At 51.3% G+C, this 53501-nt stretch carries 45 protein-coding genes (1 of these 45 running past the window's edge); 34 read left to right on the top strand and 11 right to left on the bottom strand.

Going from position 1 to position 53501, the window contains the following annotated elements; translation table 11 throughout:
- The 4 genes from ftsY to rpoH form a co-directional block, all read left to right on the top strand.
- Positions 1 to 1137, top strand: a 1137-nt coding sequence (ftsY, locus tag DT73_RS15885) for a signal recognition particle-docking protein FtsY (protein ID WP_036111377.1), incomplete at its 5' end; no start/stop codon positions are given.
- Between the two features lie 2 nt (positions 1138 to 1139).
- Entirely contained in the window at positions 1140 to 1808 is a 669-nt protein-coding gene (ftsE, locus tag DT73_RS15880; protein WP_036111349.1) for a cell division ATP-binding protein FtsE, read from the top strand.
- The gene (gene ftsX, locus DT73_RS15875) at positions 1786 to 2865 is read left to right on the top strand and encodes a permease-like cell division protein FtsX (RefSeq protein WP_200874796.1); all 1080 of its coding nucleotides are present in this window, start codon (positions 1786 to 1788) and stop codon (positions 2863 to 2865) included. The genes ftsE and ftsX overlap by 23 nt, the downstream gene beginning before the upstream one ends.
- Positions 2866 to 3136: 271 nt before the next feature.
- Complete coding sequence (gene rpoH / locus DT73_RS15870) at positions 3137 to 3994, top strand: RNA polymerase sigma factor RpoH (RefSeq protein WP_036111343.1); 858 nt, start codon at positions 3137 to 3139, stop codon at positions 3992 to 3994.
- Between the two features lie 58 nt (positions 3995 to 4052).
- Here the strand turns inward: rpoH and DT73_RS15865 are convergent, their stop codons facing one another.
- Positions 4053 to 5561 (bottom strand): PLP-dependent aminotransferase family protein, encoded by a 1509-nt coding sequence (locus DT73_RS15865; RefSeq protein ID WP_036111340.1) that lies wholly within the window; start codon positions 5559 to 5561, stop codon positions 4053 to 4055.
- A 129-nt stretch (positions 5562 to 5690) separates the two neighbouring features.
- On the opposite strand from DT73_RS15865, the gene DT73_RS15860 reads away from it, so the two are divergent.
- From DT73_RS15860 to DT73_RS15845, 4 genes are all read left to right on the top strand, one after another.
- Complete coding sequence (locus DT73_RS15860) at positions 5691 to 6971, top strand: 4-aminobutyrate--2-oxoglutarate transaminase (RefSeq protein ID WP_036111337.1); 1281 nt, start codon at positions 5691 to 5693, stop codon at positions 6969 to 6971.
- Entirely contained in the window at positions 6968 to 8422 is a 1455-nt protein-coding gene (locus DT73_RS15855) for an NAD-dependent succinate-semialdehyde dehydrogenase (protein WP_036111335.1), read from the top strand. The genes DT73_RS15860 and DT73_RS15855 overlap by 4 nt, the downstream gene beginning before the upstream one ends.
- A gap of 58 nt (positions 8423 to 8480) precedes the next feature.
- The gene (locus tag DT73_RS15850; RefSeq protein ID WP_036111332.1) at positions 8481 to 9725 is read left to right on the top strand and encodes an aromatic amino acid transport family protein; all 1245 of its coding nucleotides are present in this window, start codon (positions 8481 to 8483) and stop codon (positions 9723 to 9725) included.
- A 252-nt stretch (positions 9726 to 9977) separates the two neighbouring features.
- Positions 9978 to 11087 (top strand): branched-chain amino acid ABC transporter substrate-binding protein, encoded by a 1110-nt coding sequence (locus DT73_RS15845; protein WP_152552535.1) that lies wholly within the window; start codon positions 9978 to 9980, stop codon positions 11085 to 11087.
- Between the two features lie 70 nt (positions 11088 to 11157).
- Here the strand turns inward: DT73_RS15845 and panM are convergent, their stop codons facing one another.
- Entirely contained in the window at positions 11158 to 11544 is a 387-nt protein-coding gene (gene panM / locus DT73_RS15840) for an aspartate 1-decarboxylase autocleavage activator PanM (RefSeq protein ID WP_036111330.1), read from the bottom strand.
- 423 nt (positions 11545 to 11967) lie between these two features.
- Between panM and livK the strand changes: the two genes are divergently transcribed.
- From livK to ugpQ, 10 genes are all read left to right on the top strand, one after another.
- Positions 11968 to 13077, top strand: coding sequence for a high-affinity branched-chain amino acid ABC transporter substrate-binding protein LivK (gene livK, locus DT73_RS15835; RefSeq protein WP_036111326.1), 1110 nt, complete (start codon positions 11968 to 11970; stop codon positions 13075 to 13077).
- Between the two features lie 66 nt (positions 13078 to 13143).
- The gene (livH, locus tag DT73_RS15830) at positions 13144 to 14070 is read left to right on the top strand and encodes a high-affinity branched-chain amino acid ABC transporter permease LivH (RefSeq protein WP_036111322.1); all 927 of its coding nucleotides are present in this window, start codon (positions 13144 to 13146) and stop codon (positions 14068 to 14070) included.
- Positions 14067 to 15341 carry a high-affinity branched-chain amino acid ABC transporter permease LivM gene (locus tag DT73_RS15825; protein WP_036111312.1) on the top strand — a complete coding sequence of 425 codons (1275 nt, stop codon included), beginning with the start codon at positions 14067 to 14069 and terminating at the stop codon, positions 15339 to 15341. The genes livH and DT73_RS15825 overlap by 4 nt, the downstream gene beginning before the upstream one ends.
- A complete protein-coding gene (livG, locus tag DT73_RS15820) occupies positions 15338 to 16105 on the top strand; it encodes a high-affinity branched-chain amino acid ABC transporter ATP-binding protein LivG (RefSeq protein WP_036111310.1) in 768 nt (255 codons plus the stop codon). The genes DT73_RS15825 and livG overlap by 4 nt, the downstream gene beginning before the upstream one ends.
- Position 16106: 1 nt before the next feature.
- A complete protein-coding gene (gene livF / locus DT73_RS15815; RefSeq protein WP_036111307.1) occupies positions 16107 to 16820 on the top strand; it encodes a high-affinity branched-chain amino acid ABC transporter ATP-binding protein LivF in 714 nt (237 codons plus the stop codon).
- Between the two features lie 238 nt (positions 16821 to 17058).
- Positions 17059 to 18378: a sn-glycerol-3-phosphate ABC transporter substrate-binding protein UgpB gene (gene ugpB, locus DT73_RS15810; RefSeq protein ID WP_036111304.1), complete on the top strand. Its 1320-nt coding sequence runs from the start codon at positions 17059 to 17061 to the stop codon at positions 18376 to 18378.
- A 138-nt stretch (positions 18379 to 18516) separates the two neighbouring features.
- Entirely contained in the window at positions 18517 to 19404 is an 888-nt protein-coding gene (gene ugpA, locus DT73_RS15805; RefSeq protein ID WP_036111300.1) for a sn-glycerol-3-phosphate ABC transporter permease UgpA, read from the top strand.
- The gene (gene ugpE, locus DT73_RS15800) at positions 19401 to 20246 is read left to right on the top strand and encodes a sn-glycerol-3-phosphate ABC transporter permease UgpE (RefSeq protein ID WP_036111298.1); all 846 of its coding nucleotides are present in this window, start codon (positions 19401 to 19403) and stop codon (positions 20244 to 20246) included. The genes ugpA and ugpE overlap by 4 nt, the downstream gene beginning before the upstream one ends.
- A gap of 1 nt (position 20247) precedes the next feature.
- Positions 20248 to 21318, top strand: a complete 1071-nt coding sequence (locus DT73_RS15795; protein WP_036111295.1) for a sn-glycerol-3-phosphate import ATP-binding protein UgpC — start codon at positions 20248 to 20250, stop codon at positions 21316 to 21318.
- Entirely contained in the window at positions 21315 to 22055 is a 741-nt protein-coding gene (gene ugpQ / locus DT73_RS15790; RefSeq protein ID WP_036111292.1) for a glycerophosphodiester phosphodiesterase, read from the top strand. The genes DT73_RS15795 and ugpQ overlap by 4 nt, the downstream gene beginning before the upstream one ends.
- Positions 22056 to 22070: 15 nt before the next feature.
- On the opposite strand, the gene DT73_RS15785 is transcribed toward ugpQ, so the two are convergent.
- Positions 22071 to 22328 (bottom strand): DUF2756 domain-containing protein, encoded by a 258-nt coding sequence (locus DT73_RS15785; protein ID WP_036111371.1) that lies wholly within the window; start codon positions 22326 to 22328, stop codon positions 22071 to 22073.
- Between the two features lie 76 nt (positions 22329 to 22404).
- Complete coding sequence (locus DT73_RS15780) at positions 22405 to 22902, bottom strand: GNAT family N-acetyltransferase (protein ID WP_036111288.1); 498 nt, start codon at positions 22900 to 22902, stop codon at positions 22405 to 22407.
- A 400-nt stretch (positions 22903 to 23302) separates the two neighbouring features.
- On the opposite strand from DT73_RS15780, the gene DT73_RS15775 reads away from it, so the two are divergent.
- The 4 genes from DT73_RS15775 to gntU all read left to right on the top strand — a co-directional run bounded on the left by DT73_RS15775 (position 23303) and on the right by gntU (position 27099).
- Positions 23303 to 23998, top strand: a complete 696-nt coding sequence (locus DT73_RS15775; RefSeq protein WP_036111286.1) for a pirin family protein — start codon at positions 23303 to 23305, stop codon at positions 23996 to 23998.
- Positions 23999 to 24093: 95 nt separating this feature from the next.
- Positions 24094 to 25089: a gluconate operon transcriptional repressor GntR gene (gntR, locus tag DT73_RS15770; RefSeq protein WP_036111368.1), complete on the top strand. Its 996-nt coding sequence runs from the start codon at positions 24094 to 24096 to the stop codon at positions 25087 to 25089.
- A 139-nt stretch (positions 25090 to 25228) separates the two neighbouring features.
- A complete protein-coding gene (gene gntK / locus DT73_RS15765; protein WP_036111282.1) occupies positions 25229 to 25762 on the top strand; it encodes a gluconokinase in 534 nt (177 codons plus the stop codon).
- Positions 25759 to 27099 (top strand): gluconate transporter, encoded by a 1341-nt coding sequence (gene gntU / locus DT73_RS15760; protein ID WP_036111279.1) that lies wholly within the window; start codon positions 25759 to 25761, stop codon positions 27097 to 27099. The genes gntK and gntU overlap by 4 nt, the downstream gene beginning before the upstream one ends.
- Before the next feature lie 144 nt (positions 27100 to 27243).
- Here the strand turns inward: gntU and DT73_RS15755 are convergent, their stop codons facing one another.
- On the bottom strand, positions 27244 to 27852 hold the full coding sequence (locus DT73_RS15755) for a YhgN family NAAT transporter (RefSeq protein WP_036111276.1): 609 nt from the start codon (positions 27850 to 27852) through the stop codon (positions 27244 to 27246).
- Between the two features lie 180 nt (positions 27853 to 28032).
- On the opposite strand from DT73_RS15755, the gene asd reads away from it, so the two are divergent.
- From asd to glgP, 6 genes are all read left to right on the top strand, one after another.
- Entirely contained in the window at positions 28033 to 29139 is a 1107-nt protein-coding gene (gene asd / locus DT73_RS15750) for an aspartate-semialdehyde dehydrogenase (RefSeq protein ID WP_036111274.1), read from the top strand.
- Positions 29140 to 29401: 262 nt separating this feature from the next.
- Positions 29402 to 31603 carry a 1,4-alpha-glucan branching enzyme gene (gene glgB / locus DT73_RS15745; RefSeq protein WP_036111271.1) on the top strand — a complete coding sequence of 734 codons (2202 nt, stop codon included), beginning with the start codon at positions 29402 to 29404 and terminating at the stop codon, positions 31601 to 31603.
- Positions 31581 to 33557 carry a glycogen debranching protein GlgX gene (gene glgX / locus DT73_RS15740; RefSeq protein ID WP_036111268.1) on the top strand — a complete coding sequence of 659 codons (1977 nt, stop codon included), beginning with the start codon at positions 31581 to 31583 and terminating at the stop codon, positions 33555 to 33557. The genes glgB and glgX overlap by 23 nt, the downstream gene beginning before the upstream one ends.
- 15 nt (positions 33558 to 33572) lie before the next feature.
- Positions 33573 to 34856: a glucose-1-phosphate adenylyltransferase gene (gene glgC / locus DT73_RS15735; RefSeq protein ID WP_036111266.1), complete on the top strand. Its 1284-nt coding sequence runs from the start codon at positions 33573 to 33575 to the stop codon at positions 34854 to 34856.
- 55 nt (positions 34857 to 34911) lie between these two features.
- The gene (gene glgA / locus DT73_RS15730) at positions 34912 to 36345 is read left to right on the top strand and encodes a glycogen synthase GlgA (protein WP_036111263.1); all 1434 of its coding nucleotides are present in this window, start codon (positions 34912 to 34914) and stop codon (positions 36343 to 36345) included.
- Positions 36346 to 36363: 18 nt separating this feature from the next.
- A complete protein-coding gene (gene glgP / locus DT73_RS15725) occupies positions 36364 to 38811 on the top strand; it encodes a glycogen phosphorylase (RefSeq protein WP_036111260.1) in 2448 nt (815 codons plus the stop codon).
- 85 nt (positions 38812 to 38896) lie between these two features.
- Here glgP and DT73_RS15720 read toward each other — a convergent pair whose 3' ends face one another.
- On the bottom strand, positions 38897 to 39256 hold the full coding sequence (locus DT73_RS15720) for a hypothetical protein (protein WP_036111365.1): 360 nt from the start codon (positions 39254 to 39256) through the stop codon (positions 38897 to 38899).
- 339 nt (positions 39257 to 39595) lie between these two features.
- A complete protein-coding gene (glpD, locus tag DT73_RS15715) occupies positions 39596 to 41110 on the bottom strand; it encodes a glycerol-3-phosphate dehydrogenase (RefSeq protein ID WP_036111258.1) in 1515 nt (504 codons plus the stop codon).
- A 225-nt stretch (positions 41111 to 41335) separates the two neighbouring features.
- Between glpD and glpE the strand changes: the two genes are divergently transcribed.
- From glpE to DT73_RS15700, 3 genes are all read left to right on the top strand, one after another.
- Positions 41336 to 41665: a thiosulfate sulfurtransferase GlpE gene (gene glpE / locus DT73_RS15710; protein WP_036111255.1), complete on the top strand. Its 330-nt coding sequence runs from the start codon at positions 41336 to 41338 to the stop codon at positions 41663 to 41665.
- Positions 41666 to 41730: 65 nt separating this feature from the next.
- Positions 41731 to 42561: a rhomboid family intramembrane serine protease GlpG gene (gene glpG, locus DT73_RS15705; RefSeq protein WP_036111252.1), complete on the top strand. Its 831-nt coding sequence runs from the start codon at positions 41731 to 41733 to the stop codon at positions 42559 to 42561.
- A gap of 57 nt (positions 42562 to 42618) precedes the next feature.
- Entirely contained in the window at positions 42619 to 43377 is a 759-nt protein-coding gene (locus tag DT73_RS15700; RefSeq protein WP_036111249.1) for a DeoR/GlpR family transcriptional regulator, read from the top strand.
- Positions 43378 to 43443: 66 nt separating this feature from the next.
- Here DT73_RS15700 and malT read toward each other — a convergent pair whose 3' ends face one another.
- Positions 43444 to 46149, bottom strand: a complete 2706-nt coding sequence (malT, locus tag DT73_RS15695) for an HTH-type transcriptional regulator MalT (RefSeq protein WP_036111242.1) — start codon at positions 46147 to 46149, stop codon at positions 43444 to 43446.
- A 547-nt stretch (positions 46150 to 46696) separates the two neighbouring features.
- Here malT and malP point away from each other — a divergent pair.
- Both malP and malQ read left to right on the top strand, forming a co-directional pair.
- Positions 46697 to 49099: a maltodextrin phosphorylase gene (gene malP / locus DT73_RS15690; protein WP_036111239.1), complete on the top strand. Its 2403-nt coding sequence runs from the start codon at positions 46697 to 46699 to the stop codon at positions 49097 to 49099.
- Between the two features lie 25 nt (positions 49100 to 49124).
- Complete coding sequence (gene malQ / locus DT73_RS15685) at positions 49125 to 51221, top strand: 4-alpha-glucanotransferase (RefSeq protein ID WP_036111363.1); 2097 nt, start codon at positions 49125 to 49127, stop codon at positions 51219 to 51221.
- Positions 51222 to 51417: 196 nt separating this feature from the next.
- Here the strand turns inward: malQ and DT73_RS15680 are convergent, their stop codons facing one another.
- The 3 genes from DT73_RS15680 to gntX all read right to left on the bottom strand — a co-directional run bounded on the left by DT73_RS15680 (position 51418) and on the right by gntX (position 53259).
- A complete protein-coding gene (locus tag DT73_RS15680; protein WP_036111236.1) occupies positions 51418 to 51630 on the bottom strand; it encodes a YdgH/BhsA/McbA-like domain containing protein in 213 nt (70 codons plus the stop codon).
- Between the two features lie 311 nt (positions 51631 to 51941).
- Positions 51942 to 52517 carry a Fe-S biogenesis protein NfuA gene (gene nfuA / locus DT73_RS15675; protein WP_036111232.1) on the bottom strand — a complete coding sequence of 192 codons (576 nt, stop codon included), beginning with the start codon at positions 52515 to 52517 and terminating at the stop codon, positions 51942 to 51944.
- 58 nt (positions 52518 to 52575) lie between these two features.
- Positions 52576 to 53259 carry a DNA utilization protein GntX gene (gene gntX / locus DT73_RS15670; protein WP_036111229.1) on the bottom strand — a complete coding sequence of 228 codons (684 nt, stop codon included), beginning with the start codon at positions 53257 to 53259 and terminating at the stop codon, positions 52576 to 52578.
- 38 nt (positions 53260 to 53297) lie between these two features.
- Between gntX and bioH the strand changes: the two genes are divergently transcribed.
- Positions 53298 to 53501, top strand: partial view of a pimeloyl-ACP methyl ester esterase BioH gene (gene bioH / locus DT73_RS15665; RefSeq protein ID WP_036111224.1) — the beginning only. The gene runs 579 nt beyond the window's last position; 204 of the gene's 783 nt are visible here — the first part of the coding sequence; it begins with the start codon at positions 53298 to 53300; its stop codon lies off the right edge, out of view.

The raw sequence follows: 53501 nt of genomic DNA, 5'->3' as shown, positions 1-53501 counted from the left end.
ATTCCTCAGACCGTGCAGCTTCCTGCAGAAGCAGAAGCAGAAGCAGAAGCAGAAGCAGAAGCAGAAGCAGAAGCAGAAGCAGAAGCAGAAGCAGAAGCAGAAGCAGAAGCAGAAGCAGAAGCAGAAGCAGAAGCAGAAATTGCGGTAGCTCAGCAGGCAGCAGGTGATGCTGAAGCAGAAGCGGTGTCTGAGCCCGTTGAGCAGGAGAAGCCCACCAAAGAAGGTTTCTTTGCCCGCCTGAAACGCAGCCTGGTTAAAACGCGCCAGAATCTGGGTTCCGGATTTATCTCCTTGTTCCGTGGCAAAAAAATCGATGATGATTTATTCGAGGAACTGGAAGAACAACTGCTTATCGCAGACGTTGGAGTGGAAACCACCCGTAAGATTATCACCAATCTCACGGAAGGCGCCTCCCGGAAGCAACTGCGCGATGCAGAAGCCCTGTACGGGGTGCTGAAAGAAGAGATGGCGGAAATTCTGGTAAAAGTAGACCAGCCGCTGGATATCGAAGGGAAAACACCGTTTGTCATCCTGATGGTTGGGGTGAATGGCGTAGGCAAGACCACCACCATTGGTAAACTGGCTCGCCAGTTCCAGCAGCAGGGCAAATCAGTGATGCTGGCTGCCGGGGATACTTTCCGTGCGGCGGCTGTAGAGCAGTTGCAGGTTTGGGGCCAGCGTAATGATATTCCGGTAATTGCACAGCACACCGGCGCGGATTCTGCCTCGGTGATTTTTGATGCTATTCAGGCAGCGAAGGCTCGCCATGTTGATGTGCTGATAGCCGATACCGCCGGGCGCTTGCAGAATAAAGCACACCTGATGGACGAACTGAAAAAGATTGTTCGGGTGATGAAAAAGCTCGATGAAAATGCCCCCCATGAAGTGATGCTGACAATTGATGCCAGTACCGGGCAAAATGCAGTCAGCCAGACGAAGCTGTTCCATGAGGCAGTGGGTCTGAGTGGCATCACGCTCACGAAGCTCGATGGTACTGCGAAAGGGGGAGTTATCTTCTCGGTTGCTGACCAGTACAGCATTCCAATTCGCTATATTGGGGTGGGTGAACGTATTGAAGACCTGCGTCCGTTTAAAGCGGACGATTTTATTGAGGCATTATTTGCCCGAGAGGATTAAAGATGATTCGCTTTGAACATGTCAGCAAAGCTTATCTCGGAGGGAGACAGGCGTTGCAGGGAGTATCGCTCCATATGCAACCGGGCGAGATGGCATTTCTGACCGGGCACTCTGGCGCCGGGAAAAGTACATTGCTCAAGCTGATTTGTGGCATTGAGCGCCCGAGCACGGGGAAGATCTGGTTTAGCGGGCATGAGATCAGCAGGCTGAAGAACCGGGAGATCCCGTTTCTGCGCCGCCAGATTGGCATGATCTTCCAGGATCACCACTTGCTGATGGATCGCACAGTGTTTGACAACGTCGCTATCCCGCTGATTATTGCCGGTGCCGGGGTGGAAGATATCCGCCGTCGCGTTAGTGCGGCGCTGGATAAAGTCGGCCTGCTGGACAAAGCGAAAAGTTTCCCTATCCAGTTATCTGGTGGTGAACAGCAGCGCGTGGGCATTGCCCGGGCAGTGGTGAATAAGCCTGCTGTATTGCTGGCGGACGAACCGACCGGTAACCTGGATAATGCATTGTCGGAAGGCATTTTGCGTTTGTTCGAAGAATTTAACCGCGTTGGGGTGACGGTATTGATGGCAACCCATGACACGGCGTTGATTGACAGCCGCTCTTACCGGGTGCTGACACTCAGTGACGGGCATTTGCATGGAGGCGTTGCGGGTGAATAAGAATGATGCACTGAAGCGCATACGCCGCTTTGGCAATAAATTGCAGGACTTTAAAGACCGTGCAGCCAAAAGCGCAGCACCGGCTTCCCGGAATGTAAAAGCCCGCCATAAAGGGGGCAACCAGCGCGGGAAGCCTGGCAACCGTAATGTATTTAATGAACAGGTACGTTATGCCTGGCAGGGAGCGCTGGCTGACCTGCGCAGTAAACCTTTTGCCACATTTCTTACTGTCATGGTGATTGCCATTTCACTGACGCTGCCCAGCGTATGCTATATCGTTTACAAAAATGTCAGTGAAGCAGCGAACCAGTATTACCCTTCGCCGCAAATCACCGTCTATTTCGAGAAAACACTGGACGATAACGCAGCACAGCAAGTAGTGGGGCAAATCCAGGCAGAGCCTGGCGTAGATAAGGTCAACTATCTGACGCGTGACGAAGCGCTGGGCGAGTTCCGTAACTGGTCTGGTTTTGGCGGCGCGCTGGATATGCTGGAAGAGAACCCACTGCCTGCAGTGGCTGTAGTGGTACCCAAAATTGATTTTCAGAATACTCAATCGCTGACCACGCTTAAAGACCGTATTTCCAGTATCCATGGAATTGATGAAGTGCGTATGGACGACGGCTGGTTTACACGCCTGGTGGCGATTACCCAACTGGTGGGGAATGTCTCGGCCATGATTGGCATTCTGATGGTTGCGGCAGTATTCCTGGTGATTGGTAATAGTGTGCGCCTCAGTATCTTTGCTCGTAGAGATACTATCAATGTACAAAAATTGATTGGTGCAACTGATGGTTTTATTCTGCGACCGTTTTTGTATGGCGGTGCTTTGCTCGGCTTCAGTGGCGCATTCTTATCGCTGATATTGTCTGAAGTATTAGTATTGCGTCTTGCCTCTGCGGCCGGAGATGTGGCAAAAGTATTTGGCACGACATTCAGTATCAGCGGGTTTTCCTTTGATGAAGCCCTGTTATTGTTACTGGTTGCGGCAATGATTGGATGGGCGGCGGCCTGGCTGGCAACGGTTCAGCATTTACGCCACTTTACGCCCGATTAAAAAATTTCTGGTATACTCTCCCATTGCCTGCGAGAAATCGCAGCCGGGAGAGAGACGTAATGAATAACCCGACGTCACTTTTCTGGATGTTCATACCTGTGTCACACTTTGTGTGTAAAATATTCACGAATTGTATGTGAACTTGTGGATAACTTTGTTGTCATAGCTAAGGTGTGAATGATAGTCTCGTTACTCAACACGCTTTGGTAAAAGCATGGCTGCCTGATGGGGGTATGCTCAATACCAGGCGACAGGTGATGTGAGGATTTGAATGACCAAAGAAATGCAAAATTTAGCTTTAGCCCCGGTAGGCAATCTGGAATCCTATATCCGGGCCGCCAATACCTGGCCGATGTTATCGGCAGATGAAGAGCGGGAGCTGGCTGAACGGCTGCATTACCAGGGTGATCTGGAAGCAGCTAAGAAGCTGATTCTGTCGCACCTGCGCTTTGTTGTTCATATTGCGCGTAACTATTCCGGTTATGGTCTGCCACAGGCTGACCTTATCCAGGAAGGCAATATCGGCCTGATGAAAGCCGTGCGCCGTTTCAACCCGGATGTCGGCGTGCGCCTGGTATCGTTCGCAGTTCACTGGATCAAAGCTGAGATCCATGAGTATGTGTTGCGTAACTGGCGTATCGTGAAAGTAGCAACAACCAAAGCACAACGTAAGTTATTCTTTAACCTGCGTAAAACCAAACAGCGTTTAGGCTGGTTTAACCAGGATGAAGTCGAAATGGTTGCCCGCGAACTGGGCGTTACCAGCAAAGATGTGCGTGAAATGGAATCGCGGATGGCAGCGCAGGATATGACCTTCGATATGCCAGGTGATGACGATTCCCATGACAGCCAGCCAATGGCTCCGGTCCTGTACCTGCAGGATAAATCTTCTAACTTTGCCGATGGCATTGAAGATGATAACTGGGAGTCTCATGCCGCTGACAAACTCACTCTGGCGCTGGAAGGCCTGGATGAACGTAGCCAGCAGATTATTCGTGCACGTTGGCTGGATGAAGACAACAAGAGCACGCTGCAGGAACTGGCAGATCATTATGGTGTTTCGGCTGAGCGTGTTCGCCAGCTTGAAAAGAACGCCATGAAAAAACTGCGAGCGGCTATCGAAGCCTGATTGCACAGAACAACATCACCCCGTTTGCCACCAGGCAGGCGGGGTTTTTTTATGCCTGTTATTCTGCCCCGGTGGGTAATGCCATTTCCGGGCAAGCCTGGTGGATGCAGGGCAGTAACTTGAGAAATGCGCGTTCCATTTCCTCTTCGGGCACACAGGCAAACCCCATCAATAGCCCCTTATGTACCCGGGTTCCGAAGTAGTAACGGGAAAGCGGGCGCACCAAAATACCCCGCGCGCTGGCGGCCTGTGCAATTGCCACGTCGTCGGCTGTTAACGGCAGATTTAAAATCAGGTGCAACCCGGCGTTGTTGTTGAAATCGCCCAACGCCTGCTCACCTAAATAACGGGTAATCAGCCCCGCCAGGAAAGCCCGCCTGCGCGCGTACAATAAACGCATCCGGCGAATATGCGCAGTGTAGTGCCCCTGGGTAATAAACTGTGCCAGTGCATTCTGAGCCAGCAAATGGCCCCCACGGTACAATTCCCCATGTGCGGTTTTTAATGCGCTGGCAATGGCTTTGGGAAGCACTACATAGCCAAGCCGTAAGGCCGGGTAGAGTGTTTTGCTGAATGTCCCAATGTATATCACTGGTGGGTCACGGACCAGGCCCTGCAGGGCGGGAATGGGCTGCCCCGAAAAGCGAAACTCACTGTCGTAATCATCTTCCACAATCCAACTGCCGCTGTAGCGCGCCAGGGCCAGTAAGCGCTGGCGGCGTTCCAGGCTCATTACAGACCCTAACGGATACTGGTGGGATGGTGTGACGAAAATCAGGCGCGGTGGTCTGCCTGAGAGTGGCGGGTCTGGTGGGTTCATGCCGTACTGGTCAACACTGACAGGCGTAATCCGGACATCATTCATCCGTAAAATATTGCGAATGCCCCAGTAAGCTGGTTCTTCAACCCAGGCGTTATCGCCGGGGTTACACAGCATGCGGCTGATTAAATCGAAAGCCTGGTGAATACCCTCAGTAATCAGAATCTGGTCCGGAGAACAATGCACAGAGCGTGCGACACGTAAATAATCCACCAGCGCGAGTTGCAGGTCCGGGCTGCCGCCCTGGCAACTGTAAGTCAGTTGTTGGGCATTTGGCCGACGGCTGAGCCTGGCCTGAATTTTACTGAACAACGCATGGGGAAAAGCGGTTACATCCGGTACCCCGGGAATAAATGCTCCCCACTGCTGCGGGCTTGCACTACTGTGGTTCAGTAAGGTCTGACCACGTAATGAGAAGGCCTGCGACAGATCAGAGTCTTCTTCTGAGTTAAGTATTTCCACAGAGGAAAAAAATGAGTCTGGCAAAGTTTGTGCGATAAAAGTACCACTTCCCTGGCGGGAAACGATATATCCCTCGGCAAGAAGTTGTTCATAAACTGTTAATACAGTGTTACGCGAAAGGCCGAGTTGCTGAGCCAAATCCCTGGAAGGGGGCAAACGGCTCATTGGCGCCAGGCTGCCATCAAGAATAGTCAGGCGTATTGCGTTGTAGAGCTGCTTATGCAGCTTATCTTCTGGCTGTTCTGCCAAACGTAGTTGCAGTAAATCTCCAATCAGCGAGCGCAATTGGATCCCTCAATTTTTCTTAACTGGTACTAGATTATAGGGCCATACCCTGTGTAAATAAACGTCACTGTATAAGTTTTGTTGCACATACGTGAAAGGCAGCCAGCCTAAGTGACAGGAGAATTCAGGGTGAAAAATCAGCAATTAGATAAACGTCGTCAGGATGCCACACCGCGTGGCGTGGGTGTTATGTGTGGTTTTTATGCCGAGAAAGCCGAAAACGCCACGCTGTGGGATGTTGAAGGCAATGAATATATTGATTTCTCTGCCGGTATCGCGGTGCTTAACACTGGCCACCGCCATCCAAAAGTGATTGCTGCGGTAGAACGCCAGCTCCAGTCATTTACCCATACGGCATACCAGGTGGTGCCTTATGAAAGCTATGTTTCCCTGGCCGAACGTATTAACGAGCGGGTACCGGTAGAGAAACCAGCAAAAACCACTTTCTTCTCTACCGGGGCAGAAGCGGTAGAAAATGCGGTAAAAATTGCCCGCGCTTACACACGCCGCCCAGGCATTATTACCTTTTGTGGTGGGTTCCATGGCCGTACTTTCATGACCATGGCGCTGACTGGCAAAGTGGCTCCCTACAAAATTGGTTTTGGCCCGTTCCCTGGTTCTGTATTCCATGCGCAGTACCCGAATGCACTGCATGGTGTGAGTGTTCAGGATGCAATGGACAGCATTGAGCGCCTGTTTAAATCCGACATCGAGCCAACCCAGGTGGCAGCCATTCTGCTGGAACCGGTTCAGGGCGAAGGTGGTTTTATCCCGGCACCAGCTGAATTTATGAAGGCGTTACGCGCACTGTGCGATGAGCATGGCATTTTGCTGATTGCCGATGAAGTGCAGTCTGGTTTTGCCCGTACCGGCAAGTTGTTCTCCATGGAACACCACAGTGTTAAACCAGACCTGATGACCATGGCGAAAAGCCTGGCGGGTGGTTTCCCGCTGTCTGGTGTTGCCGGGCGTGCGGAAGTGATGGATGCACCAGGCCCTGGTGGGCTGGGCGGTACATATGCAGGTAACCCGCTGTCTGTTGCAGCCGCTCACGCAGTGCTGGATGTGATTGATGAAGAACAACTGTGCCAGCGTGCCAACCAACTGGGCCAACACCTGGTGGAAGTGCTGACCAAAGCCCGCGCAACCTGCCCACAAATTGCTGAAATCCGTGCTCAGGGCTCAATGGTCGCCGTGGAATTTTTGGATCCCAAAACAGGTAAACCGTCTGCTGATTTCACTCGTGGCGTAATGCAGCGCGCAATGAAAGAAGGCTTACTGCTGCTTAGCTGTGGCGTGTACGGCAACGTAATCCGTTTCCTCTACCCGTTAACAATTCCGGAAGCGCAATTCAGCAAAGCGCTGGATATTTTGAGCCGTGCTCTGGAGCAGGAGGCCGCGGCGCAATGAAACTGAATAATCCTGGCTTACTGTGCCAGCAGGCGCTGGTCAATGGTCAGTGGTGCGATGCGCAGGATGGGAAAACAGAGGCTGTCACCAACCCGGCAACGGGCGAAGTGATAGCGCATGTTCCCCAACTGAGTGCTGCTGAAACCGGGCAGGCAATCACGGCTGCTCAGCAGGCACAGGCGGAGTGGAAAGCGCTGACTGCCAAACAACGTGCCGGCTATATGCAGGCCTGGGCTGCCGCTATTCTCGACGCCCAGGAAGACCTGGCGCAGTTAATGACAGCAGAGCAGGGCAAGCCTCTGGCGGAATCCCGTGGCGAAGTGGCCTATGCGGCATCGTTCATCACCTGGTTTGCTGAAGAAGCAAAACGAATAGATGGCAGTGTATTGCAGGCTCCTCAGGCCAGCCAGCGCCTGGTGGTTATCAAGCAGCCCGTTGGCGTGTGTGCGGCGATTACCCCGTGGAACTTCCCGGCGGCAATGATTACCCGCAAGGCTGCACCTGCGCTGGCAGCGGGTTGCAGCATGATTGTTAAACCCGCAGAGCAAACGCCGCTTACCGCACTGGCGCTGGGCAAACTGGCGCAGGATGCCGGTATTCCGGCTGGCGTGTTGCAAATCGTCACGGGCGATGCAGCCCAGGTTGGCAAAGTGCTGTGCGACAGCCCGGTAGTACGCAAACTGAGCTTTACGGGTTCCACGGAAGTGGGCCGTATTCTTATGGCCCAGTGCGCGCCGACCATTAAAAAACTGTCGCTGGAACTGGGTGGTAATGCCCCCATCATCGTATTTGACGATGCGGATATTGATAACGCCGTGGCTGGCATTATGGCGTCTAAATTCCGTAACAGCGGGCAAACCTGTGTATGTGCCAACCGTGTTTATGTGCAGGACGGGGTCTACGACCAGGTCATGGGCAAGCTGGTACAGGAGGTTGAAAAGCTGAGCGTGGGCGAAGGCACCAAACCGGGTACCACTCAGGGGCCGCTGATTGATAGCCAGGCTATCGATAAAGTGCAGCAACACATTGCCGATGCGGTGAGTAAAGGCGCGCAGGTGGTGACTGGCGGGAAACCCCATGCACTTGGCGGGACATTTTTTGAACCGACTGTTCTGCGCGATGTAGACAAAACCATGCGGTTTGCCACTGAAGAAACGTTCGGCCCGGTCGCGCCTGTATTCCGGTTTACCAGCGAAGCGGAAGTGGTGCAGATGGCGAACGACACTATTTTCGGCCTCGCTGCCTACTTTTTCACCCGCGATGCCTCGCGCCAGTGGCGTGTTTCCGAAATGCTGGAATACGGCATGGTTGGTGTGAATACCGGTCTTATCTCTAATGAAGTCGCACCTTTCGGTGGCGTCAAACAATCTGGGCTCGGACGCGAAGGATCGCGCTACGGAATTGAGGAATATCTGGAGCTTAAGTACCTGTGTATCGATGTGAGTTGTTAATCACCGTTAAAACAACCTGGACCGGTGGGGGATGCCACCGGTTATTTAAGGAAGAATTATGTCTGAGAACACCTCTATCTCCCGGGCCTGGGCGGCTCGAGAGCGGGTTTCTGCACCCGCCAAACCCTTAAGTTTCCTCGAAGGCGTCGCCATGATTGTTGGGACCAACATCGGCGCAGGCGTCCTGTCCATTGCTTATGCATCCAGCAAAGCTGGGTTCCTTTCTCTCTTGTTCTGGCTGGTGATTGTGGGAGTATTGACCACGATTACTATGCTCTATGTCGCTGAATCTACGTTACGTACTCGTGCTCATCTCCAGTTAAGCGGCCTGGCGAAACGCTATGTCGGCGGCGTGGGGTCATGGCTGATGTTCCTCTCTGTGTGTGTCAACAGCGTTGGCGCGTTAACCGCCTATATGACCGGCAGTGGTAAACTCTTGCACTCCCTGTTAGGGATTTCACCTGCGGTAGGTAGCCTGTGTTTCTTCTTACCTGCGGCAGGTGTGCTCTGGCTGGGGTTGAAGGCGATTGGCCGCGGCGAAAAGTTTATCAGTGTCGGTATGGTTGTGATGATAACGGTACTGGTGGCGGCAACGTTCCTGAAAGACACCACGCAAATGCGCTTTCTGCTGGAAGGTGACTGGCGTTATATGGTGCCGGTATTTAACGTGATCGCATTCTGTTTTTCTGCGCAATACATCGTGCCGGAAATGGCCCGTGGGTTCAGCGATAAACCTGCCCAGTTGCCCAAAGCCATTATGGTGGGAATGGGGCTGACATTCGTTTTATTAACAGTGGTGCCGCTTTCAGTTATTTCACTCAATGGCCTGGATGCTGTCAGCGATGTCGCCACCATTTCCTGGGGCAAGGCGCTGGGTGAATGGGCTTTCTTCTCGGCCAATATCTTTGCGTTATGCGCCATGTTGACCTCATATTGGGGGCTGGGTGGCAGCTTTCTGACCAATATTTTCGACAAATTTTCACTCGGCAGTGATACCCAACCACTGCGCCGGCTTGGTGTCATGCTGTTGGTGGTGATTCCGCCGTTTATTCTGGCGTACAGCGGTATGGTGTCTTTTGTGAATGCGCTTTATTTCGCCGGGGTATTCAGCGGCGTTATTTTGTCGATTATGCCGATTCTTATCCTTAAAGGTGCCCGGGAAAAAGGGGACATCACCCCGGCCTGGCAGTGTGCTGATGTGATTACACACCCGGTACTCAAATGTGTGATTGTGCTGATGTACATACTGAGCGCTCTCTACGCTATCGTTTCTGCATTAGGTTATTTACCCGCCGGTTGGTGATTTTCCGCTCTCCCACTTGCTGTGTAGTGCTGGCAAGTGGGCTTTTTGCATCACAAAAGTGTTGCAGTCTGTTGAAAAATGTTATTCCAAATCCATCAAAATAAGGTATGTTCAGGCAGAGTATGCTGCATGGGCACGGGCAGCCTTACCGACAATAAAACAAATGGTGTAACAGGCACACTTAAGCTGGCCGTTACAAAAAAGTGCCAAATACAACAAACTGCAATCACAACAAGAATGGGGAAACTCAGGATGAATATGAAGGGTAAAGCGTTACTGGCAGGGTGTATTGCTCTGGCGATGAGCGGCGTGGCAGTGGCTAAGGATATTAAAGTCGCTGTTGTGGGCGCCATGTCCGGGCCGGTAGCGCAGTACGGTGACCAGGAGTTTACTGGTGCGCGCCAGGCTATTGCGGATATTAACGCAAAAGGCGGGATTAAAGGCGACAAACTGGTTGCCGTAGAATACGACGATGCCTGTGACCCGAAACAAGCTGTAGCCGTAGCGAACAAAGTGGTTAACGATGGCATCAAATATGTTATTGGCCACCTGTGTTCTTCTTCCACTCAGCCAGCATCTGATATCTATGAAGATGAAGGTGTGCTGATGATTACGCCTGCTGCGACAGCGCCAGAACTGACTGCGCGTGGTTATAAACTGACTCTGCGTACTACTGGTCTGGACTCTGACCAGGGGCCAACCGCGGTGAAATATATTCTGGACCACGTTAAGCCAACACGTATTGCGGTTATCCACGATAAACAGCAGTACGGTGAAGGCCTGGCAACTTCAGTGCGTGATGGCCTGAAAAAAGCCGATGCCAATGTGGTGTTCTTTGACGGTATCACCGCTGGTGAGAAAGATTTCTCCACGCTGGTTGCCCGCCTGAAGAAAGAAGACATCGATTTTGTTTACTACGGTGGTTATCACCCGGAAATGGGGCAGATCCTGCGCCAGTCTCAGGCTGCCGGTCTGAAAATTCAGTTTATGGGCCCGGAAGGCGTGGCGAACGTTTCTCTGTCCAATATCGCCGGGAAAGCAGCAGAAGGCATGCTGGTTACCAAACCTAAAAACTACGACCAGTTGCCAGCAAACAAACCGATTGTTGATGCCATTAAAGCCAAGAAACAGGATCCAAGCGGTGCGTTTGTATGGACCACCTACGCTGCTGTTCAGTCTTTGGCTACCGCACTGGAAAATACCGGCGGTGACGATACCGAAGCCATGGCGGACTACCTGAAAGCCCACGGTGCAAATACGGTTATGGGGCCATTGTCCTGGGACCAGAAAGGCGACCTGAAAGGCTTTGAATTCGGCGTGTTTACCTGGCATGCCAACGGTACAGCAACTGACGCGAAATAACAGCCGTCAGTAAAAGCGCCCTCTGCGAGAGGGCCTTGCGGGCAGGGGCAGGCCATGCACCTGCCCGTTCTTATTCGGGGATATGCCAGCCGCCTTCGCGTTCGGTAAAGCCCTGAGCCTGCATAAACGCGTTCATTGTCGCGTAGTTTTCCACACCGACATCCGTTACCCACCAGTCGGACACAGTTGGCAGTGCACTCAGCACTTCTTCGAGCATATATTTCCCGACACCGCGGCGGCGGGTGACATCTCTGACCCTAAATGAATCCATCGTTCCCTGTGCCCCGCTGAGCGTGACCCGTGTTGCTCCGAGCAGACGCTCATTAAAACGTGCGGCATAGATGCGGTTGTTCTCATCAACATTCAGAGAGGCTTCTGAATATTCAGGCCAAATTTTCGCAAGATCGATTTTATCCTGTTCACTAAACGTCTCAAGACGAATGATAGTGAGTTTCATAAGCTGCATTTCCTGGAATGAAACAGTGAGTATGTAACGCTATTTTACTGGCAAGCTCCCAACATCAAAGCGGAATGCGTTCAGTTGATTCATTTAGCGAATTCTTACTGGGTGGTTTTTAAACCGTAAGTATAAAAACAATCCAGTTTATTTATCTGCAATATACGTGCTTTGGTAACTTTTTATGTCAATATTTTGTGCTGTTGTGCATGGTTTTTTTTGTTTATCTCGGCCGTAATACAGAATAAAATCTCCGGTTAATCACCTGAAATATAGAGTATTTGGTGGTGTTTTAGGAAAAAATACCGCTAACTCATTACAGGGACAGGTAAAAATAGCATTGTTTATAAAAAAGACAGGTCTGTTTTTAACCATAACAAAACAAAATATTCACACACAACATCACGAATGGGGTTACAAAGGATGAAAATCAACGCGAAGACACTGCTCGCTGGCATGGTTGCGCTGGCGATGTCTCACGCGGCGCTGGCGAAAGAGATAAAAATTGCGGTAATTGGTGCGATGTCCGGGCCGGTAGCGCAATGGGGCGATATGGAATTCAATGGTGCCCGCCAGGCGGTTAAAGATATTAATGCAAAAGGCGGTATTAACGGCGATAAGCTGGTTGCGGTGGAATACGACGATGCCTGTGACCCGAAACAAGCTGTTGCTGTGGCGAACAAAGTGGTTAACGAAGGCATCAAGTATGTCATTGGTCACCTCTGTTCTTCTTCCACTCAACCTGCATCTGATATTTACGAAGATGAAGGCATTCTGATGATCACCCCCGGGGCAACAAACCCGGAACTCACCACGCGTGGCTACCAGACCATTATGCGTACTGCCGGGCTGGATTCCTCCCAGGCACCAACCGCGGTGAAATATATCGTCGATAAAGTGAAACCCACACGTATTGCGGTTATCCACGATAAACAACAGTACGGTGAAGGCCTGGCAACTTCAGTGCGTGATGGCCTGAAAAAAGCCGGAGCCAATGTGGTGTTCTTTGACGGTATCACCGCCGGTGAGAAAGATTTCTCCACGCTGGTGGCTCGCCTGCAGAAAGAAAATATCGACTTTGTTTACTACGGCGGTTACTACCCGGAAATGGGGCAGATCCTGCGCCAGGCAAGGGCCACCGGGCTGTCAACGCAGTTTATGGGCCCGGAAGGTGTGGGTAACGCTTCATTGTCTAATATTGCCGGTAAGGCGGCTGAAGGCATGCTGGTAACTATGCCGAAACGCTACGACCAGGACCCGGCAAACCAGACCATTGTGGCGGCGCTGAAGGCGGAGAAAAAAGACCCGTCTGGCCCCTATGTCTGGATTACCTATGCCGCCGTGCAGTCACTGGCTGACGCACTGGCGCATGCTGGCAGCGACGAACCGCTGGAACTGGCAAACTACCTGAAATCACACGGTGCCGACACCGTAATTGGGCCGCTGAACTGGGATGAGAAAGGCGATCTGAAGGGATTCGAATTCGGTGTTTTCCGCTGGCATGCTGATGGTTCGTCCTCTGTGGCGAAGTAAGGCTGACTGACTGTAATCCCGCCTTCCGGCTATGTGACAGCCGGAAGGACAGAAAAAGGCTATGTTATGTCTGAGCAGTTTCTCTATTTTTTACAGCAAATGTTTAATGGCGTGACGCTGGGTAGTACTTACGCCCTTATCGCCATTGGCTACACAATGGTTTACGGCATTATTGGCATGATCAACTTCGCCCATGGCGAAGTGTATATGATTGGCAGTTATGTCTCGTTCATGATAATCGCCGCACTGATGATGATGGGGATTGATGCCAGCTGGATGTTGATTGGTGCCGGTTTTGTGGGCGCAATTGTTATTGCCAGCGCTTACGGCTGGTCCATTGAGAAAGTGGCATATAAACCCGTGCGTAACTCCAAGCGCCTGATTGCGCTGATTTCCGCTATCGGGATGTCTATCTTCCTGCAAAACTATGTCAGCCTGACTCAGGGTTCCCGCGATGTTGCATTACCCAGCCTGATTAACGGGCAGTGGATCATCGGTGCCAGTGAGAACTTCTCGGCAACGATTACCACCATGCAGCTGGTGATTTGGGTGGTGACCTTTATTGCGATGCTGGCATTGTCGTTGTTCATTCGTTATTCCCGTATGGGGCGCGCCTGCCGTGCCTGTGCCGAAGATTTGAAAATGGCGAGCCTGCTGGGTATTAACACTGACCGCGTGATTGCACTGACCTTCGTTATTGGTGCAGCGATGGCGGCGGTTGCCGGTGTGCTGTTGGGCCAGTTCTATGGGGTAATTAACCCGTTTATTGGCTTTATGGCCGGGATGAAAGCCTTTACCGCAGCGGTGCTGGGCGGCATTGGCAGCATTCCAGGTGCAATGATTGGCGGGCTGATTCTGGGTATTGCCGAAGCCCTGACGTCTGCTTACCTGAGCACTGAATATAAAGACGTGGTTTCATTTGCCTTGTTAATCGTGGTGTTGCTGGTTATGCCTACCGGTATCCTTGGGCGCCCGGAGGTAGAAAAAGTATGAAACCGGTTACGTTTTTCTTTGCCATTTTATCTGCCGCCATTTTCTTTGTTCTGGCGTCGGTCTTTATGGGCGTGCAACTGAATTTGAGTGGAACTCGCCTGGTTGTTGGCAGTGCGGCAAATATCCGTTGGGAGTGGATCTACATCGGTACTGCGGTAGTCTTCCTGTTCCAAATCTTGCGGCCACTGTTCCAGCAAGCAATGAAGAAGGTTGCCGGGCCACGCCTGACAATGCCTGCCATTGACGGTTCCAGCGTGAAACAGAAATTGCTGCTGGGTGCCATTCTGGTGATTGCTGTTGTCTGGCCGTTCCTGGTATCTCGCGGTACGGTGGATATTGCCACCATGACCATGATTTATATCATTCTCGGTCTTGGGCTGAATGTGGTGGTTGGGCTGTCTGGTCTGTTGGTACTGGGCTATGGCGGTTTTTATGCTATTGGCGCTTATACCTTCGCGTTGCTGAGCCACTATTATGGGTTAGGCTTCTGGGTCTGCCTGCCGTTATCCGGGCTGGTCGCTGCACTGGCCGGCTTCCTGCTGGGCTTCCCGGTTCTGCGCCTGCGGGGGGATTATCTGGCAATCGTCACCCTGGGCTTCGGTGAAATTGTGCGTATCTTATTACTGAACAATACCGCAATCACCGGTGGGCCGAATGGGATCAGCCAGATCCCCAAACCGACACTGTTTGGCCTGGAATTCAACCGCTCGCCACGGGAAGGCGGCTGGGATACGTTCAGCCACTTCTTCCATGTGAAGTATGATCCCAGCGATCGTATTATTTTCCTCTACCTGGTCGCTTTACTGTTAGTTGTGCTGACAGTATTCATTATTAACCGCCTGTTACGTATGCCCCTGGGGCGTGCGTGGGAAGCGCTGCGTGATGATGAAATTGCCTGCCGTTCTCTGGGCCTGAGCCCTACGCGTATTAAACTGACAGCCTTTACCATCAGTGCGGCTTTTGCCGGGTTTGCGGGCACGCTGTTCGCTGCGCGCCAGGGCTTTATCAGCCCGGAATCTTTCACCTTCGCTGAGTCTGCTTTTGTCCTAGCGATTGTGGTGCTGGGTGGTATGGGTTCGCAATTTGCCGTTATTCTGGCGGCCATTTTGCTGGTTGTGTCTCGCGAACTGATGCGTGATTTCAATGAATACAGCATGTTAATGCTCGGTGCGCTGATGGTCCTGATGATGATCTGGCGCCCGCAGGGGTTATTACCAATGACCCGTGCTCAGGTGAAATTAAAAAAGCGCAGTGAAGGAGAGCAGGCATGAGTCAGCCATTATTATCTGTCAGCGGCCTGATGATGCGTTTTGGCGGCTTGCTGGCGGTTAACGACGTTTCCCTGGAATTACATCCTCAGGAAATTGTTTCTTTGATTGGCCCTAACGGGGCCGGGAAAACCACAGTATTTAACTGCCTGACCGGTTTTTATCGCCCAACTGGCGGGCAGATTTTATTGCGGGATAAACACCTGGAAGGCCTGCCAGGCCAGGAAATTGCCCGGCTGGGTGTGGTCCGTACTTTTCAGCATGTACGTCTGTTCCGTGAAATGACGGTGATTGAGAACCTGCTGGTGGCACAACACCAGCATATGAAAAGTGGCCTGTTTTCCGGGCTGCTGAAAACCCCGGCATTCCGTAAAGCAGAAAGTGCAGCACTGGACCGCGCAGCCACCTGGCTTGAGCGCATTGGCCTGCTGGAGCATGCGAACCGCCTGGCAGGTAACCTGGCCTACGGCCAGCAGCGCCGCCTGGAAATTGCCCGGTGTATGGTAACCCAGCCAGAAATTCTGATGCTGGATGAACCTGCGGCTGGCCTGAACCCCAATGAAACCCATGAACTTGATGAGTTGATTGTGGAGTTACGCAACCACCACAACACCACGGTATTGTTGATTGAACATGATATGAAACTGGTGATGGGGATTTCTGACCGTATCTATGTAGTAAACCAGGGCACCCCGCTGGCTAACGGTACACCTGAGCAGATTCGTAATAACCCGGATGTGATTCGGGCCTACCTGGGAGAAGCGTAATATGGACAATGTAATGTTATCTTTCGACCAGGTCAGTGCGCACTACGGGAAAATTCAGGCGTTACATGAAGTCTCTTTGCACATTAACCAGGGTGAAATTGTCACCCTGATTGGTGCCAATGGCGCAGGGAAAACGACGCTGCTGGGAACCTTGTGTGGCGACCCCCGTGCCACTCAGGGAACCATTACCTTTGATGGTAAAGATATTACCCACTGGCACACCGCAAAAATTATGCGTGAAGCCGTGGCGATTGTACCGGAAGGGCGCCGGGTGTTTTCCCGCATGACAGTAGAAGAAAACCTGGCAATGGGTGGCTTCTTTGCTGACCGGCAACAGTACCAGGAGCGTATTGAACGGGTTTATGACCTGTTCCCACGGCTCAAAGAGCGCCGCATTCAGCGCGCCGGTACTATGTCTGGTGGTGAGCAGCAGATGCTGGCCATTGGCCGGGCATTGATGAGCCAGCCGCGTTTATTGCTGCTGGATGAACCGTCTCTGGGCCTGGCTCCCATCATTATTCAGCAGATCTTCGACACCATTGAGCAGTTGCGTGAAGAAGGCATGACTATCTTCCTGGTTGAACAAAACGCTAACCAGGCGCTGAAACTGGCAGACCGTGGTTATGTTCTGGAAAACGGCCATGTGGTGTTGGAAGATTCCGGAGATGCTCTGTTGGCAAACGAAGCTGTGCGCAGCGCTTATCTGGGCGGCTAACGCTTTTCTTGTTTGTCAGTAACCTTCAGGGGGCCATTCTGGCCCCTTTTCATTTTCTCTCTTGTTTTACATGTCCTTTCACCAAAGTGTCTTGTTACTGAAATCCCGTTATCACTCGTTCGTCATGATTACGTCATACAACAGTTATTTTTCTGTCATACGGGCGTGTCATGTTACTTCGCGAGCAAAAAACGCGTGATATCGCGCATTTCCCCATGGACACAAGAGAGATAACGGCATGAACGCTTTGCTACGACACACAGCTTTGGGCATTACGCTTGGTCTGGCTTTCAGTACCCAGGCGATGGCCGTCACAACTATTCAGTTTTGGCATTCCATGGAAGGTCAGTTGGGTAAAGAAGTGGATTCGTTAGCCCAGCGCTTTAACCAGACCCACCCGGATTACAAAATTGAACCGGTGTATAAAGGCAACTACGAACAAAGTCTGGCTGCCGGGATTGCCGCATTCCGCACGGGAAATGCCCCCGCCATTTTGCAGGTATATGAAGTGGGTACGGCAACCATGATGGCATCCAAAGCTATCAAGCCGGTTTACCAGGTGTTTGAAGAATCTGGTATTCCATATGATGAATCACAATTTGTGCCGACCGTTTCCGGTTACTACACCGACTCAAAAACCGGGCATCTGTTGTCCCAGCCTTTCAACAGCTCCACGCCGGTGCTGTATTACAACAAAGACGCGTTCAAAAAAGCAGGCCTGAACCCGGACCAGCCACCAAAAACCTGGCAGGAACTGGCAGAAGATGCGGCGAAAGTCCGCGCGGCAGGTATGCAGTGTGGGTACGCCAGTGGCTGGCAGGGCTGGATCCAACTGGAAAACTTTAGTGCCTGGCACGGCCTGCCGTTTGCCACTGAAAACAACGGTTTTGATGGCACGGATGCCAAACTGGAATTTAACCAGCCAGTGCAGGTACGCCATATTGCCATGCTGGAAGAGATGAACAAGAAAGGGACATTCAGCTATTTTGGCCGCAAAGATGAGTCTACCGAAAAGTTCTATAACGGTGACTGTGCTATGACCACGGCATCTTCCGGCTCGCTGGCTGATATTCGCCACTATGCGAAATTTAATTACGGTGTGGGCATGATGCCGTACGACGATACCGTGCCAAATGCACCGCAAAACGCCATTATCGGTGGTGCCAGCTTGTGGGTGATGCAGGGTAAAGACAAGCCAACCTATAAAGGCGTGGCTGAGTTTATGAAGTTCCTGATGCAGCCTGAAATTGCTGCTGAATGGCACCAGAAAACCGGCTACCTGCCGATTACCAAAGCCGCTTATGAACTGACACGCAAAGACGGTTTCTACGATAAAAACCCTGGTGCAGATATTGCCACACGCCAGATGCTGAACAAGCCGCCATTGCCGTTCACCAAAGGGCTGCGCCTGGGCAACATGCCACAGATCCGCACCATTGTTGATGAAGAGCTGGAAAGTGTCTGGACCGGTAAGAAAACGCCTAAACAGGCGCTGGATGCTGCTGTTGAACGTGGTAACCAGTTACTGCGCCGCTTTGAACAGTCTACGAAATCCTGATTCCCCAGATAACTGGCGCGGGTAGCCGTGCCAGTTTTTCGCCCGGGCAGCCAGCCTACCCGGGACGGGATATGCAGCCGGTTTACTCTTTCACTGCCCGGATGGCAGTGAAGCATATTATCTTTGCCAGGTAATGCTATGTCATCATCACGCCCGGTTTTTCGCACTTCGTGGTTGCCTTATGTTCTGGTACTGCCACAAGTGGTTATCACCATTATTTTTTTCATCTGGCCTGCCGGTGAAGCTTTGTGGTATTCGGTCCAGAATGTCGACCCATTCGGTTTATCCAGCACTTTTGCTGGTATGAGTAACTTTATTCAACTGGCACACGACAGTTATTACCTGGATGCTTTCTGGACCACCATTAAGTTCAGTGCTCTGGTGACGGGCTGTGGGCTGGCTATCTCTCTGTTTTTTGCCGCGCTGGTAGACCATGTTGTGCGGGGAAGCCGCATTTACCAGACTCTGTTATTACTGCCTTATGCCGTTGCACCTGCAATCGCCGCTGTGTTGTGGATCTTCCTGTTTAACCCGGGGCGCGGGTTGTTGGTATGGGCGCTCGAACAACTGGGGTACCACTGGAACCATGCACAAAATAGCGGCCAGGCTATGTTTTTGGTGGTATTCGCCTCGGTATGGCAACAAATTAGTTATAACTTTTTGTTTTTCTTCGCCGCACTGCAGTCTATTCCCCGTTCGCTGATGGAAGCTGCCGCCATCGATGGTGCCGGGCCTGTCAGGCGCTTTTTCCGTGTGTCATTACCACTGATTACCCCGGTTAGTTTTTTCCTGCTGGTGGTTAACATCGTTTATGCCTTTTTTGACACATTCCCGGTGATTGACGCAGCGACAGGTGGTGGGCCGGTTCAGGCCACGACGACGCTGATTTACAAAATCTACCGGGAAGGCTTTGCCGGGCTGGATTTATCGGCCTCTGCCGCACAGTCCGTGGTGCTCATGGTGCTGGTCATTATTCTGACAGTGATTCAGTTCCGCTACGTGGAAAACAAGGTGCGTTACCAATGATAGAGAACAGACGTGGGCTGGATATTTTCAGCCATATCATGCTGATAGCGGGAATTATCGTTATTCTGTTCCCTCTGTATGTTGCATTTGTGGCTGCCACACTCGACAACAAAGCGGTGTTCAATACCCCGATGACTCTGTTGCCCGGCGGCCATTTGTGGGAAAACCTGTCGCTTATTTGGCACCAGGGCGTGGGGGGCAACACTGCGCCGTTTGGGGTGTTGTTACTGAATAGTTTCGTGATGGCTCTGGGCATTACAGTGGGCAAAATCTCGGTGTCCATGCTCTCTGCTTTCGCCATTGTCTGGTTTCGCTTCCCACTGCGTAACTTGTGCTTCTGGATGATCTTTATCACGCTGATGTTACCCGTAGAAGTGCGCATTTTCCCCACCGTTGAAGTGATTGCCAACCTGAAAATGCTCGACAGCTACACCGGGCTGACACTGCCACTGATGGCCTCTGCGACGGCAACATTTCTGTTTCGCCAGTTTTTTATGACTTTACCGGACGAGCTACTGGAAGCAGCACGCATTGACGGGGCTTCTCCGCTGCGTTTTTTCCGCGACATCGTATTACCGCTTTCGCGTACTAACCTGGTTGCACTGTTCGTTATTACCTTTATTTATGGCTGGAACCAGTATCTGTGGCCGATTTTGATTACCAGTAAAGCAGATATGGGCACTGCCGTTGCCGGTATTAAAAGCATGATTTCAACGGGAGACGGCACAACACAGTGGAATCAGGTTATGGCGGCAATGTTACTGACACTGGCACCGCCTTTAGTGGTGGTGCTGGTGATGCAAAGAGCGTTTGTTCGTGGTCTGGTGGATAGCGAGAAATAACATGGCAGGATTAAAATTACAGGCCGTCAGCAAAAGCTGGGACGGCAAAACAGAGGTCATCCGGCCTTTGACGCTGGATGTCGCAGACGGCGAATTTATCGTGATGGTTGGCCCTTCAGGTTGTGGTAAATCCACGTTGTTACGCATGGTGGCCGGGCTTGAGCGGGTGACCAGTGGTGATATCTGGATTGACCGCCAGCGAGTAACAGAGCTGGAGCCCAGCGAGCGTGGTATTGCGATGGTGTTCCAGAATTACGCGCTCTACCCGCACATGACAGTGGAAGAGAACATGGCCTGGGGCCTGAAAATACGCGGCATGGGTAAACAGCATATCGCCCACAAAGTGCAGGAAGCCGCACGTATTCTGGAGCTGGATACACTGTTAAAACGCCGCCCGCGTGAGCTGTCTGGCGGGCAACGCCAGCGGGTTGCCATGGGGCGGGCAATTGTGCGCGACCCGGCGGTCTTTTTGTTCGATGAGCCCCTGTCAAACCTGGATGCCAAGTTGCGGGTGCAAATGCGCCTTGAGCTCCAGCAACTACACCGGCGGTTAAATACCACCAGTTTGTATGTGACCCATGACCAGGTGGAAGCAATGACCCTTGCGCAACGGGTGATGGTGCTCAATAAAGGTATTGCAGAGCAAATTGGCACACCGGTTGAGGTGTATGAAAAACCGGCCAGCCGCTTTGTCGCCAGTTTTATTGGCTCACCAGCCATGAACCTGTTGGCAGGGCAGGTGAGCAACGATGGATACCGTTTTGAGTTACCCGGAGGCATGGCTGTTCCGGTGGGGAGAAACTTGTCTTCGCTGGCAGGTAAACCACTGACACTGGGTATTCGCCCTGAACATATTGCGTTAAGCTCTCAGGCTGAAGGTGGTCTGCCATTAGTAATGGACACGCTGGAAATGCTGGGTGCTGATAACCTGGCTCACGGGCGCTGGAGGGAGCAAAAAATGATAATCCGCCTGGATCACCAAAACAGGCCGCAGCGAGGCTCCATGTTGTGGCTACACTTGCCGGAAGACCGGCTGCATTTCTTTGATGGCGAAACAGGACAACGGTTATGAGTCACTGGCCTTATCCCCGCATTGTCGCACACCGTGGCGGGGGAAAACTGGCTCCAGAAAATACACTGGCGGCGATTGATTTGGGCATTGCCCGTGGATACAAAATGTTTGAGTGCGACGCAAAACTTTCCCATGATGGTGAAATTTTCCTGCTGCATGACGACACACTTGAGCGCACCAGTAACGCCTGGGGTGTTGCCGGGGAGATGAGCTGGGATGTGCTGAGCAAGGTTGATGCCGGGAGCTGGTTTGGCAAGGCGTTTGCCGGAGAACCGCTGGCACTTTTGAGCGATGTCGCAGAGCGGTGCCGCCAGCACACAGTGATGGTGAATATCGAAATAAAACCGACTACCGGTGTGGAAGCCCGGACAGGTACAGAGGTTGCTCTGGCGGTACAACAACTGTGGGCGGGTATGGCGACTCCGTTGCTCTCCTCTTTCTCTGTTGAAGCGCTGGCTGCGGCTCAACTTGCTGCACCTGGCTTACCACGTGGGTTGTTACTGGATGAGTGGGACGATAACTGGCAGGAACTGACGTCTCGCCTCGGGTGTGTATCTATTCACCTTAACCACCAGTTGCTGGATGAAGCCCGTACTGCCGCCCTGAAAGCCGCCGGGTTGCGTATTCTGGTGTACACCGTAAACCGCCCGGAGCGCGCCAGAACTCTGATGCAATGGGGTGTGGATTGTATCTGTACCGATAACCTGGAACAGATTGGCCCGGGCTTTGGTGCCTGAGCCATGTAGCACAAATTAACGCGGTTGTTGCTGGGTGCGTTGCTGCGCCCCGTTTAACTGCTGGAACAGTTTTTGTTGCTGCTGTTGTTGTTGAGCCGTTGCAGCCTGGTTTAACTGGCTTTTCTGCTGTATCTGCTGGGTACGCATTTCTTGTTGTACCCGTTGCTGGCTGGGGTTCACATACCCCGGCTGGTTGGGGTTATTGGTGGTATTCAGCGGAACTGCCATTGCAGTAACAGGCAACAACAGCGCCAGAATCAGATAGCGTTTCATGGTCATTTCTCCTGAAAACAGACTATAAGTTTATCCTTTCCCCGGGCCTGGCGCTGGTTTTTCCGTGTTATCTGAATTATGCCGGTTTATGGCGCGCCATGAATAATGCGTCAACATAAATGCCGTTACGCAACCCGAAATCTTTCGCCCGGCCTTCCAGTTCGAACCCCACTCTTTGGTAGGCCCGAATAGCTGGCTGGTTATCGGCAAACACCGTCAATTCGATACGGGTGACACGCAGCCAGTTATCGCATAACCACACGGCTTCTTGCATCAGTGCTCTGCCAATACCTTGCTGGCGAAAGGCGGGGTCAACACACAACCCTAATGTAGCAACATGGCTGCGGCGTGGGTTGGTATTCACGGTAAGGCCCATATGCCCCACAACCTGGTTTTCGGCCAGTGCCACCAGGTGCCTTTGCCCCGGCTGTGGGTGGGTAATGCGCTCTAGCCAGTAAGATGTGGAAGGGTGAGGAAGCTGAAGCAGGTTTTCATACACCTCTGGTTGGCGGTAAATGCCCAGTAATGCTGCTACGTCATTGGGTTCAGCCTGGCGTATTTCTGGCCTGTTCATCCGGTTCCTCTCCATTGTTAGTTGACTTCCGTTAGCATTATTGCGATTTCCTATGGGGTCAACTGCCATTTTTTGCAAAAAAAACTGGACAGATGCAAATGATAATGATTATTATTGCCTTGCGTTCAGGGGACACCTCAATGAAACCTGAAGCACGACATTGCTCACATTGCTTCCAGTATTACTTTAGCCAGCCGGGTGCTGGCTTTTTTTTATCTGTTTTTCACTGATTCAGCAAAATTGATGACACTCAGCGGCAACGACGTGATTCATGGCCATAATCATCATGTTTCAAAGGGATTGTGTTATTCATTTTTTTTGAACAGAGGCGTCAATTTTCACCCTCTATCTTCCCCGGAGGTTGCCCCCTAAACTGAATGCAACTGATGAGGAGGGCAACATGATCTATTTACGTAAAGCACAGGACCGTGGGCATGCAAACCATGGTTGGCTGGATTCCTGGCACACATTTTCGTTCGCAAATTACTACGATCCTGACTTTATGGGGTTCTCTGCTTTGCGGGTGATTAACGAAGACGTTATTGATGAAGGCCAGGGCTTTGGTACCCATCCCCACAAAGATATGGAAATTCTGACCTATGTTCTGGAAGGTGCTGTTGAACACCAGGACAGCATGGGTAACAAAGAACAAGTACCGGCTGGCGAGTTCCAGATTATGAGTGCGGGTACGGGTATTCGCCATTCTGAATATAACCCGAGTGCGACTGAAGCGCTGCGCTTGTACCAGATTTGGATTATCCCTGAAGTAACAGGGATTACTCCGCGTTATGAGCAGCGCCGCTTTGATGCCGCGCAGGGCCGCCAGTTGGTGTTGTCACCGGATGCCCGTGACGGGTCGTTAAAAGTGTTCCAGGATATGGAATTGTGGCGCTGGGCACTGGTGAAAGATGAACAATCTGTGTTTCAGATTGCCGCTGACCGCCGTGTCTGGATTCAGGTCGTGAAAGGTGAAGTCTCCATTAATGGCACTAAAGCGGTAACCAGCGACGGGTTGGCGATTTGGGATGAACAGGCACTTTCTGTTCATGCCAGCGAAGGTAGTGAAATTTTGTTGTTCGATTTACCGCCAGTCTGAATCTGAATTCGTGTTTTTTGGCCCGCCCTGTTTACGCAAGGCGGGCCTTTTTCATGGTAAACTTTACTGTCAATAACAAATTGTGTGCACAGGACATGAAAAAGAAAAGACCGGTACTACAGGACGTGGCAGATAAAGTCGGCGTGACCAAAATGACGGTCAGCCGTTTTTTACGCAACCCGGAACAGGTTTCAGCCGCTTTACGCGTCAAAATTGCCGCAGCGCTGGATGAACTGGGGTATATACCCAACCGGGCACCGGATATCCTTTCGAATTCAACCAGCCGTGCCATTGGTGTGATGCTGCCTTCGTTAACCAACCAGGTGTTTGCGGAAGTATTACGCGGTATCGAAAGTGTTATTGATGCTCACGGCTACCAAACTATGCTGGCACACTACGGGTATAAAGCTGAACTGGAAGAAGAACGCCTGGAGTCTATGCTGTCGTGGAATATCGACGGTCTGATTCTGACTGAGCGCACGCACACGCCACGCACACTGAAAATGATTGAAGTGGCTGGCATTCCTGTTGTGGAAATGATGGACAGCATCAGTCCTTGTCTGGATATCGCAGTAGGGTTTGATAACTTCGAAGCAGCACGCCAGATGACAGCGGCGATTATTCAGCGCGGTCATCAACATGTGGCTTACCTCGGGGCGCGGCTTGATGAACGTACTTTAATGAAGCAGCGTGGTTATGAGCAGGCCATGCACGACGCCGGGCTGGTGCCTTACTGTGTGATGGTCGAGCAATCTTCTTCGTATTCCACCGGGAGTGAGTTATTGCGCCAGGCGCGCCGCGAATACCCGAAGCTGGACAGTATTTTTTGTACTAACGATGACCTGGCTGTGGGAGCGGCATTTGAATGCCAGCGCCTGGGCCTGCGGATTCCTGAAGATATGGCCATTGCTGGTTTCCACGGCCATGATATTGGCCAGGTGATGGAGCCACGCCTGGCAAGTGTGCTTACTCCGCGTGAACGCATGGGCCGGATTGGCGCCGAGCGCCTGTTAGCACGAATTCGTGGCGAAATAGTGTCGCCGAAGATGCTGGATTTGGGCTTTACCCTGTCTCCTGGTGGATCAATCTGAAAAACTCAATATTTGACGTAGCTCACACTTATTAGCTTTCACTGATTGTGGTTATTGCTTATTGAACAGCCAGAGTTGAAAATGTTACCGATAACAGTTACCCGTAACATTTTTAGCCTGTGCCAGTCGGAGTTACGCTATGAGCACTATTAATCCTGAAAACCGTGTCTATGTCCTGATGGGCGTTTCTGGCAGTGGTAAATCCGCCGTTGCCAGTGAAGTTGCCCACAAATTGCAGGCTGCCTTCCTTGATGGCGATTTTCTGCACCCACGCTGCAATATCCTGAAAATGGCTTCAGGCGAACCATTAAATGATGATGACCGCACTCCATGGTTGCAAGCGCTTAATGATGCAGCCTTCGCCATGCAGCGAACCAACGCTGTTTCGCTGATTGTGTGTTCTGCACTGAAGAAACGCTACCGCGATATTTTGCGCGAAGGTAACCCAAACCTGGCGTTTATCTACCTCAAAGGGGATTACCAACTGATCGAAAGCCGTTTAAAAGCGCGCAAAGGTCACTTCTTCAAACCCCAAATGCTGGTGACTCAATTCGAGGCTCTGGAAGAGCCCCATGCCGAAGAACGCGATGTGCTGGTGGTTGATATCGATCAGCCGCTGGATGGAGTGGTAGCCAGCACAATTGCACAAATCAATAAAGGCAGTGCCAAGTGAGTACATTAACACTCGTTTTAACCGCGGTTGGCGCGGTTCTTTTGCTTCTGTTCCTGGTTATGAAAGCGCGTATGCACGCGTTTTTGGCATTGATGGTTGTGTCTGTGGGTGCTGGCCTGTGTTCTGGTATGCCGCTGGATAAAATTGCGGCCACCATGGAAAAAGGGATGGGCGGTACCCTCGGGTTCCTGGCGGTTGTGGTTGCGCTGGGAGCGATGTTCGGGAAGATTTTGTTTGAAACCGGTGCGGTTGACCAGATTGCCGTCAAGATGTTGAAGTCGTTTGGTCATAACCGTGCGCATTTCGCTATTGGCCTGGCGGGCCTGGTATGCGCATTACCGCTCTTCTTCGAAGTCGCTATCGTTTTGCTTATCAGTGTGGCGTTTTCTATGGCGCGCCATACAGGCACTAACCTGGTGAAACTGGTTATTCCGTTGTTTGCTGGTGTGGCTGCGGCGGCGGCATTCCTGGTGCCGGGGCCTGCGCCTATGCTGCTGGCGTCCCAGATGCACGCCGATTTTGGCTGGATGATCCTGATCGGCCTGTGTGCAGCTGTTCCGGGGATGCTGATTGCCGGGCCACTTTGGGGTAACTTCATCAGCCGTTATGTTGAGTTGAAAGTGCCCGATGATGTCTCTGAGCCGCACCTGGGCGAAGGTAAACTGCCGTCCTTTGGTTTCAGCCTGGCATTGATCCTGTTACCGCTGGTACTGGTAGGCCTGAAAACTATTGCCGCACATTTTGTGGCGCAGGGTTCAACCGCCTATGAATGGTTTGAATTTATCGGCCACCCGTTCACCGCGATTCTGGTTGCGTGCCTGGTTGCTATTTATGGCCTGGCAGTACGCCAGGGGATGCCGAAAGAGAAAGTTATGGATATCTGTGGCCAGGCTCTGCAGCCTGCCGGGATTATCCTGCTGGTGATTGGTGCCGGTGGTGTGTTTAAACAGGTACTGGTTGATTCAGGCGTCGGCCCTGCATTGGGTGAAGCGCTGACCGGTATGGGTCTGCCCATTGCGGTAACCTGTTTTATCCTGGCTGCGGCAGTGCGTATTATTCAGGGCTCTGCGACCGTTGCCTGCCTGACGACAGTTGGCCTGGTTATGCCAGTTATCAGTCAGTTGAACTTCTCTGGTGCACAACTGGCCGCGCTGTCAATTTGTATTGGCGGTGGTTCAATTGTGGTCAGCCATGTTAACGACGCGGGTTTCTGGTTATTTGGCCGGTTTACCGGTGCATCTGAAGCGCAAACCCTGAAAACCTGGACCATGATGGAAACCATCCTGGGAACCACTGGCGCGATTGTTGGTGCCATTGCCTTCACTTTGCTGTCGTAATGTGATGTGCGGCATTTATCATTAAACCTGCAGTAAAGTGGTTAATGTAAAAAAAGGGCCTTTTTAGGCCCTTTTTTATTGTCAGCTTTAAACCACCTCCTCGGAGGTGGTGATTGTTTGAGTTGATTACATTAACTGACTGTATTACCCATGCACCGGTATACCCTGCATCCAGGTGCGAATACCGTCCAGAAACATCTGAGTGGCGATCATCACCAAAATAAGCCCCATCAACCTTTCCAGAGCATTAACGCCTTTTTCACCCAACAGCCGTAAAAACAGTGAAGACTGCAGCAAAATAATGAAGGTGCCTCCCCATGCAACCAACAGGGCGATGACTAAATGCCCCATTTGGTTGGGATACTGGTGAGAAAGCAGCATCAGTGTTGCCAGCAGTGATGGCCCGGCAACCAGCGGAATCGCCAGCGGCACAATAAACGGCTCTTCACCGGCTGGCAGGCCACTTGAACTTCCCGTGGGGGCAGGGAAAATCATCCGAATGGCAATCAGGAATAAAATTATCCCACCTGAAATTGAAACAGTTTCTGCGTGTAAGTTAAGTAATGACAGGATTTTCTCACCTGCAAATAAGAAAATCAGCATAAACAGCAACGCAATTAATAGCTCCCTTATCATTATTTTGCGGCGTCGTTTGGGCTCGGTATGCTTCAGCACAGACATAAAAATGGGTAAATTTCCGAGAGGATCCATAATCAGGATCAACAAAACTGCTGCGGAAATGATTTCATTCATAAATAAATTTCCATAATAATGAATCCGGAATTTCTGCTAAATAAGTCGTGCTTCTGATGAGATGGTCATCATTGATTAATTTCACTTGCGACTTTAGCTGCTTTTTGTAAGGTGAAAGGATAAACCGGTTCCCTCACGGGTACACAAAAAACGCACACATCTTCGCAGGAAAGATAAGTTATGAAAAATGTTGGTTTTATCGGATGGCGTGGCATGGTTGGTTCCGTGCTCATGCAACGCATGGTTGAAGAGCGCGATTTTGACGCCATTAACCCCATCTTCTTCTCTACCTCTCAAACCGGGCAGGCTGCACCTGCGTTCGCCGGGAAAGCTGCTGGCACTTTGCAGGATGCCTGGAACCTGGACGCACTGAAAGCCCTGGATATTATCGTGACCTGCCAGGGCGGCGATTATACCAATGAAATCTATCCAAAGCTGCGGGAAAGCGGCTGGAAAGGTTACTGGATAGATGCTGCGTCTTCCCTGCGAATGAAAGACGATGCCATTATCATTCTGGACCCGGTTAACCAGAAGGTTATTGACGATGGCCTGAACAAAGGCATTAACACATTTGTGGGCGGTAACTGTACTGTCAGCCTGATGCTGATGTCCCTGGGCGGTTTGTTTGCCAATGACCTGGTTGAGTGGGCATCTGTTGCTACTTACCAGGCTGCTTCCGGCGGTGGCGCCCGCCATATGCGCGAACTGTTAGCGCAAATGGGGCAGTTGCATCATGAAGTGGCGGCAGAACTGGCAGATCCGGCATCGGCTATTCTGGATATCGAACGCAAAGTAACCGCGCTGACACGCAGTGGTGCATTACCGGTCGATAATTTTGGTGTGCCGCTGGCTGGCAGCCTGATCCCGTGGATTGATAAACAACTCGATAACGGCCAGAGCCGTGAAGAGTGGAAAGGCCAGGCGGAAACCAACAAAATTCTGGGAACCACATCAACAATTCCCGTAGATGGCTTGTGTGTGCGCATTGGTGCGTTACGCTGCCATAGCCAGGCTTTCACGTTGAAACTGAAAAAAGACGTTTCCGTTGCGACCATTGAATCAATGCTTGCTGAGCACAACGACTGGGTGAAAGTGATTCCGAACGACCGGGAAATCAGCATGCGTGAACTGACGCCTGCTGCGGTAACCGGCACATTGTCTACGCCGGTTGGACGCCTGCGTAAACTCAATATGGGCCCGGAATACCTTTCTGCTTTTACCGTTGGCGACCAACTGCTGTGGGGCGCGGCTGAACCGCTGCGTCGTATGCTGCGCCAACTGGCCTGATTAGCATTTTATGCTTCGTGGGAGGGGATCCCCTCCCGTTTTCTTGCGCACTACATGGAGTAAACGCGATGTTCATTTTTTTCTCGGGAGTCAGCTAAACCATTGACTATGCTTAAAGAGAGCGTGCTTGCCACGTTTCTGCTTTTTGTGTGACAGAGTGGCAGGGAGAAAGACTGCGCTGTCAGGTCAATAAAATAAGTGGGCATGCCTGCGCACATGCGTAAATCGGACAGGCATGACACATAAAAACAGGATGCTTACCATGTCTGTATGTATTGATAAGGACGTGATAACTGCGCTTTTTGCTGGCCAGAATTCGGACCCGTTTTCCGTACTGGGGATGCATAAAACTGATGCCGGGCTGGAAGTTCGTGCATTGTTACCCGATGCCACAGAAGTGTGGGTTATTGAACCAAAAACCGGCCGGAAAGTTGGCCAGCTTACATGCCTTGATTCTCGTGGCTTTTTTGCCGCAGTGTTACCTCGCAGAAAAAATCCCTTCCGTTACCAACTGGCTGTGTCCTGGCATGGGCAACAGAATCTGATAGACGATCCGTACTGTTTCGGGCCTTTATTGCCGGAAATGGACGGCTGGTTATTGTCGGAAGGCACCCATATGCGCCCTTACGAAGCGATGGGCGCGCATGCCGCAACTATGGATGGCGTGACGGGGACGCGGTTTACTGTCTGGGCACCGAATGCCCGCCGGGTTTCCGTGGTTGGGGAGTTTAATTTCTGGGATGGGCGACGCCATCCTATGCGCTTACGCCGCGAGTCGGGGATTTGGGAAATCTTCATTCCGGGAGCGCACAATGGGCAGCTCTACAAATTCGAGTTGCTGGATTGCCATGGCAATTTACGCATTAAATCAGACCCATATGCATTTGAAGCGCAAATGCGCCCTGACACGGCATCCATGATCTGCGGGTTGCCGCCAAAACAGGCAATCAGTGAATCACGCCAGCGCGCGAACGACTTCGACGCCCCCATTTCGATTTATGAAGTGCACCTCGGCTCCTGGCGCCGCCATACTGATAATAACTTCTGGTTAAGTTACCGGGAGCTTGCTGAACAGCTCGTGCCGTATGTGAAAAGTATGGGCTTTACCCATATCGAACTGTTACCCGTCAATGAGCACCCGTTTGATGGCAGTTGGGGTTACCAGCCTCAGGGGTTATATGCGCCAACACGGCGTTTTGGCACGCGTGATGACTTTCGCTATTTCGTTGACGCGGCCCATGCTGCCGGGCTGAACGTCATTCTTGACTGGGTGCCGGGCCATTTCCCGGTAGACGATGCCGGGTTAGCGCGTTTTGATGGCACGGCGCTGTACGAACACCAGGACCCACGCGAAGGTTTTCACCAGGACTGGAACACCCTGATTTATAACTTTGGCCGCCGTGAAGTGCAGAACTTCCTGGTGGGCAATGCGCTGTACTGGATGGAGCGCTTTGGGATTGATGGCTTGCGTGTGGATGCCGTCGCCTCAATGGTCTATCGCGATTACAGCCGGGCGCAGGGTGAGTGGATCCCCAACGAATTTGGTGGGCGTGAAAACCTCGAAGCTATTTCATTCTTACGCCAGACCAACCAGATAATTGGCAAGGAAGTACCTGGTGCTGTCACGATGGCGGAAGAATCCACCGATTTCCCCGGCGTTTCCCGGCCAGATGGCCTCGCATTCTGGTTTAAATGGAATATGGGCTGGATGCATGACACGCTGAATTACATGAAGCTGGACCCGGTCCACCGGCAATATCACCACGACCAGATGACGTTCGGCATGCTGTATAACTACAGCGAAAACTTTGTACTCCCCCTGTCTCACGATGAAGTGGTTCACGGGAAACGGTCTATTCTTGATCGTATGCCCGGTGATGCATGGCAGAAATTTGCCAATTTACGCGCGTATTACGCCTGGATGTGGGCCTTCCCTGGTAAGAAATTGTTATTCATGGGCAATGAGTTCGCGCAGGGGCGTGAGTGGAACCATGATTCCAGCCTGGACTGGCATTTACTGGAAGGTAAGGATAACTGGCATAACGGCGTACAGCGCCTGGTGCGTGACCTGAACCACACCTATCGGCACCACAAGGCGTTGCATCAACTAGACTTTGACTCTTATGGGTTTGAATGGCTGGTTGTTGACGATAAGGCCAACTCAGTATTCGCGTTTATCCGGCGTGACAAGCAGGGCAATGAAATCATTGTGGTGAGCAATTTCACCCCGGTTCCTCGCGAGCACTACCGTGTAGGGGTTAACCAGCCTGGTCGTTGGCGCGAAGCCGTTAATACCGATTCTCAGTACTACCATGGCAGTAATATGGGCAATGGCGGCGTCATCCAAAGTGATGCTATCCAGAGCCATGGGCGTGAACACTCGTTGTGTTTAACCGTGCCGCCGTTGGCAACAATTTGGCTGGTGCGCGAGGGGGATATCGATGACACAACTGCTGGCGGGTAATTCTGCGCCCCTTGGCGCGGTGTTTGATGGCCACGGTGTGAACTTCACTTTGTTCTCAGCTAATGCTGAGCAGGTTGTGTTGTGCCTGTTTGGCGAGGATGGCAACGAAGAACGCCACTTGTTACCTGCCCGTACTGGCGATATCTGGCACGGTTACCTGCCCGGCGCCCGTCCTGGCTTGCAGTATGGTTACCGCGTACATGGCCCCTGGTCGCCAGAGCAAGGGCACCGGTTCAATCCGGAAAAATTGCTTCTCGACCCGTGCGCCCGCCAGGTTATTGGTGACGTTCCCGATCACGCATTGTTCCATGGTGGCCTGGATAACCCCGACCACCGGGATAACAGCAGTGTGATGCCGCGCTGCGTGGTTGTTCACGCTCATTTTGAATGGGAAGACGACGAGCCGCTGCGTACTCCATGGGGGGAAACGGTTATTTATGAAGCGCATGTACGTGGCCTTACACGCCTTCACCCGGGTATTCCGGCGGAGTTACGCGGCACGTATCTTGCGCTGGCTCACCCGGCCATGCTCGATTATTTCCAACAACTGGGAATTACCGCGCTGGAGTTAATGCCGGTGATTCAGTTTGCAACAGAACCGCGTTTGCAGCAGATGGGGCTCAGCAATTACTGGGGTTATAACCCTCTGGCGATGTATTGCCCGGAGCCGGGTTATGCTTCGCACCCTGAATCAGCCCGGGCTGAGTTGTGTACTGCAGTTAAAGCGTTACACCAGGCGGGAATAGAAGTTGTCCTGGATATTGTGCTCAATCACACGGCAGAAACGGATCTCTTTGGCCCAACCTTTAGCTGGCGCGGAATTGATAACGCCAGCTATTACTGGCTGCAGGGCAACGGGGATTACCACAACTGGACGGGGTGTGGTAACACGCTGAATCTGAGCCACCCGGCGGTAGTGGATATGGTGGTGGATAATCTGCGCTACTGGGTGGAGGAGTTTCATGTTGATGGTTTCCGCTTTGATTTGGCGAGTGTGATGGGGCGTACTCCAGAGTTTCGCCAGGATGCCCCGTTGTTCGAAGCGATTCGCCAGGATCCGTTGCTATCGCAGGTGAAACTGATTGCTGAACCCTGGGATATTGGCCCGGGGGGTTATCAGGTGGGGAATTTCCCGCCACTGTTTGCCGAATGGAATGACCATTTCCGTGATGGTATGCGGCGCTTTTGGTTGAGTGGCGGTTCAAATCCTGGTGAGTTTGCCTGCCGCTTTGCGGCTTCCAGCGACGTGTTTCGCCACCATGGGCGCAGCCCTTCGGCCAGTATTAACCTGGTGACGGCTCACGATGGCTTTACGCTGCGCGATTGTGTCAGCTTTAACCACAAACATAACGAAGCGAATGGTGAAGAAAACCGTGATGGCACCAGTGCGAATTTCAGTAACAACCATGGTGAGGAAGGCCCGACAGGCAATATTCATATTCAGGAGCGCCGCCGCCATTCAGCTCATGGCTTACTGGCGACTTTGTTGCTTGCTCAGGGGACACCTATGTTACTGGCAGGCGATGAGCACGGGCATACCCAGCACGGCAATAATAATGCCTACTGCCAGGACAACGAGCTGACCTGGCTGGACTGGGCGAATAAGAATGAAGGGCTGACGGCGTTTACTGCCGAACTACTCAAACTCAGAAAGCAAATCCCTGCACTGGTCCGTAACCAGTGGTGGGATGAGGGAGATGGCAGTGTTGTCTGGCTTAACAGCCAGGCCGGGCCGCTGAGCTCTGAGGCCTGGCAGTCAGAGATAAAGCAGTTGCAGGTACTGCTTTCAGGGCACTGGCTTATCACCCTGAATGCCACTCAGTCTGTTAGTGAATTTGTTTTACCCGAAGGGGAATGGCGTGCTGTCCCCCCATTTGCCGGAGAGGATAACCCGGTGGTAATGGCTGTATGGCATGGGCCCGCGCACGGAGTGTGCGTTTTTTACCGGTCATAAATAAAGGAGTCAGTCATGATAAGATTAGATAAGAACGATTCGTTGATGTTGGCGCGTGAGCTGCCAATGAAGTCGGTTGCCCTTATTCTTGCCGGGGGCCGAGGGACACGCTTAAAAGATTTAACCTCAACACGCGCCAAACCTGCCGTCCACTTCGGCGGCAAATTTCGCATTATTGATTTTGCCCTGTCTAATTGTATTAATTCCGGTATTCGTCGCATTGGCGTGATTACGCAATATCAGTCGCATACGCTGGTTCAGCATATTCAGCGCGGCTGGTCGTTTTTCAATGAAGAAATGAATGAATTCGTTGATTTACTACCCGCACAGCAGCGTGTCCATGGTGAAAACTGGTATCGCGGTACTGCTGACGCCGTGACGCAGAACCTGGATATTATCCGGCGTTATAAGGCCAGCTATGTGGTGATCCTTGCCGGTGATCATATCTACAAGCAGGATTATTCCCGCATGTTGATTGACCATGTGGAGAAAGGTGCCAAATGTACCGTTGCCTGCCTGCCCGTTCCTGTTGAAGAAGCCCGCGCGTTTGGGGTAATGGCTGTCGACAACGAAGAACGCATTATTGATTTTGTTGAAAAACCAGAAAAACCGCCAGCGATGCCTAACGACGCGACAAAAGCACTGGCGAGTATGGGTATTTACGTCTTTGATGCGGATTATCTTTACCGGTTGCTGGAAGAAGATGATAAGGATGAGCAGTCGAGCCATGATTTTGGTAAAGACATCATCCCTAAAATTACCAAAGCTGGTGAAGCATTTGCTCACCCCTTCCCGTTGTCCTGCGTGCAGTCAGACCCTGAATCTGAACCTTACTGGCGTGATGTAGGTACGCTGGAAGCCTATTGGAAAGCTAACCTTGATTTGGCCTCGGTAACCCCCGAACTGGACATGTATGACCAGAAATGGCCAATTCGCACCCATATGGAACCACTTCCCCCCGCTAAGTTTGTGCAGGACCGCTCTGGTAGCCACGGCATGACACTCAACTCGCTGGTGTCTGGTGGCTGCATTATCTCGGGGTCCGTGGTGGTGCAGTCGGTGTTGTTTCCCCGTGTGCGAATAAACTCATTTTGCAATATTGATTCTGCAGTGCTCTTGCCCGATGTGTGGATCGGCCGTTCGTGCCGTTTGCGACGCTGCATTATTGACAGAGCCTGTGTCATTCCCGAAGGAATGGTCATTGGTGAAAATGCCGAAGAGGATGCCCGCCGTTTTTATCGCTCCGAAGAAGGCATTGTTCTGGTAACGCGTGAAATGCTGGCCCGTCTGGAGGCCTGAACAACAGGGAGCCTTCACTGACACAGTGTGGGCCAAACATTGAACGGGAGCGACAATGCAGGTTTTACATGTATGTTCTGAAATGTTTCCGCTGCTGAAAACGGGTGGTCTCGCAGATGTCATCGGCGCATTACCGGCAGCACAGATTGCAGGTGGCGTTGATACGCGTGTTCTGTTGCCTTCTTTTCCTGATATTCGCAAGGGTATCACTGACGCGCAGGTAGTCACCCGACGGGATACGTTTGCCGGGCCGATGACATTGTTGTATGGGCATTTTAATGGTGTGGGCATCTATTTGATTGATGCGCCACATCTTTATGAACGCCCAGGCAGCCCTTACCACGATACCAATTTGCATTCCTATACCGATAATGTGTTGCGGTTTGCCCTGTTAGGTTGGGTGGGAAGTGAGCTGGCTTGCGGCCTGGATTTGTTCTGGCAACCGGATGTGGTTCATGCTCATGACTGGCATGCAGGGCTGGCACCGGCATATCTCGCCGCGCGTGGGCGGCCAGCAAAATCCGTTTTTACTGTGCATAACCTTGCCTACCAGGGGTTGTTCTATGCCAAACACATGGCAGAGATCCAGTTGCCTGGTGAGTTTTTCAATATGCATGGCCTGGAGTTCAACGGGCAAATTTCTTTCCTGAAAGCGGGTCTCTACTATTCTGATCACATTACCGCCGTGAGCCCTACCTATGCTCGTGAAATAACCGAGTCACAGTATGGCTATGGTATGGAAGGGTTGTTAACGCAGCGGCACAGGGAAGGGCGGTTGAGTGGGATCCTTAACGGTGTGGATGAAAAAATTTGGGATCCGGCCCATGATTTATTACTTACTGCCGCTTATGACCGTGATTCTGTGGAAGCGAAAGCGGAAAACAAACGCCAGCTCCAGATAGCCATGGGGCTAAAGGTTAATGACAAAGTGCCGTTGTTTGCAGTAGTCAGCCGTCTGACCAGCCAGAAAGGCCTGGATTTGGTGCTTGAAGCCCTGCCGGGCTTACTGGAACAAGGTGGGCAACTGGCATTACTCGGCGCGGGTGACCCGGTACTGCAGGAGGGTTTTCTGGCAGCTGCCGCAGAGCACCCCGGGCAGGTTGGGGTACAGATAGGTTATCACGAGGCGTTTTCTCACCGAATTATGGGTGGAGCAGATGTGATTCTGGTTCCGAGCCGGTTCGAACCATGTGGGTTAACGCAATTGTATGGGCTGAAATATGGCACGTTGCCGTTGGTGCGACGTACAGGAGGTTTGGCGGATACCGTTTCTGATTGCTCGTTGGAAAACCTGGCTGATGGTCTCGCCAGTGGTTTTGTATTCGAAGACAGTAATGCCCTTTCGCTTCTACGGGCGATTCGTCGGGCTTTTGTGTTGTGGTCACGCCCATCGTTATGGCGCTATGTCCAGCGCCAGGCGATGAGTATGGACTTTAGCTGGCAGGTAGCGGCGCAGTCCTACCGCGAACTTTATCAACGCTTGATTTAGTCTCCAGGAATCACTGTTATGAACGCACCCTTTAGCTATGCATCACCTACTCTCAGCGTCGAGGCGTTGAAGTATTCCATTGCCTACAAACTGATGTTTACCATCGGTAAAGACCCGGCTATTGCCAATAAACATGAGTGGTTGAATGCTACGTTGTTTGCCGTAAGGGACAGAATGGTCGAGCGTTGGCTTCGTTCCAACCGGGCACAGCTCTCCCAGGAAGTTCGCCAGGTATATTACTTGTCGATGGAGTTTCTTATTGGCCGCACACTGTCAAATGCACTGTTGTCTTTGGGAATTTATGAAGACATTGACGGGGCGTTGAAAGAGATGGGGCTCTCTCTTGAAGAGCTTATCGAAGAAGAAAACGACCCGGGCCTGGGTAATGGTGGTTTGGGTCGCCTTGCAGCATGCTTTCTGGACTCCCTGGCAACACTTGGGTTGCCAGGCCGTGGCTACGGAATTCGTTATGACTACGGCATGTTCAAACAGAACATCGTCGATGGCCGTCAGAAAGAATCGCCGGATTACTGGCTGGAATACGGGAACCCATGGGAGTTCCGCCGCCATAATACGCGCTATAAGGTGCGGTTTGGTGGGCGTATTCAGCAAGAAGGCAAGAAAACGCACTGGGTGGAGACCGAAGAGATCCTGGCGGTTGCCACTGACCAAATTATTCCTGGCTATGATACGGACGCAACCAATACGTTACGGTTGTGGACTGCTCAGGCCAGTAGTGAAATTAACCTGGGTAAATTTAACCAGGGCGACTATTTTGCTGCGGTGGAAGATAAGAACCATTCAGAAAACGTGTGCCGTGTTCTCTACCCTGATGACTCCACCTATTCAGGCCGGGAGTTGCGTTTGCGCCAGGAGTATTTCCTGGTGTCCGCCACCACTCAGGATATCCTGAGCCGCCACTGGCAAATGCATAAAACCTTCGACAACCTGGCCGATAAAATTGCCATTCACCTGAATGACACACACCCGGTACTGGCAATTCCTGAGTTAATGCGCCTGCTGATAGACGAGCACAGTTTTGGCTGGGATGAAGCATTTGAGGTGACCTGCCAGGTCTTCTCTTATACCAACCATACATTGATGAGCGAAGCGCTGGAAACCTGGGATGTGGATATGCTGGGCAAGATTTTGCCCCGTCATCTGCAGATTATTTTTGAAATAAACGACTATTTCCTGAAAACACTGCAGGAACAATACCCGGAAGATGTGGGGTTGTTGAGCCGTGCTTCAATTATTGATGAATCCAATGGGCGCCGTGTGCGTATGGCCTGGCTTGCTGTGGTGGTCAGCCATAAAGTGAATGGTGTTTCTGAATTGCATTCAAACTTAATGGTGCAGTCACTGTTTGCTGATTTTGCAGCTATCTTCCCGATGCGTTTTTGTAATAAGACCAATGGGATTACCCCACGGCGCTGGCTGGCGCTGGCAAACCCTGGTTTGTCTAAAGTGCTGGACGATAACATCGACCATAACTGGCGTACTGACCTGAGCCTGCTGCGTGAGCTTAAGGAACACATCGATTATCCATCAGTAAACAACGATATTCAGCACGCCAAACTGGAAAATAAAAAACGCCTTGCTGACTGGGTTGCTCAGCAAATGGGGGTTGTCCTGAATCCCCATGCGTTGTTTGATGTGCAGATAAAACGTATCCATGAATACAAACGCCAGTTGATGAATGTATTGCATGTGATTACACGCTATAACCAGATTAAAGCAAATCCGGACGCTGACTGGGTGCCGCGAGTTAATATTTTTGCCGGTAAAGCGGCTTCTGCCTATTACATGGCGAAGCACATTATTCACCTGATAAATGATGTCGCGGCGGTTATTAATAATGATCCCCAGGTAAAAGATCTGCTGAAGGTGGTCTTTATTCCTAACTACAGTGTTAGCCTGGCGCAGGTGATTATTCCTGCGGCTGATCTTTCGGAACAAATTTCACTGGCAGGCACCGAAGCATCGGGTACCAGTAATATGAAGTTTGCTCTGAATGGCGCACTGACTATTGGTACGCTGGATGGTGCGAACGTGGAGATGCTGGAACATGTTGGCGAAGATAATATCTTTATTTTTGGCAACACAGCAGAACAAGTGGAAGCACTGCGCCGCAAGGGTTATAACCCGCGTGAGTATTACGAGAAAGACAAAGCGTTGTACCAGGTTCTGACGCAAATCGCGACTGGGGTGTTCAGCCCGCAGGAGCCGGGGCGTTACCGGGATCTGGTTGATTCACTGATAAACTTCGGCGACCACTACCAGGTGCTGGCTGATTACCGTAGCTATGTGGATTGCCAGAAACGAGTGGACGAGCTTTATCGGACACCAGAAGAGTGGACCACAAGGGCAATGCACAATATTGCCAATATGGGGTATTTCTCCTCTGACCGCACCATTCAGGAATATGCCGATGAAATTTGGCATATAAAACCGGTAAGGCTTTAAATGAGGTATGGGAAAGGGCTCTCAATAGCCCTTTCCCTGTTTCTGAATGCTGCTGGCATTTAATAAAGTGATAAGTTACAGATTTTCAGTGTTCCACACCTTTCTCATGGAGTAACGTTTTATCACCCTTTATGACATAAAGTGACCAGGTATCGTCTTCTTCAGGGCGAAGCCTGTATAAATATGCGCCATTACTGAAGTCATATCCTCTAAAGTCTTCTGATTGCCCGATATTAATTGTATGGCCGCTCAATGTTAGTTCGGTGTGATTCTTTTTATTCACTGAATGATATGTAACATCGTTACAGGTAATCTCACCTTCTTCACAATTATCAGTGATAGTTATCTGGTAGTTTTTAGTAGTGATAGACAGCGTATCATCCTTATTTTGAGCAAATGATGATGCTGTTGTTAAAAGTAAAAGTGCAGTTAGTATCTTTTTCATAATTTGATGTACATAATCATTCGTGACTAAATTGATTATGCTGTCCATTTTTATGTTTTATTTTACGACAAAATATCGCTGATTAATTAATGAGTTAAGCATTGCATGCTACTCAGAAAATTAGAATCAAAAAGCAGAAAAATCTTAATATTTTTTGGTTGTCGAAACGACTCTTGCTGACGAGGTTGCGGTGTGCTCAGCAATTAACTTGCGTGGTCAGGGATGACCAACATATCTGTTGGCGGGGAAATCTGAGTTTTACAGGGAAATAATTATGGTGAATAGCTATGTCCAGGCACTTTTATGTGGGGGAAAGTGCCTGAACATCAAGGGAAGCAATCAGGATGCCAGTGAAAGCCTGCTGTCTGACGATTGTTGGTGTTCAGACAGCCACTGCGCAACACGGGTTTGTTGGGCTTCAGTTAACCACATACCTTGCTTGGTACGGCGCCAGATAGCGTCGTCCAGTTCACGTACCCACTCGTGAGTGACCAGATAATGCAGCTCTGCCTCATAAAACTCATGGCCGAAATCTTCACCTAAATCTGCCACGCTGCTGGCATTGCCAATGATTTTCTCACTGTTGCTGCCATATGTGCGGGCGAGATGGCGGGCGAGTGATTCAGTCAGAAAACTGAATTTACGCCGTAACTGCGCTGCATAGTCGTCCCGGTCACCAGAGAAATGGCCACCAGGCAGGACTGCGCCTTTGGTCCAGGCGGGTTTGATATTGGGGTAATAGTGGCTGAGCTTATCCATCGCGTGTTCGCCCAGTTTCCGGTAAGTAGTGAGTTTGCCACCAAATACCGATAGCAACGGGGCTTTGCCTTGCTCGTCGTGAATATCCAGCGTGTAATCACGGGTAATGGCTTGTGGTGAATCAGACTCATCATCACACAACGGACGTACCCCTGAATAACTCCAGACAATATCTTCTTGTGTGAGTGTCTTTTTAAAGTGCGCGTTATAGGCATTCAGCAAGTAACGAATTTCGTTGTCGTCAATCTGAACGCTTTTCGGGTCGCCCTTATATTCAACATCGGTAGTACCAATAATCGAAAACTCATCCATCCAGGGAATAACAAACACAATGCGTTTGTCTTCGTTTTGCAGAATATAGGCCTGCTTTTGTGTATGGACACGCGGTACCACTATATGGCTGCCTTTGATTAAGCGAATGCCGTAAGGCGATGGCAAGTGTAAGCCGTCATCAAAGAAGTGTTTCACCCATGGACCAGTTGCATTGACCAGCCCACGTGCTTGCCAGGTATGGCGCTTGCCGGTGTCTGCATCTTCAGCTTCAACTACCCACAAGCCATTTTCGCGGCGTGCCGAAGTAACTCGCGTGCGGGTGAGAACCTGGCCTCCTTTTTCTTCCACCATTTGAGCATTAGCCAGCACAAGCCTTGCATCATCCACCCAGCAGTCGGAATATTCGAAACCGCGCACAATTTCAGGTTTAAGCACTGAATCTGCGCCAAAACGCAAACCGCCAGAACCAGGTAAACTGGTGCGTTTACCCAGATGGTCGTACATAAACAGGCCAATGCGGATCATCCAGGCCGGGCGCAAATGCGGGCGGTGAGGTAAGCGGAAGCGCATAGGAAAGGCGATATGTGGTGCCATGTTGAGCAGCACTTCACGTTCAGCCAGAGCTTCACTCACCAGGCGAAATTCGTAGTGTTCAAGGTATCTCAGCCCGCCATGAATCAGTTTTGAACTGGCAGATGATGTAGCGCAGGCTAAATCCTGAGCTTCTAATAACAGGACAGACAAGCCTCTACCGGCAGCGTCTACAGCGATGCCAGCACCATTGATGCCGCCACCGATCACAATCAGATCTTTGGTTTCCATTATGCCCCCACTCATTTTCGTTAAAGCTCAAAAATGTTCGATATCGCTCATAATAGCAAGGGGACGCGCTTTTGGTAACAAGAAAAAAACAATTTCGCGTGATATGCATAACACAATGGCGCATTAACGCTCAGCCACGTACACTGGGTGCCAGAGAATCAGGCCCCATTTTCCTTATCAGGAAACGGGTTTTATCCCCTATACAGAAAAGAGTAAGCGCAGATAATGGATAACTTTGAGTGTATTAATGTTGAACAGGCTCACCAGAAATTACACATTGGTGGTGCGGTGTTAGTGGATATCCGTGATCCACAAAGTTATACCCTGGCGCATACCCCTGGCGCGTTTCACCTTACTAACGCTTCTTTACCGGCATTTATGCAAAACACGGATTTTGATACACCCGTATTGGTGATGTGCTACCACGGCAATAGTAGTAAAGGTGCGGCTCAGTACTTGTTGCAACAAGGCTATGATGAGGTGTACAGCATTGATGGCGGTTTTGAGGCATGGCATCGTCAGTTCCCGGCGGAAGTCGCTCAGGGTGAAGAGTAATTTTTGCCGGCATCATTTAACCAGTATACTGCTATGACTATTATGGATAAGCAGGTTGTTACCCTATGTTGATGGTTGCCTCATTTGAAAACCCGCGTATGGCCCAGGCGTTCGTCGATTATATGGCGACTCAGGGCGTACACCTGAGTTTGCAACACCGGGTGAATACGGATATCTGGCTGGAGGATGAAAGCCAGGAGTCACAAGTCAGAGAAGCGCTGGAGCACTTTCTGGCAAACCCCAACGATCCTCGTTATCTCGCGGCCAGTTGGTCGACGGGCCATACCGGTAGCGGGCTACATTATCGGCGTTACCCTTTCTTCGCGACACTGCGTAGTAAAGCTGGCCCACTGACACTGGGCATGCTGGTTTTGTGTGTGGCCGTGTATATTTTGATGCAGATAGTCGGGGATCAACAGGTAATGCTGTGGCTGGCCTGGCCGTTTGAGCCCTCGCTCAAATTCCAGGTCTGGCGTTATTTTTCGCATATCCTGTTGCATTTTTCGTTACTGCATATCGCATTTAACCTGGTGTGGTGGTGGTACCTGGGCGGCCCGGTCGAAAAGCGCCTTGGTAGTGGTAAATTGCTGACTATCACCCTGATCTCCGCCTTACTCAGCGGCTTTATACAGCACTATTTTGGTGGGCCATGGTTTGGCGGTTTATCGGGTGTGGTATATGCCTTAATGGGTTATGTGTGGTTGCGGGGCGAGCGTGACCCGTCTTGCGGTGTGATGTTACCCCGCGGGTTGATGGTGTTTGCACTGCTCTGGCTGGTGATTGGCTGGTTTAATGTTATGGGGATGTCTATTGCCAATAGCGCACACCTGACTGGTTTGCTGGTGGGGCTGGCGATGGCACTGGTTGACAGTAGCCAGGCGCGAAAACGCGCATAACCGCTTTGGTCGCGAAAACGGCTCTTGCGCCGCAAACAATAACAACAGGAGAGCAGGGTGAAGCAAACACAGCGGCATGATGCCATTATTGAACTGGTCAAAAAACAAGGTTATGTCAGTACTGAAGAGCTGGTGGAGCACTTTTCGGTTAGTCCGCAGACTATTCGTCGTGACCTGAACGACCTGGCTGACCAGAATATTATCATGCGCCACCATGGTGGCGCTGCTATTCCATCGAGCTCAGTAAACACGTCATGGCACGACCGGCGGGCAACTCTGGCTTCAGAGAAAGCGCGTATTGCGCAGAAAGTTGCCAGCCAGATCCCTGATGGAGCAACGTTGTTCATTGATATTGGCACTACGCCGGAAGCTGTCGCTCACGCCTTGCTGGACCATAGCCATTTGCGGGTGGTGACCAATAACCTGAATGTGGCAAACACCCTGATGGTAAAAGATGATTTTCGGATAATCCTGGCCGGTGGGGAATTACGCAGCCGCGATGGCGGGATCATTGGTGAAGCAACACTGGATTTTATTTCACAGTTTCGTCTCGATTTCGGCATTCTGGGGATTAGTGGCATCGACAGCGACGGCTCTCTTCTGGAATTTGACTACCACGAAGTACGCACCAAGCGGGCAATTATTGATAATTCACGTCATGTGATGCTGGTGGTTGATCACACGAAATTTGGCCGTAATGCCATGGTGAACCTGGGGAGTATTGGCCTGGTTGATGCGCTGTATACGGACATTATGCCCCCTGCAGGCGTCATGCAGGTGATTGCCGAAAATAACGTGCAGTTAGAATTATGCTAAAACGGCTTAGCCTGGCCGGTTATCAGCCAGGCTGGCCAATACAGCCTGGGCTGGCAAAAACAGGGCTTATACGCCGTACCCCATCATTTTTAATAATTCCTGTGCCTGCTGTACGGCTTCCCGACGGTGTGCAACACCCATCTTCTGGTACAAGTTACGAATATGGGTTTTGATTGTAGTTGCCGCTACATCCAGTTCTCCGGCAATTTGGTCGTTACTGTAGCCTGAATAAATCAACCCAAGCACCTGCCATTCGCGCTGTGTTAGCGGGCTGGTGCGGATTAATTCCGGCACATCCGGGTGGTTCAACAAACGGTGTACAAAGCCTTCATCGAAGTGGGCAAATTTATGCCGGTGGTGCTGGTTTATCTCTTTGAGAATGCGTTGTGCCCGATGCTGCTCCAGCTCTGGCAATGTCGCCAGTTGGATTAGCTGGCGTAACTGCTGCGCCATTGGCTCACCCTCAATCACAAAGTGGCTGATAAAACCAGTACGGTTTGCCAGAGACAGCGCTTCAACCAGTACCTGGAGGGCATCGCTCTTACGGTCTGCCTGCCAGTAAAGTTGATTGAGCAGTAACAGGTTACGGTTCAGGTCACTCATCAGGTGAAGCCGACGCGCGTTCTCGTTCAACTCTTCCAGTATGGTTTCTGCGGTGCCAAATTCTTCCAGCAGAATTTGTGCCCGGGCAATGTTACGCCACTGGCTTTGCAGAAAATGATTACTGACTGTCTCCGGGCGCGGCGTCTGGCGTAACCAGTTTTCTGCCGCCTGTTTGTCATTATTCATTTGCCAGTAAATGACGCGCACTTTGTCGGCATTGCTGACCCAGTCAATGTGGTACGAACCGTTGCCCAGTAAGTTTTCCAGGCGGTTGAGTAAACCGCGGGCATTATCTAAATCGCCCCGGGCAAGTGAGTTTTGAATCACTAATGACAGGCACTGAAGTTGCTGCTGTGGCTGGTAGTTAACCAGCACATCCATCCCCTGACGGGCTGCTGCTTCGGATTCATCCAGCCGGGCCCAGGCCCAGAGTAGCTGCGAGCGGATACGTAACAAAAATTCATGTAGCGGTAACTGCTCCAGGTGTTGTGCCTGAATCAGTTGGAAGGCTTTTTCCTGAATTTCCCATGCAGACTGCAGGAAACCCTGAGCAAATAAAATTTCGCTTTGTTGAATCTGGCTCCACAACACGTAATGCCAGACTTCATTGAGTTGCGCCATCTGCTCAGTCTGTTGCATTAAAGCCAGTGAGTTGTTCAGTTCGCCTTTGCAGTGCAGCACTTCTCCGTGAACAGAAGTTGCGACAATGCGCCCGTAAAAACTGGCAAACGGCAGAGTCTCCAGCGCCAGCATTGAAAGGCGTTCTGCTTCATCGGGATTACCTGCGTTGATGGCTACCTGTGCCCGCAGAGCATTGAACTCCCCATGCAGCGATTCGTCTGGCTCACGGGTCATTTCTTCTTCTGCCCGGGCCAGCAGGTTATTAACCTCCTGAAAACGGTGCTGGCTTTGCATCAACCAGGCTTTCAGTAACAGCAGGCGTGGGTTATCTAACAGCACAGACCAGGGCAGTGCGTTGAGGGATTCTTCCAGCAGTGCCAGTTCGCTCTGGTTAAATAAATCCCAGGCGTGCTGATGCAGAATATCGCGCAATAAAGCGGTATCTCCCGCAGCAACACCGTGGTGGATAGCTTCAGCCGGGTAGCCCTGCGCCATCCAGCCCTCTGCGGCAGCCCGGTGAATGGCTGGCAGTTCTGTCGCCATTTCCCACTGGCATCGCTGGCGCAGAAAACTGCCAAACAGTGGGTGGTAGTTGAACCATTCACCGTCGTCATCCATACGCTGTATGAACAGGCCCTGGCGCTCCAGGTCTTCCAGCCACATTTGGCCGTTTTCTTCGCCCGTCACTCGCACAATTAACGCATCGTTCATGGAACGCAATAACGATGTTTTCAGCAGGAACAGGCGGGTAGCGGGTGTGACGGTATCAAGCACTTCATCAACCAGGTAATCGGACAAGTGGCTGGCGTTGATGCCGGGCAACCGCCGGGCTGAATGTTGTGTAGCGGTATTCTTTTGCCGGGCAGACAAGGCGATTAGCTGTAACGCGGTAACCCAACCAGCGACATCTTCACAAATCTGGTGGCTTTCCTGGTCATCCAGCGGTGAGCTTAACCGGCAGTCAAAAAATTGTTTTGTTTCCCGCTGGGTAAAGGCCAGTTGGTGGCTGCCCACTTCCAGCAGTTGATCCCGTACGCGCAGGTTGGCTATCCCCAACTGTGGCAGATTACGGGACAGAACAACCAGCGTGAGATTATCTGGCTGGTGGCGCAGGAAAAAGCGCATGGCGTCATGAATCACCGGGTTGGTGATCAGGTGGTAGTCATCAATGACTAACTTGAAAGCATGCTGGCACTCAGCCAGTTCAATAAACAGTTGCCCAAAGAGTGAAACCAGGCTGGCATACTGCCTTTTCTGCACCATCATTTCAGTGGTGACGCAATGCTTTCCGGTAGCCTGCTGAATAGCGGCTATCAGATAATTGGCAAAACGCTCAGGCTGATTATCTCCTTCATCCAGGGAAAACCAGCCCAAATGCGGCTGGCTGGCGGCCCACTGAGCAACCAGCGTTGTTTTTCCGTAACCTGCCGGGCTGGTGACCAGAACCAGACGGTAATTTTTGGCCGAAGATAATTTTGCCAACAGGCGATCGCGCACAACTGTATTGTCGAGCCTCACCGGGCGGCTAAGTTTGGATGGAATTAACATAGTCATTCACTTCACTGTGTCGAAACTACGGGATTACGAATTTTTTCGCGCTTCGTAATTAATTCTTAAGATAAATTCGAACAGATTAGTCTTTAATGCAAGTTAACCCCGTATAAAAGACCTTCAAAGGTGCACCTGGTCACATTTCTGAAACTTATTGGATGATTTGGGGGCGTAGCCAGGGTTCGCCGTCCTCCTTTGTTTCACAACCTTGATCTCTGAACTGCTCATCTCTTCCAAGTAAAAACAAAGGGTTTGGTTTTATTTCTACATAATGTGCAGAAAGTGTGTCTGTCTTTATTTGCATCTAATAGTAATTATTTCAATTGATTAAAGTGTTTCATTGCTTGAATTTTCACCTGTTTCATTAAAATTTCACATTATGCTTTTACGTGGTTTACGACTAATTTGAGTGTCATGGATCACAGTTTTTCCTACTCCCCGCTACTCCTCCCTGCCTAATCCCGGGCGGGATGAGGTATCCACTCAGGGGCCCAGGCACACTACTGTAAACTTTGTCTAATTACTTGAAGGACACCGATTACCTATGTCACAGCCTACATTCGATAAAGCACAATTTCAGGCTGCCCTGACACGTCAGTGGCAGCATTTTGGATTACATGCTGCGGCAGAAATGACGCAACACCAGTGGTGGCAGGCTGTTAGCGGGGCACTGGCGGAACTTTTGGCTGCACAGCCTCCGGCAAAGCCAGAAAAAAAACAACGCCATGTAAACTACATCTCAATGGAATTTCTGATTGGCCGCCTGACAGGTAATAACTTATTGAATATGGGCTGGTATCAGTCGGTTAGCGATACGCTGGCCGATTACGATATTGTCCTGAGTGACTTGCTTGAACAGGAAACCGACCCGGCGCTGGGTAACGGCGGATTGGGGCGGCTTGCTGCCTGCTTCCTGGATTCCATGGCAACCGTTGGGCAGTCTGCCATTGGTTATGGCCTGAATTACCAGTACGGCTTATTCCGCCAGTCGTTTGTTGATGGCCAGCAGCATGAAGCCCCGGATGACTGGTTGCGTGGCAGTTACCCATGGTTCCGCCATAACAGTGCCCTGGATGTGCAGGTTGGCATTGGCGGCAAAGTGGTGACTGTCGAAGGTAAACCGCACTGGGAACCCGCTTTTGTGATGCAGGGGGAAGCCTGGGATTTACCGGTTATTGGTTACCGTAATGGCATTTCGCAACCTTTACGGTTATGGCAGGCGAAACATGCACATCCTTTTGATTTAGGTAAGTTTAACGATGGTGACTTTTTGCGTGCCGAGAAACAGGGGATCGACGCAGAAAAACTGACGAAGGTGCTGTATCCCAATGACAACCACCTGGCGGGGAAAAAACTGCGCCTGATGCAGCAATACTTCCAGTGCGCCTGTTCCGTTGCGGATATTTTGCGTCGCCACCACCTGGCAGGCCGTAAACTGGCACAATTACCTGATTTTGAAGTTATTCAGTTGAACGACACCCACCCTACGATAGCCATTCCGGAATTACTGCGTGTGCTGATTGATGAACACCAGTTGAGCTGGGATGACGCCTGGGCGATTACCAGCCGTACTTTTGCTTACACCAACCATACCCTGATGCCTGAAGCACTGGAGTGCTGGGATGAGCGCCTGGTAAGAACGTTGCTGCCACGCCATATGCAATTAATCAAAGAGATTAATGCCCGCTTTAAAAAACTGGTGGAAGCAACCTGGCCGGGCGATGGTGCTGTGTGGGCGAAACTCGCTGTGGTACATGACCACCAGGTTCGTATGGCGAACATGTGCGTGGTAAGTGGTTTTGCGGTGAATGGTGTGGCGGCGCTGCACTCTGAACTGGTTGTGAAGGATCTGTTCCCGGAATACCACCAGTTATGGCCGAACAAGTTCCATAACGTGACCAATGGCATTACTCCCCGCCGCTGGGTAAAACAGTGCAACCCGGCTCTGGCTGCATTGCTGGATAAAACACTGAAAAAAGAGTGGGCGAACGATCTGGATGTCCTGGAAGGTATCGAAAAATATGCTGATGATGCCAAATTCCGCAAGGCTTACCGGGAAATTAAACAACAGAACAAAGTTCGCCTGGCGGAGTTCGTTAAGCAACGTACCGGGATTGAGATTAACCCCAATGCTTTGTTTGATATCCAAATCAAACGCCTGCACGAATACAAGCGCCAGCATTTGAACCTGTTACATATTCTGGCGCTGTACAAAGAGATCCGTGAAAACCCGAAAGCAGACAGAGTTCCGCGCGTATTCTTGTTTGGAGCAAAAGCCGCACCTGGCTACTACCTGGCTAAAAATATCATCTTTGCCATTAACAAAGTGGCTGAGGTTATCAATGCTGACCCGGCGGTGGGCGACAAACTGAAAGTTGTCTTCCTGCCAGATTACTGTGTGTCTGCCGCAGAAGTGATGATCCCGGCAGCGGATGTCTCTGAACAAATCTCAACGGCCGGGAAAGAGGCTTCAGGTACCGGGAATATGAAGCTGGCGTTGAATGGTGCTCTGACTGTCGGCACGCTGGACGGCGCGAATGTTGAAATTGCCGAAAAGGTTGGTGCGGAAAATATCTTTATTTTCGGCCATACCGTAGAACAAGTGAAAGCGCTGAAAGCCGCTGGTTATGAACCACAAAAATGGCGTAAAAAAGACAAACTGCTGGATTCCGTTATGAAAGAGCTGGAACAGGGTAAATACAGCAACGGCGATAAACATGCGTTCGACCAAATGCTGCACAGCATGGGGAAACAGGGAGGCGACCCATATCTGGTTATGGCAGACTTCCATGCTTATGTTGAAGCGCAGAAACAGGTTGATGAACTGTACCGTGATCAGGAGGCCTGGACGCGTGCGGCGATTCTGAATACAGCACGTTGCGGTATGTTCAGTTCGGACCGTTCCATTCGCGATTACCAGGCCCGTATTTGGCAGGCAAAGCGCTAAGGACATCAAGGTAGGTGAAAGGATGATGGACAAAAAACGTCTTGAGCAGGCCGCCCTGGAAGCGGGGATCGCATCGAGTTATATCAATGCACACGGTAAACCTGAGAGCATTGGAATGGACACCCGACAGCGGTTGCTGGCGGCAATGGGTGATGCGCCAGCACTGGCACACCAACACAGCCAGCGCGTGGTGCCTCCTGTACATGTGCTGGTCTCTGGTAAACGCCTGTCTGTGCCGGTAAGGGGGGAAGGGCGTTTCCAGTGGTTGCTGACAACCGAAACTGGCGAACCTCACCATGGCACAGTCCAGGGCGGCAAGCCCATGCGTTTGCCCACCAGCCTGCAACCCGGATACCACTCACTGACCCTCACGCAGGGTGAGCAACGCTGGCACTGCCAGGTGATTGTCGCGCCACCTCGCTGTTATGAACCTGCAGAACTCTTGCAAGGGGAAAAACTCTGGGGGGCTTGCGTACAGCTGTATACCTTGCGTTCGGCAACCAACTGGGGCATTGGTGATTTTGGTGACCTGAAACGTATGCTGCCAGAAGTTGCCGCACGAGGTGGGGCTTTTATTGGCCTGAACCCGGTTCATGCGCTGTACCCGGCGATTCCTGAAAGTGCCAGTCCGTACAGTCCGTCATCACGCCGCTGGCTGAATGTTTTGTATATCGATGTTCCCGCTGTGGCTGATTTTGCCGCCAGTGATGCCGCACAACACTGGTGGGAAAACAAGGCGACACAGCAAGCGATAGCCCAGGCCCGAAGTACCGAGTGGGTGGATTACACTACGGTAACGGAACTTAAAATTGCTGCATTACGCCTTGCCTGGGATACCTTCTGCGCCCGGCCTCATGATGATGACACCGTTGCCCAGTTTGAGTCTTTTGTGCGTGATGGTGGAGAAAGCCTTTACTGGCAGGGTGCTTATGATGCTGTGCATCACCATTTACTGGCGAAAGATGCTCAGCACTGGGGCTGGCCGGCCTGGCCTGAAGCCTGGCAGGATCCTCAAAGTGCTATAGTCCTGGCGTTTTGTGAACAAAATGCCCAGGAAGTACGCTTCTGGATGTGGTTACAGTGGCTGGCTGCCACACAGTTCTCGGCCTGTTGGGATGAGTGCCTGAAAGCTGAAATGCCAGTAGGGCTGTATCGTGACCTGGCTGTAGGCGTGGCAGAAGGTGGGGCCGAAACCTGGAGTGACCGTGCTTTGTACAGCCTGCAGGCTTCTGTGGGCGCTCCGCCAGATATTCTGGGCCCACTCGGGCAAAACTGGGGATTACCACCGATTAATCCTCACGTAATGTTTGAGCGTGCCTATGAGCCGTTTGTTGATTTATTACGCGCCAACATGACGCATTGTGGCGCGTTACGTATTGACCATGTTATGTCGCTACTGCGTTTATGGTGGATCCCATATGGCGAAACGGCAGATAAAGGCGCGTATGTTCACTACCCGGTAGACGACCTGCTGGCCATTTTGGCACTGGAAAGCCAGCGCCACCAGTGCATGGTGATTGGTGAAGACCTGGGGACTGTTCCGGCAGAAATCGTCGGGAAACTGCGCAGCAGTGGGGTGTATTCGTACAAAGTGCTTTATTTTGAGCATGACAGCGAAAAGCAGTTCAAAGCACCGGATATCTGGCCGGAACAATCCATGGCTGTTGCCACTACCCATGACCTGCCAACCCTACGGGGATATTGGGCATGCGGGGATCTGACGCTTGGTGAATCTTTGGGGTTGTATCCTGACAAGGTGATCCTGAAAGGTTTATATCAGGATCGGGAAGCAGCGAAACAAGGGTTACTTAATAGTTTGCACCAGTATGGTTGTGTGCCGAAACGTACCGGAAAACAGGCGCGCCTTATGCAGATGTCTCCTGTTCTTAACCGGGGGTTGCAGCGTTACATTGCTGACTCAAACAGTGCGTTGCTGGGGCTACAACCGGAAGACTGGCTGGATATGGCGGAGCCTGTGAATGTTCCTGGCACCAGTACACAGTACCCTAACTGGCGGCGTAAACTTAATCGTGAAGTAGAAGCCATTTTTGCAGATGGTGATATTAACCGGCTACTGAAGGATTTAACTGCCAGGCGTAAAAAAGCGGGACAGCATAAATAATCCAGGTGAGATACGGCTGTAACAACGCCCTGTGACATGTGGTACAGGGCGTTTTTTTATTGCCAGGCCGTTACTGGGGTACAAACAAAAAAAGGCGACAGAAAACTGTCGCCGAATCAGAGTCAGAGTTCAAACAAGTGTTTGGCATGGGCAGTAAATGGCAATACATCAAAGGGTAATTATGGCCTGACGCGGTTTATTTATTCAGTTCCGCAGTCATATGAACCTGGTTACCGCTGAACGCTTCAGTGATGTTGTAAGAAGACGCCCCGGCTTGTTTTGCCTGTGCTGCGATTTTTGCTTCAGCGCCATCAAGGGTGGATGCTGTTGCACTAACCGTTTGAGCAAATGCGCCAAATGAAGCCAGGGAGAGAGCAGTAACTACAACTAAAGATTTGATAGATTTCATGGTCGTATTCCTTAATGGTTTGGTCTGTTTAAAGGCTGTTTGCCTTCGATGGAGTAATAATAAGCCGGGGGAGGAAGAAGTGAAAGCTGAAGGATTTGGTGTTATTGGTCAAATTATTTGAATAACAAAGTAACGTAAACAGACGGGCCGAATATTCATGGACCTGTGTTGCTTTGCCTGGCGTGGGCCAGGTGTTCTCGTGAAAAGTAATCGGGAGAGTAAAGAGGGAACAGAAAACAGAAAGGCCTGCTGTTTATAAACCGCAGACCTTTACATAAACACCAGGGCAGAAAGAGTGCGCCTTGCTGTTTTTAATAGTACGAGTGTTCGCCGCGCTGGTGTTCAGTGAGGTCACGTACACCTTTAAGTTCGGTAAACTCGGCTAAGAGCTGTTTCTCAATCCCTTCTTTAAGGGTGTAATCCACCATGGAACAACCGTTACAGCCACCACCAAATTGCAGAATAGCGTAACCTTCCTCGGTGATTTCCATCAAAGAAACACGCCCGCCGTGACCAGCCAGTTGCGGGTTAACCTGAGCCTGCAGAAAGTATTCCACGCGTTCAATTAATGGCGCGTCATCTGCCACCTTGCGCATTTTCGCGTTGGGTGCTTTCAGGGTTAACTGTGAGCCTAACTGGTCAGTGACGAAATCAATTTCAGCATCTTCCAGGTACGGTGCGCTCAGTTCATCAACGTAGGCGGTCAGTTGCTCAAACGGAAGAGCTGTGTCCGTAGCCTCAACAGCATCAGGCGGGCAGTATGAAACACCGCACTCAGCATTTGGCGTGCCGGGATTAATAACGAACACGCGAATCTGTGTCCCTTCCTCCTGATTTGCCAGCAGTTTGGCAAAGTGTGCTTGCGCAGCATCGGAAATACGGATCATAACAAAGGCCTAATAGTTGACTATTTTAGTCGGTTATTATACGCCCATCATCGAGGCTCTACAAGGTTCGACACAGGCACCAGATCTGAATGCTTGCAGCACCAGCTTTGTTAAGCTGGCGGGCAATTTCACCGGCAGTACTGCCAGTAGTTACGACATCATCCACTATAGCGATGTGGCGTTGCTTTACCGGAATTTCAAGCGTAAACGCATTATTGAGATTGTGCCTGCGTAACTGCGCTGAAAGCCGGTGCTGAGTTACTGTTGGAATGCTCCGCCGCAACCCAGCGGGCACCCAGGCACATTTTAACCAGTGTGCCAGCGGGCGGGCCAGCAGGTCACTTTGATTGAACCCCCGCAACCAGTGCCGGCGTTGAAATAATGGCACACTCAGTATTGTGTCAGGTAATTGCCAGTTCGTTGTGTACTTCTGTGCCTGTAAACGCAGAAACAGTAACCGTGCCAGCCCCAGGCTGAGTGCCGGAGTATTATGAAATTTCCAGCGCTGGATGAGTTTATCAAGGGGATGGCAGTAATCACTGACAAATACCATGCTCTGCCAGGGGGGCGCTTTTTGCAGGCAGCGGCCGCACAGGCAGTCTGCCTTCCCGGCGGGCAGGCCACAGCAGGGGCAACAAACAGGTGGCCGGGGCAGGCTGGCGGTGCAACAGGAACAAAAGCCCCAGTGGGGCAGAGTAAGTGGCATTTTGCATAGCCAACAATGTCCGGGGATTGATAGCATACAGCCTCCTTGCTGGATAAATCAGAGAACTATAACCGATGACGGATTTGTGGTGGCAAACATGTGGTGAAGGGAAAACGCATCTTGTGCTGTTGCACGGATGGGGATTGAATGCGGCTGTCTGGCAAGGCATTACCGCCCAGCTTAGCCCGCATTTCACCCTGCACCTGGTAGACTTACCGGGGTTTGGGCGTAGCCAGGGCTATGGTGCGATGCCTCTGGAGGACATGGCTGCTGTGGTT

This window comes from Mangrovibacter sp. MFB070 (genome assembly GCF_000705335.1).
Taxonomy (GTDB): Bacteria; Pseudomonadota; Gammaproteobacteria; order Enterobacterales; family Enterobacteriaceae; genus Mangrovibacter; species Mangrovibacter plantisponsor.
This window is presented reverse-complemented; position numbering and strand designations above follow the sequence as displayed.

What these genes read in the sequence shown, in the direction of transcription:
- ftsX (WP_200874796.1), top strand. Translation starts at nt 1,786, where the DNA reads ATGGAGGCGTTGCGGGTGAATAAGAATGATGCACTGAAGCGCATACGC.
- glpD (WP_036111258.1), bottom strand. Translation starts at nt 41,110, where the DNA reads ATGGAAACCAAAGATCTGATTGTGATCGGTGGCGGCATCAATGGTGCT.
- DT73_RS15755 (WP_036111276.1), bottom strand. Translation starts at nt 27,852, where the DNA reads ATGAATGAAATCATTTCCGCAGCAGTTTTGTTGATCCTGATTATGGAT.
- DT73_RS15680 (WP_036111236.1), bottom strand. Translation starts at nt 51,630, where the DNA reads ATGAAATCTATCAAATCTTTAGTTGTAGTTACTGCTCTCTCCCTGGCT.
- panM (WP_036111330.1), bottom strand. Translation starts at nt 11,544, where the DNA reads ATGAAACTCACTATCATTCGTCTTGAGACGTTTAGTGAACAGGATAAA.
- DT73_RS15720 (WP_036111365.1), bottom strand. Translation starts at nt 39,256, where the DNA reads ATGAAAAAGATACTAACTGCACTTTTACTTTTAACAACAGCATCATCA.
- glgA (WP_036111263.1), top strand. Translation starts at nt 34,912, where the DNA reads ATGCAGGTTTTACATGTATGTTCTGAAATGTTTCCGCTGCTGAAAACG.
- ugpA (WP_036111300.1), top strand. Translation starts at nt 18,517, where the DNA reads ATGTCATCATCACGCCCGGTTTTTCGCACTTCGTGGTTGCCTTATGTT.
- DT73_RS15775 (WP_036111286.1), top strand. Translation starts at nt 23,303, where the DNA reads ATGATCTATTTACGTAAAGCACAGGACCGTGGGCATGCAAACCATGGT.
- glpE (WP_036111255.1), top strand. Translation starts at nt 41,336, where the DNA reads ATGGATAACTTTGAGTGTATTAATGTTGAACAGGCTCACCAGAAATTA.
- livH (WP_036111322.1), top strand. Translation starts at nt 13,144, where the DNA reads ATGTCTGAGCAGTTTCTCTATTTTTTACAGCAAATGTTTAATGGCGTG.
- glgB (WP_036111271.1), top strand. Translation starts at nt 29,402, where the DNA reads ATGTCTGTATGTATTGATAAGGACGTGATAACTGCGCTTTTTGCTGGC.
- glgP (WP_036111260.1), top strand. Translation starts at nt 36,364, where the DNA reads ATGAACGCACCCTTTAGCTATGCATCACCTACTCTCAGCGTCGAGGCG.
- DT73_RS15855 (WP_036111335.1), top strand. Translation starts at nt 6,968, where the DNA reads ATGAAACTGAATAATCCTGGCTTACTGTGCCAGCAGGCGCTGGTCAAT.
- malQ (WP_036111363.1), top strand. Translation starts at nt 49,125, where the DNA reads ATGGACAAAAAACGTCTTGAGCAGGCCGCCCTGGAAGCGGGGATCGCA.
- livG (WP_036111310.1), top strand. Translation starts at nt 15,338, where the DNA reads ATGAGTCAGCCATTATTATCTGTCAGCGGCCTGATGATGCGTTTTGGC.
- DT73_RS15795 (WP_036111295.1), top strand. Translation starts at nt 20,248, where the DNA reads ATGGCAGGATTAAAATTACAGGCCGTCAGCAAAAGCTGGGACGGCAAA.
- glpG (WP_036111252.1), top strand. Translation starts at nt 41,731, where the DNA reads ATGTTGATGGTTGCCTCATTTGAAAACCCGCGTATGGCCCAGGCGTTC.
- DT73_RS15845 (WP_152552535.1), top strand. Translation starts at nt 9,978, where the DNA reads ATGAATATGAAGGGTAAAGCGTTACTGGCAGGGTGTATTGCTCTGGCG.
- gntX (WP_036111229.1), bottom strand. Translation starts at nt 53,259, where the DNA reads ATGCTATCAATCCCCGGACATTGTTGGCTATGCAAAATGCCACTTACT.
- DT73_RS15850 (WP_036111332.1), top strand. Translation starts at nt 8,481, where the DNA reads ATGTCTGAGAACACCTCTATCTCCCGGGCCTGGGCGGCTCGAGAGCGG.
- livF (WP_036111307.1), top strand. Translation starts at nt 16,107, where the DNA reads ATGGACAATGTAATGTTATCTTTCGACCAGGTCAGTGCGCACTACGGG.
- ftsE (WP_036111349.1), top strand. Translation starts at nt 1,140, where the DNA reads ATGATTCGCTTTGAACATGTCAGCAAAGCTTATCTCGGAGGGAGACAG.
- malT (WP_036111242.1), bottom strand. Translation starts at nt 46,149, where the DNA reads ATGTTAATTCCATCCAAACTTAGCCGCCCGGTGAGGCTCGACAATACA.
- asd (WP_036111274.1), top strand. Translation starts at nt 28,033, where the DNA reads ATGAAAAATGTTGGTTTTATCGGATGGCGTGGCATGGTTGGTTCCGTG.
- malP (WP_036111239.1), top strand. Translation starts at nt 46,697, where the DNA reads ATGTCACAGCCTACATTCGATAAAGCACAATTTCAGGCTGCCCTGACA.
- ugpE (WP_036111298.1), top strand. Translation starts at nt 19,401, where the DNA reads ATGATAGAGAACAGACGTGGGCTGGATATTTTCAGCCATATCATGCTG.
- ugpB (WP_036111304.1), top strand. Translation starts at nt 17,059, where the DNA reads ATGAACGCTTTGCTACGACACACAGCTTTGGGCATTACGCTTGGTCTG.
- livK (WP_036111326.1), top strand. Translation starts at nt 11,968, where the DNA reads ATGAAAATCAACGCGAAGACACTGCTCGCTGGCATGGTTGCGCTGGCG.
- DT73_RS15785 (WP_036111371.1), bottom strand. Translation starts at nt 22,328, where the DNA reads ATGAAACGCTATCTGATTCTGGCGCTGTTGTTGCCTGTTACTGCAATG.
- gntR (WP_036111368.1), top strand. Translation starts at nt 24,094, where the DNA reads ATGAAAAAGAAAAGACCGGTACTACAGGACGTGGCAGATAAAGTCGGC.
- DT73_RS15825 (WP_036111312.1), top strand. Translation starts at nt 14,067, where the DNA reads ATGAAACCGGTTACGTTTTTCTTTGCCATTTTATCTGCCGCCATTTTC.
- glgX (WP_036111268.1), top strand. Translation starts at nt 31,581, where the DNA reads ATGACACAACTGCTGGCGGGTAATTCTGCGCCCCTTGGCGCGGTGTTT.
- nfuA (WP_036111232.1), bottom strand. Translation starts at nt 52,517, where the DNA reads ATGATCCGTATTTCCGATGCTGCGCAAGCACACTTTGCCAAACTGCTG.
- DT73_RS15780 (WP_036111288.1), bottom strand. Translation starts at nt 22,902, where the DNA reads ATGAACAGGCCAGAAATACGCCAGGCTGAACCCAATGACGTAGCAGCA.
- rpoH (WP_036111343.1), top strand. Translation starts at nt 3,137, where the DNA reads ATGACCAAAGAAATGCAAAATTTAGCTTTAGCCCCGGTAGGCAATCTG.
- ugpQ (WP_036111292.1), top strand. Translation starts at nt 21,315, where the DNA reads ATGAGTCACTGGCCTTATCCCCGCATTGTCGCACACCGTGGCGGGGGA.
- glgC (WP_036111266.1), top strand. Translation starts at nt 33,573, where the DNA reads ATGATAAGATTAGATAAGAACGATTCGTTGATGTTGGCGCGTGAGCTG.
- gntK (WP_036111282.1), top strand. Translation starts at nt 25,229, where the DNA reads ATGAGCACTATTAATCCTGAAAACCGTGTCTATGTCCTGATGGGCGTT.